Annotated in this window: 53 protein-coding genes and 1 pseudogene; 32 read left to right on the top strand and 22 right to left on the bottom strand. The window is 71.4% G+C overall.

Features of this window, described 5'->3' with window-relative positions; translation table 11 throughout:
- The coding region (locus BST11_RS18925; RefSeq protein WP_342351739.1) for a biotin/lipoyl-containing protein at positions 1-727 on the bottom strand (727 nt) is incomplete at its 3' end.
- A gap of 166 nt (positions 728-893) precedes the next feature.
- On the opposite strand from BST11_RS18925, the gene BST11_RS18930 reads away from it, so the two are divergent.
- Positions 894-2,666 carry an SDR family oxidoreductase gene (locus BST11_RS18930; protein ID WP_083139425.1) on the top strand — a complete coding sequence of 591 codons (1,773 nt, stop codon included), beginning with the start codon at positions 894-896 and terminating at the stop codon, positions 2,664-2,666.
- Between the two features lie 67 nt (positions 2,667-2,733).
- Here BST11_RS18930 and BST11_RS18935 read toward each other — a convergent pair whose 3' ends face one another.
- Complete coding sequence (locus tag BST11_RS18935; protein ID WP_083139426.1) at positions 2,734-3,096, bottom strand: aminopeptidase; 363 nt, start codon at positions 3,094-3,096, stop codon at positions 2,734-2,736.
- Between the two features lie 146 nt (positions 3,097-3,242).
- On the opposite strand from BST11_RS18935, the gene BST11_RS18940 reads away from it, so the two are divergent.
- Positions 3,243-3,704, top strand: coding sequence for an SRPBCC family protein (locus BST11_RS18940; RefSeq protein ID WP_083139427.1), 462 nt, complete (start codon positions 3,243-3,245; stop codon positions 3,702-3,704).
- A 3-nt stretch (positions 3,705-3,707) separates the two neighbouring features.
- Positions 3,708-5,300, top strand: coding sequence for a phytoene desaturase family protein (locus BST11_RS18945; RefSeq protein WP_083139428.1), 1,593 nt, complete (start codon positions 3,708-3,710; stop codon positions 5,298-5,300).
- A 19-nt stretch (positions 5,301-5,319) separates the two neighbouring features.
- On the opposite strand, the gene BST11_RS18950 is transcribed toward BST11_RS18945, so the two are convergent.
- Together BST11_RS18950 and BST11_RS18955 are read right to left on the bottom strand one after the other, a co-directional pair.
- Positions 5,320-6,876 (bottom strand): leucyl aminopeptidase, encoded by a 1,557-nt coding sequence (locus BST11_RS18950; protein ID WP_083139429.1) that lies wholly within the window; start codon positions 6,874-6,876, stop codon positions 5,320-5,322.
- 31 nt (positions 6,877-6,907) lie between these two features.
- On the bottom strand, positions 6,908-8,011 hold the full coding sequence (locus BST11_RS18955) for an adenylate/guanylate cyclase domain-containing protein (protein WP_083139430.1): 1,104 nt from the start codon (positions 8,009-8,011) through the stop codon (positions 6,908-6,910).
- A 44-nt stretch (positions 8,012-8,055) separates the two neighbouring features.
- Here BST11_RS18955 and gcvT point away from each other — a divergent pair, with 44 nt between their 5' ends.
- From gcvT to BST11_RS18970, 3 genes are read left to right on the top strand one after another with little or no spacing between them, the layout of a single operon-like run.
- Positions 8,056-9,162 carry a glycine cleavage system aminomethyltransferase GcvT gene (gene gcvT, locus BST11_RS18960; RefSeq protein ID WP_083139431.1) on the top strand — a complete coding sequence of 369 codons (1,107 nt, stop codon included), beginning with the start codon at positions 8,056-8,058 and terminating at the stop codon, positions 9,160-9,162.
- A 56-nt stretch (positions 9,163-9,218) separates the two neighbouring features.
- Positions 9,219-10,325: a branched-chain amino acid aminotransferase gene (locus BST11_RS18965; RefSeq protein WP_083139432.1), complete on the top strand. Its 1,107-nt coding sequence runs from the start codon at positions 9,219-9,221 to the stop codon at positions 10,323-10,325.
- Between the two features lie 7 nt (positions 10,326-10,332).
- On the top strand, positions 10,333-11,667 hold the full coding sequence (locus BST11_RS18970) for a glycosyltransferase 87 family protein (RefSeq protein WP_142276433.1): 1,335 nt from the start codon (positions 10,333-10,335) through the stop codon (positions 11,665-11,667).
- Here BST11_RS18970 and BST11_RS18975 read toward each other — a convergent pair.
- The 4 genes from BST11_RS18975 to BST11_RS18990 are packed head-to-tail and all read right to left on the bottom strand — an operon-like array spanning position 11,582 to position 14,630.
- Positions 11,582-12,325 (bottom strand): adenosylcobinamide-GDP ribazoletransferase, encoded by a 744-nt coding sequence (locus BST11_RS18975; protein WP_083139434.1) that lies wholly within the window; start codon positions 12,323-12,325, stop codon positions 11,582-11,584. The two genes, BST11_RS18970 and BST11_RS18975, sit on opposite strands and share 86 nt — an antisense overlap.
- Positions 12,322-13,380, bottom strand: coding sequence for a nicotinate-nucleotide--dimethylbenzimidazole phosphoribosyltransferase (gene cobT, locus BST11_RS18980; RefSeq protein ID WP_169834931.1), 1,059 nt, complete (start codon positions 13,378-13,380; stop codon positions 12,322-12,324). The genes BST11_RS18975 and cobT overlap by 4 nt, the downstream gene beginning before the upstream one ends.
- Positions 13,377-13,913 carry a bifunctional adenosylcobinamide kinase/adenosylcobinamide-phosphate guanylyltransferase gene (locus tag BST11_RS18985; protein ID WP_083139436.1) on the bottom strand — a complete coding sequence of 179 codons (537 nt, stop codon included), beginning with the start codon at positions 13,911-13,913 and terminating at the stop codon, positions 13,377-13,379. The genes cobT and BST11_RS18985 overlap by 4 nt, the downstream gene beginning before the upstream one ends.
- 27 nt (positions 13,914-13,940) lie before the next feature.
- Positions 13,941-14,630, bottom strand: coding sequence for a DUF3043 domain-containing protein (locus BST11_RS18990; RefSeq protein ID WP_083139437.1), 690 nt, complete (start codon positions 14,628-14,630; stop codon positions 13,941-13,943).
- Positions 14,631-14,820: 190 nt separating this feature from the next.
- Here BST11_RS18990 and BST11_RS18995 point away from each other — a divergent pair, with 190 nt between their 5' ends.
- Both BST11_RS18995 and BST11_RS19000 read left to right on the top strand, forming a co-directional pair.
- Positions 14,821-15,897, top strand: a complete 1,077-nt coding sequence (locus BST11_RS18995; RefSeq protein ID WP_169834933.1) for a glycerate kinase family protein — start codon at positions 14,821-14,823, stop codon at positions 15,895-15,897.
- 85 nt (positions 15,898-15,982) lie between these two features.
- The gene (locus tag BST11_RS19000) at positions 15,983-16,339 is read left to right on the top strand and encodes a HesB/IscA family protein (protein ID WP_083139439.1); all 357 of its coding nucleotides are present in this window, start codon (positions 15,983-15,985) and stop codon (positions 16,337-16,339) included.
- A 13-nt stretch (positions 16,340-16,352) separates the two neighbouring features.
- Here BST11_RS19000 and BST11_RS19005 read toward each other — a convergent pair whose 3' ends face one another.
- Positions 16,353-16,985 (bottom strand): Rv0361 family membrane protein, encoded by a 633-nt coding sequence (locus BST11_RS19005; protein WP_083139440.1) that lies wholly within the window; start codon positions 16,983-16,985, stop codon positions 16,353-16,355.
- 166 nt (positions 16,986-17,151) lie between these two features.
- On the opposite strand from BST11_RS19005, the gene BST11_RS19010 reads away from it, so the two are divergent.
- Complete coding sequence (locus tag BST11_RS19010) at positions 17,152-18,126, top strand: carbohydrate kinase family protein (RefSeq protein WP_083139441.1); 975 nt, start codon at positions 17,152-17,154, stop codon at positions 18,124-18,126.
- Between the two features lie 72 nt (positions 18,127-18,198).
- Here BST11_RS19010 and asnB read toward each other — a convergent pair whose 3' ends face one another.
- Positions 18,199-20,145, bottom strand: a complete 1,947-nt coding sequence (asnB, locus tag BST11_RS19015; RefSeq protein WP_083139468.1) for an asparagine synthase (glutamine-hydrolyzing) — start codon at positions 20,143-20,145, stop codon at positions 18,199-18,201.
- A 133-nt stretch (positions 20,146-20,278) separates the two neighbouring features.
- Between asnB and ctaC the strand changes: the two genes are divergently transcribed.
- The 4 genes from ctaC (at position 20,279) to BST11_RS19035 (ending at position 23,300) form a co-directional block, all read left to right on the top strand.
- Entirely contained in the window at positions 20,279-21,331 is a 1,053-nt protein-coding gene (gene ctaC, locus BST11_RS19020; protein ID WP_083139442.1) for an aa3-type cytochrome oxidase subunit II, read from the top strand.
- A gap of 12 nt (positions 21,332-21,343) precedes the next feature.
- Positions 21,344-21,763, top strand: a complete 420-nt coding sequence (locus BST11_RS19025; RefSeq protein WP_068213310.1) for a cytochrome c oxidase subunit 4 — start codon at positions 21,344-21,346, stop codon at positions 21,761-21,763.
- 182 nt (positions 21,764-21,945) lie between these two features.
- The gene (locus tag BST11_RS19030) at positions 21,946-22,665 is read left to right on the top strand and encodes an MmpS family transport accessory protein (RefSeq protein WP_083139443.1); all 720 of its coding nucleotides are present in this window, start codon (positions 21,946-21,948) and stop codon (positions 22,663-22,665) included.
- The gene (locus tag BST11_RS19035; RefSeq protein WP_083139444.1) at positions 22,665-23,300 is read left to right on the top strand and encodes a DUF2561 family protein; all 636 of its coding nucleotides are present in this window, start codon (positions 22,665-22,667) and stop codon (positions 23,298-23,300) included. The genes BST11_RS19030 and BST11_RS19035 overlap by 1 nt, the downstream gene beginning before the upstream one ends.
- Before the next feature lie 45 nt (positions 23,301-23,345).
- Here BST11_RS19035 and qcrB read toward each other — a convergent pair whose 3' ends face one another.
- From qcrB to ctaE, 4 genes are read right to left on the bottom strand one after another with little or no spacing between them, the layout of a single operon-like run.
- On the bottom strand, positions 23,346-25,004 hold the full coding sequence (qcrB, locus tag BST11_RS19040; protein ID WP_083139445.1) for a cytochrome bc1 complex cytochrome b subunit: 1,659 nt from the start codon (positions 25,002-25,004) through the stop codon (positions 23,346-23,348).
- Entirely contained in the window at positions 25,001-26,227 is a 1,227-nt protein-coding gene (gene qcrA, locus BST11_RS19045) for a cytochrome bc1 complex Rieske iron-sulfur subunit (RefSeq protein ID WP_083139446.1), read from the bottom strand. The genes qcrB and qcrA overlap by 4 nt, the downstream gene beginning before the upstream one ends.
- A complete protein-coding gene (qcrC, locus tag BST11_RS19050) occupies positions 26,224-27,072 on the bottom strand; it encodes a cytochrome bc1 complex diheme cytochrome c subunit (protein ID WP_372509720.1) in 849 nt (282 codons plus the stop codon). Before qcrC ends, qcrA begins: the two co-directional genes overlap by 4 nt.
- Before the next feature lie 35 nt (positions 27,073-27,107).
- On the bottom strand, positions 27,108-27,719 hold the full coding sequence (gene ctaE, locus BST11_RS19055) for an aa3-type cytochrome oxidase subunit III (RefSeq protein WP_067315419.1): 612 nt from the start codon (positions 27,717-27,719) through the stop codon (positions 27,108-27,110).
- 158 nt (positions 27,720-27,877) lie between these two features.
- Here ctaE and trpD point away from each other — a divergent pair, with 158 nt between their 5' ends.
- Positions 27,878-28,957 (top strand): anthranilate phosphoribosyltransferase, encoded by a 1,080-nt coding sequence (gene trpD, locus BST11_RS28185; protein ID WP_158086803.1) that lies wholly within the window; start codon positions 27,878-27,880, stop codon positions 28,955-28,957.
- Here trpD and BST11_RS19065 read toward each other — a convergent pair.
- A pseudogene (locus BST11_RS19065) lies at positions 28,895-30,757 on the bottom strand (DEDD exonuclease domain-containing protein); the annotation flags it as partial. The gene trpD and the pseudogene BST11_RS19065 overlap by 63 nt on opposite strands.
- Before the next feature lie 144 nt (positions 30,758-30,901).
- Between BST11_RS19065 and BST11_RS19070 the strand changes: the two are divergent.
- The 4 genes from BST11_RS19070 to pimB all read left to right on the top strand — a co-directional run bounded on the left by BST11_RS19070 (position 30,902) and on the right by pimB (position 34,594).
- Complete coding sequence (locus BST11_RS19070) at positions 30,902-31,150, top strand: hypothetical protein (RefSeq protein WP_083139450.1); 249 nt, start codon at positions 30,902-30,904, stop codon at positions 31,148-31,150.
- Positions 31,151-31,365: 215 nt separating this feature from the next.
- Positions 31,366-32,508: a peptidoglycan hydrolase RipC gene (gene ripC / locus BST11_RS19075; RefSeq protein ID WP_083139451.1), complete on the top strand. Its 1,143-nt coding sequence runs from the start codon at positions 31,366-31,368 to the stop codon at positions 32,506-32,508.
- Between the two features lie 43 nt (positions 32,509-32,551).
- On the top strand, positions 32,552-33,391 hold the full coding sequence (locus tag BST11_RS19080) for a hypothetical protein (RefSeq protein WP_083139469.1): 840 nt from the start codon (positions 32,552-32,554) through the stop codon (positions 33,389-33,391).
- A gap of 63 nt (positions 33,392-33,454) precedes the next feature.
- Positions 33,455-34,594, top strand: a complete 1,140-nt coding sequence (gene pimB / locus BST11_RS19085; protein WP_083139452.1) for a GDP-mannose-dependent alpha-(1-6)-phosphatidylinositol monomannoside mannosyltransferase — start codon at positions 33,455-33,457, stop codon at positions 34,592-34,594.
- A gap of 11 nt (positions 34,595-34,605) precedes the next feature.
- On the opposite strand, the gene BST11_RS19090 is transcribed toward pimB, so the two are convergent.
- Entirely contained in the window at positions 34,606-36,411 is a 1,806-nt protein-coding gene (locus BST11_RS19090) for an AMP-dependent synthetase/ligase (protein WP_083139453.1), read from the bottom strand.
- Positions 36,412-36,560: 149 nt separating this feature from the next.
- On the opposite strand from BST11_RS19090, the gene BST11_RS19095 reads away from it, so the two are divergent.
- The 5 genes from BST11_RS19095 (at position 36,561) to BST11_RS19115 (ending at position 39,977) form a co-directional block, all read left to right on the top strand.
- A complete protein-coding gene (locus tag BST11_RS19095) occupies positions 36,561-36,950 on the top strand; it encodes a polyketide cyclase / dehydrase and lipid transport (protein ID WP_083139454.1) in 390 nt (129 codons plus the stop codon).
- A 98-nt stretch (positions 36,951-37,048) separates the two neighbouring features.
- A complete protein-coding gene (locus BST11_RS19100) occupies positions 37,049-37,483 on the top strand; it encodes an SRPBCC family protein (protein ID WP_067315391.1) in 435 nt (144 codons plus the stop codon).
- Positions 37,480-38,763: an ArsA family ATPase gene (locus BST11_RS19105; RefSeq protein ID WP_142276434.1), complete on the top strand. Its 1,284-nt coding sequence runs from the start codon at positions 37,480-37,482 to the stop codon at positions 38,761-38,763. The genes BST11_RS19100 and BST11_RS19105 overlap by 4 nt, the downstream gene beginning before the upstream one ends.
- Positions 38,760-39,158, top strand: a complete 399-nt coding sequence (locus BST11_RS19110) for a hypothetical protein (protein WP_083139470.1) — start codon at positions 38,760-38,762, stop codon at positions 39,156-39,158. Before BST11_RS19105 ends, BST11_RS19110 begins: the two co-directional genes overlap by 4 nt.
- Before the next feature lie 81 nt (positions 39,159-39,239).
- The gene (locus BST11_RS19115) at positions 39,240-39,977 is read left to right on the top strand and encodes a lysophospholipid acyltransferase family protein (RefSeq protein ID WP_083139456.1); all 738 of its coding nucleotides are present in this window, start codon (positions 39,240-39,242) and stop codon (positions 39,975-39,977) included.
- Here BST11_RS19115 and BST11_RS19120 read toward each other — a convergent pair.
- Entirely contained in the window at positions 39,974-41,263 is a 1,290-nt protein-coding gene (locus BST11_RS19120; RefSeq protein WP_083139457.1) for a glycosyltransferase 87 family protein, read from the bottom strand. The two genes, BST11_RS19115 and BST11_RS19120, sit on opposite strands and share 4 nt — an antisense overlap.
- A 93-nt stretch (positions 41,264-41,356) precedes the next feature.
- Between BST11_RS19120 and BST11_RS19125 the strand changes: the two genes are divergently transcribed.
- From BST11_RS19125 to BST11_RS19135, 3 genes are read left to right on the top strand one after another with little or no spacing between them, the layout of a single operon-like run.
- Positions 41,357-42,241 (top strand): hypothetical protein, encoded by an 885-nt coding sequence (locus tag BST11_RS19125; RefSeq protein ID WP_083139458.1) that lies wholly within the window; start codon positions 41,357-41,359, stop codon positions 42,239-42,241.
- 17 nt (positions 42,242-42,258) lie between these two features.
- Positions 42,259-42,762, top strand: coding sequence for a polyadenylate-specific 3'-exoribonuclease AS (locus tag BST11_RS19130; RefSeq protein WP_083139459.1), 504 nt, complete (start codon positions 42,259-42,261; stop codon positions 42,760-42,762).
- Positions 42,763-42,796: 34 nt separating this feature from the next.
- Positions 42,797-44,185, top strand: coding sequence for a class II 3-deoxy-7-phosphoheptulonate synthase (locus BST11_RS19135; protein ID WP_067315375.1), 1,389 nt, complete (start codon positions 42,797-42,799; stop codon positions 44,183-44,185).
- An 88-nt stretch (positions 44,186-44,273) separates the two neighbouring features.
- Here the strand turns inward: BST11_RS19135 and BST11_RS19140 are convergent, their stop codons facing one another.
- Positions 44,274-45,452, bottom strand: a complete 1,179-nt coding sequence (locus BST11_RS19140) for a protein kinase domain-containing protein (RefSeq protein ID WP_142276435.1) — start codon at positions 45,450-45,452, stop codon at positions 44,274-44,276.
- A 79-nt stretch (positions 45,453-45,531) separates the two neighbouring features.
- Here BST11_RS19140 and BST11_RS19145 point away from each other — a divergent pair, with 79 nt between their 5' ends.
- Positions 45,532-45,936, top strand: a complete 405-nt coding sequence (locus BST11_RS19145) for an Rv2175c family DNA-binding protein (protein WP_083139461.1) — start codon at positions 45,532-45,534, stop codon at positions 45,934-45,936.
- On the opposite strand, the gene BST11_RS19150 is transcribed toward BST11_RS19145, so the two are convergent.
- Together BST11_RS19150 and idsA2 are read right to left on the bottom strand one after the other, a co-directional pair.
- On the bottom strand, positions 45,923-47,446 hold the full coding sequence (locus BST11_RS19150; RefSeq protein ID WP_083139462.1) for an alpha-(1->6)-mannopyranosyltransferase A: 1,524 nt from the start codon (positions 47,444-47,446) through the stop codon (positions 45,923-45,925). The genes BST11_RS19145 and BST11_RS19150 overlap by 14 nt on opposite strands.
- A gap of 4 nt (positions 47,447-47,450) precedes the next feature.
- Entirely contained in the window at positions 47,451-48,509 is a 1,059-nt protein-coding gene (gene idsA2, locus BST11_RS19155) for a bifunctional (2E,6E)-farnesyl/geranyl diphosphate synthase (RefSeq protein ID WP_083139463.1), read from the bottom strand.
- Between the two features lie 202 nt (positions 48,510-48,711).
- Between idsA2 and BST11_RS19160 the strand changes: the two genes are divergently transcribed.
- On the top strand, positions 48,712-49,599 hold the full coding sequence (locus BST11_RS19160) for a mycobacterial-type methylenetetrahydrofolate reductase (protein ID WP_083139464.1): 888 nt from the start codon (positions 48,712-48,714) through the stop codon (positions 49,597-49,599).
- Here the strand turns inward: BST11_RS19160 and BST11_RS19165 are convergent.
- Both BST11_RS19165 and BST11_RS19170 read right to left on the bottom strand, forming a co-directional pair.
- Positions 49,596-50,324, bottom strand: a complete 729-nt coding sequence (locus BST11_RS19165) for an LppM family (lipo)protein (protein ID WP_142276436.1) — start codon at positions 50,322-50,324, stop codon at positions 49,596-49,598. The genes BST11_RS19160 and BST11_RS19165 overlap by 4 nt on opposite strands.
- Positions 50,325-50,355: 31 nt before the next feature.
- Positions 50,356-50,985: a GNAT family N-acetyltransferase gene (locus tag BST11_RS19170; protein WP_083139472.1), complete on the bottom strand. Its 630-nt coding sequence runs from the start codon at positions 50,983-50,985 to the stop codon at positions 50,356-50,358.
- 279 nt (positions 50,986-51,264) lie between these two features.
- Between BST11_RS19170 and BST11_RS19175 the strand changes: the two genes are divergently transcribed.
- The 4 genes from BST11_RS19175 to ftsL form a co-directional block, all read left to right on the top strand.
- Positions 51,265-51,663, top strand: coding sequence for a DUF3040 domain-containing protein (locus BST11_RS19175; protein ID WP_083139465.1), 399 nt, complete (start codon positions 51,265-51,267; stop codon positions 51,661-51,663).
- Between the two features lie 403 nt (positions 51,664-52,066).
- A complete protein-coding gene (gene mraZ / locus BST11_RS19180) occupies positions 52,067-52,498 on the top strand; it encodes a division/cell wall cluster transcriptional repressor MraZ (protein WP_083139466.1) in 432 nt (143 codons plus the stop codon).
- A complete protein-coding gene (gene rsmH / locus BST11_RS19185) occupies positions 52,473-53,630 on the top strand; it encodes a 16S rRNA (cytosine(1402)-N(4))-methyltransferase RsmH (RefSeq protein WP_142276437.1) in 1,158 nt (385 codons plus the stop codon). Before mraZ ends, rsmH begins: the two co-directional genes overlap by 26 nt.
- A partial coding sequence (ftsL, locus tag BST11_RS19190) for a cell division protein FtsL (RefSeq protein ID WP_483406805.1) occupies positions 53,627-54,332 on the top strand: 706 nt, incomplete at its 3' end. The genes rsmH and ftsL, both read left to right, overlap by 4 nt.

Here is a 54,332-nt window from a genome sequence, read left to right on the forward strand (position 1 = left end):
CCGGTTGCGGCCCCCCCACCGCCGCCCGCGCCGGCGGGGCCGCGGGGGCGGCGGGGGCGCCGCCGCCGGATGCGCCCGACGCGTCCGTGCTGGCGCCGATGCGCGCCAGCTCACCGCCGACCGGCACGGTCGCGTCCTCCTCGGCGGTGATGCTCACCAGGACGCCGGCCACCGGTGAGGGGATCTCGGTGTCCACCTTGTCGGTGGACACCTCCACCAGCGGCTCGTCGACCTGAACCGTGTCGCCCACCTGCTTCAGCCAGCGGGTCACGGTGCCCTCGGCGACCGACTCGCCGAGCTCGGGCATCAGCACGGGCTTGGTGTCCCCGGTGTCGCCGCCCGCGGCTGGCTGCGACGGCCGCGGCGGCTGGGCCGGTGCCGCCGGTTGCGGCTCGGGCTCGGGCTGGGCTTCGGCCGCCGGCTGCGGCTGCGGTTCGGGCTGCGGCTCCGGCTGGGCGGGGGCCGCGGGCTGGGCCTGGGGCGCCTCGCCCGCGTCGCCGATGACGGCCAGTTCGCCGCCGACCTCGACGGTGTCGTCCTCCTGGGCGATGATCTTGGTCAGCACGCCCGCCGCCGGTGACGGAATTTCGGTGTCCACCTTGTCGGTCGACACCTCGACCAGCGGCTCGTCGAGTTCGACCGTGTCGCCTTCCTGCTTGAGCCAGCGCGTGACCGTCCCCTCGGTGACGCTCTCACCGAGTGCGGGCATCTGGACGGAGAAGGCCATCTCGTTTGACTCCTCGATCGCTCGTGGGTCGGGTGGGTCGAACATCTCGCTGGGGCGGCGACGTAGCTATCCAAAACTATCCTGTCACTGCGCCTGCATGCGCACACATCCAGGGCGGACCGAGCTGTTGCTACGGTGTGGCCACGCAGTCAGAGCGGGAGGTCCGATGCAGGCGCTACAGCAGGTACCCGAGCGGTTCGTCGACAGCAGCGACGGCGTGCGCATCGCCGTCTACGAGGAGGGCAACCGCGAGGGCCCGACCGTCGTGCTGGTGCACGGGTTCCCCGACTCGCACGTGCTGTGGGACGGCGTCGTCCCGCTGCTGGCCGAGCGGTTTCGCGTCATCCGCTACGACAACCGCGGCGTCGGCATGTCCTCGGTCCCCAAGGCGGTCTCCGCCTACGCCATGCCGCGCTTTGCCGACGACTTCGCCGCCGTGATCGGCGAGCTCAGCCCCGGCACCCCCGTGCATGTCCTGGGCCACGACTGGGGGTCGGTCGGCGTCTGGGAGTACCTGACCCGCCCGGGTGCGGCGGACCGGGTCGCCTCGTTCACGTCGGTGTCGGGCCCAAGCCAGGACCAGCTCGTCGACTACATCTTCGGCGGCCTGCGGCGGCCCTGGCGCCCGCGCCGCTTCCTGCGCTCGCTCACCCAGGCGCTGCGGCTCACCTACATGGCGCTGTTCTCGGTCCCGGTCCTGGCGCCGCTGTTCCTGCGGCTGGCGCTGTCGATCCCCGCGCTGCGCCGCAACGCCGTCGACAACATCCCCGACGAGAAGATCCACCACTCGGACCAACTGCCCGGCGATGCGGCGCGTTCGGTAAAGACCTATCCCGCCAATTACTTTCGCTCGTTCGCGCGCAAGCGGCCGGTTCCCGTCGTCGACGTGCCGGTGCAGCTGATCGTCAACACCGAAGACAAGTACGTCCGCCCGTACGGGTACGACGAGGCCGCCCGCTGGGTCCCGCGGTTGTGGCGCCGCGACATCAAGGCCGGTCACTTTTCGCCGATGTCGCACCCGCGGGTGATGGCGGCCGCGGTGGCCGACTTCGCCGACCTGGCCGAGGGCAAACGGCCGAGCCGCGCGATGCTGCGCGCGCAGGTCGGGCGTCCCCGCGACTACTTCGGCGACACCCTGGTGTCGGTCACCGGGGCGGGCAGCGGCATCGGGCGGGCGGCCGCGTTCGCCTTCGCGCGCGAGGGCGCCGAGCTGGTGGTCAGCGACGTCGACGAGGCCACCGTCAAGGAGACCGCCGCCGAGATCGTCGCGCGCGGCGGCGTCGCGCACGCCTACGTGCTCGACGTGTCCGACGCTGATGCCGTCGAGGCGTATGCCGAGCGGGTCAGCGCCGAGCACGGGGTGCCCGACATCGTCGTCAACAACGCCGGCATCGGCGCGGCGGGGAGCTTCCTGGACACCCCGGCCGAGGAATGGGACCGCGTGCTCGACATCAACCTGGGTGGCGTGGTCAACGGCTGCCGGTCCTTCGGCCGGCGGCTGGTCGAGCGCGGTACCGGCGGCTACATCGTCAACGTGGCCTCGATGGCCGCCTACGCCCCGCTGCAGTCGCTGAGCGCGTACTGCACGTCGAAGGCGGCGACCTACATGTTCTCCGACTGCCTGCGCGCCGAGCTCGACGCCGCCGGGATCGGGCTGACCACCATCTGTCCCGGCGTCATCAACACCAACATCATCAGCACCGCCCGCTTCCATGCGGCCGGGGGCAAAGACGACACCATCGACGACCGCCGCGGCCAGATCGGTCGGATGTTCGCGCTGCGCCACTACGGGCCGGACAAGGTCGCCGACGCGATCCTGTCGTCGGTCAAAAAGCACAAGCCGATCCGCCCCGTCGCGCCGGAGGCCTATGCGTTGTACGGCCTTTCGCGCCTGGCGCCACAGGCGCTGCGCAGCACCGCCCGGGTGCGGGTCATCTAGCCATCGATCCTGCGCTCGGATCGCGGATTGGCGGGCGATACGACGTGCCGGCCGCAGTCTCGGCGGACTAGCGGGTGCCCGCCACCGGCCCGTCCGCGCCGACGCCCCGGCGACGCCCCACCAGCAGCGCGCCGCCGACCGCGACGATCCCGATGACCGCCAACGGGATCGTCCAGCTGCGCCTGCCGTTGACCGACGACTGGCATTGCGCCACGTAGTCGTTGTGCGGGAGCACCTGGTTCAGGATCGGGATGTTGGCGCCGTTCTTGTCGTTGGCGTTGCGCGCGCTGGAGTAGTCCGCGGCGATGCCGTTGCCGCACGAGACCGAATTGCCGTTGCCGTCCGACACCGACACCGGGACCAGCAGCCCGATGATGCCGGCCAGCAGGAGCGCGGCGCCCGCCGCCACGATCAACCGTCGCATTGTCACAATTGGCCTCCTGTCAAATGCGGGTCGTACCGCCTCCAGTAGCCAAAGGCCGCGTCGGTTAAACCCGGGGCCCGGGGCGGCGGCGCATGGTTTCGCGGCTCCCGGGTATCCGTGGGACCACAGCCGCTGCGAAAGGAACTTTGACAATGACGCGTGAGATGGCCGCGACCCGCGAAGTGCGGGCGACCCGTCAGCAGATTTGGGACACGATGGCCGACGGGTGGACGTATTCGCAATGGGTGGTGGGCAACAGCCGCACCCGCGCGGTGGACCCGCGCTGGCCGGAGCCCGGCTCGGCGATCAAGCACTCGATCGGGGTGTGGCCGCTCGTCATCAGCGACGAGACGGTGGTCGAAAGTTGCACGCCCGGTGAGGAACTCGTGTTGCACGCGGGCCTGGGTCCGCTGGGCGGCGCCCGGATCACGATGCTGCTCAGCGACATTCCGGGCGGCGGCTGCCGGATCGAGATGATCGAGGTACCGGCCTCCGGGCCGATGAAATTCATCCCCGACCGGCTGGCCCTCGCCGCGGTCTACCCGCGCAACCGCGAGTGCCTGCTGCGGCTGACCGCGCTTGCCGAACGGCTCGACCCGAGCCAGGTCAAGTAGGGGATGGCCGGCGAGACGACCGACGCCGTCGTAATCGGGGCCGGACACCACGGGCTGGTCGCCGCGGCGATGCTGGCCGACGCGGGCTGGGACGTGCTCGTGCTCGAGGCGCAGCCCGAGCCCGGCGGGGCCGTGCGCAGCGCCGAACTGACCCCGGGCTACATCACCGACCTGTTCAGCTCCTTCTACCCGATGACGCTCGCGTCCCCGGCGATCGCGGCGCTGCGGCTCGAAGATCACGGGCTGCGGTGGTCGCACGCGCCCACGGTGGTGGGCCATCCGCGCGCCGCAACCGACGACGACCCGCCCGTGATCTACCGCGACCTCGCCCGCACCGCAGCGGATTTGGCGCGGCGCGAGCCGTCCGACGGCGACAACTGGTGGCGCGCCGTGGAATTGTGGCAGAAAATCAAAACGCCGCTGATGGACGCGATGCTGGCGCCGTTTCCGCCGGTGCGCCCGCTGATCCGGCTGCTGCTGAAGCTCGGCACGTCCGACGCGGTGCGGCTCGCGCGGTTGATGGTTCAGCCCGCCAACACCATGGTGGACCAGTTGTTCGACGGGGAGGCGCCGCGAGTCCTCTTGCTGGGCAACGCGATGCACGCCGACGTGCCCCCGGACGCGCCGATCAGCGGCGCCATGGGGTTCTTGATGACGATGCTGGCCCAGGACGGCGGCTGGCCGGTGCCCGTCGGCGGCTCGGGCCAACTGACGGCGGCCCTGGTGTCGCGCGCCCGCTCGGCGGGCGCGCGAATCGACTGCGACGAGAACGTTTCTCGCATCCTGGTGCGCGGCGGCCGGGCGGTCGGGGTGACCACCGCCGGCGGGCGGACGGTTCGGGCGCGCCGCGCGGTCGTCGCCGACGTGACGGCGCCGCGGCTGTTTTGCGACATGCTGCCCGCCGACGCGGTGCCGGCCGGGCTGCGGCGGGAGCTCGAGCACTTCGTCTGGGATCCGCCGGTGGTGAAGGTCAACTACGCGCTCGGCTCACCCATCCCGTGGCGGGCGAAAAGCCTGCGAAATTCCGGCACCGTCCACCTGGGGGCCGACGGCCACGGGCTGGTCCGCTGGATGGCCGACCTGAACACCCGGGTGGTGCCCGACCGCCCGTTCCTGCTTTTGGGCCAGACCACCACCGCCGACCCGAGCCGGTCGCCGCCGGGCACCGAAAGCGTCTGGGCCTACACGCATTTGCCGCGCAACGTCGCCGACGACACCGCCGCCGAGCGGCTCGCCGCGTCGGTGGATCGGGTCATCGAGGAGCACGCCCCGGGCTTCGGCTCGGCGGTGATCGAGCGGTTCGTGCAACGCCCGTCGGACCTGGAGGCCAGCGACGCGAACCTGCACCTGGGCGCGCTCAACGGCGGCTCCGCGCAGCTGCCCCAGATGCTGATCTTTCGCCCGGCGCCGGGGATGGGCCGGGCCGAAACCCCCATCGAGGGCCTGTATCTGGGCAGCGCGTCGGCGACGCCGGGCGGATCCGTGCACGGGGCCTGCGGCCGCAACGCGGCCAACGCCGCGCTGGCCGCCGCCGGCGTGCTCGGCTGGCCGCGCCGCAAGCTGGGCGGCGCGGTGCTCGCGCGCCTGACGAGGTAGCCGCGCGGTCAGCCGTTCACTAACCCTTTTCGCAGATGTCCTCCAGCATCGCGAACAGCGTGCGGGTCGGCACCCCGGTCGCGCCCTTGGGGGTGTAGCCCCACGGGCTGCCGGTGTTGTAGGCGGGGCCGGCGACGTCGATGTGGGCCCAGCTGACGCCGTCGGCGACGAACTCGCGCAGGAACACCCCGGCGACCAGCATGCCGGCGAAGCGCTGCCCGCTGATGTTCGACAGGTCGGCGACCGTGGACTTCAAATCGTCCTTGAGCTCGTCGGGCAGCGGCATCGGCCAGCCGTTCTCGCCCACCCGCTGCGACACGGCCGCGACCCGGTCGCGGAACTCGTCGCTGCCCATCACCCCCGGGATCCGGGCGCCCAGGGCCACGGTCTGCGCCCCGGTCAGCGTGGAGGTCTCCATCAGGTAGTCCGGCTCGTCCTCGCACGCCCGCACGATGGCGTCGGCCAGGATGAGGCGGCCCTCGGCGTCGGTGTTCTGCACCTCGACCGTGGTCCCGCCGTACTGGGTCAGCACGTCGCCGGGGCGCTGCGCCGTCGCCGAGGGCATGTTCTCGGCCATCGGGACCGTCGCGATGACGTCGATGGGCAGCCGCCGCTGGGCGGCCAGCGCGGCGGTCGCGATGACGGCGGCCGCGCCGCCCATGTCGGAGGTCATGTGGTGCATCGACGCCGCCGGCTTGATCGAGATCCCGCCGGTGTCGAACGTGATGCCCTTGCCCACCAGCGCCACCCGCTTGGCCTGCTTGGGCTTCTTGGCGAGCTTCGAGCCGCGATGGATCAGCCGCACCAGCCGCGGCGGGCGCGACGACCCCTGGCCGACGCCGATCACCCCGCCGTAGCCGGCCTTGTGCAGCGCCTTGTCGTCGAGCACCTCCACCTCGAGACCGACGGACTCTCCCAAAGCCTTTGCGCGCTTGGCGAATTCGCCGGGAAACAGGTGGCTCGGCGGGGTGTTGACGAAGTCTCGGGCGGTGGCGACGGCGGTCGCGACCGCCGCACCGTGCGCGGCTTGGTCCTTGGCATCCTTCGCGCCGGACAGCACGGTAATGGAGCGCAGCCCCTTGTCTTTCGGCGCGGTCTTGTCGCTGCGGAACTCGGTGAAGCGGTAGCTGCCCAGGATCAACCCCTCCACGACCGCCGAGCAGACGTCGTCGCCCGGCAGCCCGGCCAGCGTGGTGATCACGGCCTCGGCGCTGCCGAGCGAGCGCGCCGCCGCCCCGGCGGCGCGGCGGATGGTCTCGGCCGGCCACTCCGGGCGCGGCTTGCCCAGCCCGATCGTCAGCACGCTGGCCACCGGCAGCGACGACACCACCAGCCGGTGCACCTGTTCGCCGGCGCCGGTGGCCTGAAGCGCCCGCAGGCCGGCATCGATCTCGGCGACCGCGTCGGCCGACAGGAACGGGCCGGCCGCGGAGACGACCGCGCCCGGCTTGTCTTCGTCGCCGGTCGAGACGACCGGCACCAGCAACACCGCGGAACCCACGCCCCGTTTGGGCAGCGAGACGGCGACCTGAACGGACGGGACGGCGGGGGCCTGGTAGCCCGGTTCGGTGCTCACGGCAAACCACCCTAGTCAGTGGACCGCGACCTTACCCGGCGGCGCCCCCTCGGCGCAGGTCGAAGGCGGTCACCGGCTCGTCAAAACCCTTGAGCGCCAACGGTCCTTGCGCGACCGCGGGCCAGTCCGGCAATTCCTCGCGCAGCTCCGCCGCGGCCAGGACCTGGCCCGGCGCCGCGGCCGCCACCAGCCGCGCGGCCAGGTTGACCGGGACGCCGAAGTAGTCGCCGTTGATGGCCAGCGCCGTGCCATAGGCCAGGCCGGCACGCACCTGCAGGCCCTCCTCGCGCGCCCGCGGATGGTCGACGAGATCGATCGCGGCCCGCGCCAGCCCCTCGGGCGACGAGCACACCCACATCACGGCGTCGCCGATGAACTTGACCACCCGGCCGCCGTCGGCGTGCACCACGTCGGCGACGGTGGCGCCGAATTCGGTGAGCAGCTCCGACAGCTGCGCGGGGCTCAGCGCCTGGGTCAGCGCGGTGAAGCTGGACAGGTCCGCGAAACCGATGCCGCACTCGACGCTGGACGACGTGTCGCGCAGCACCCCCTCGAAGTGGGTGCGGGCGCTGGTCAGGTGATGCCGGTGCACGACGTCCATCAGGACCCCGAGGCGGGGCACGAACTCGGCGACCGACCGGTAGGCCTGCGCCGTGGCGAGCTCGTCGTGGGTGTAGTTCATCTGGATGTGCGGCGTCCCGGCGCGGACCATCGACGTCTCGGCCTCGGCCAGCCGGGCCATCGCGGCGCCGAGCACCCGCAGCAGGCCGAAGGCGCCGTCCTCGCCGGCCACCGCCCTGAACGCGACCCAGGTCGCCAGGGCGTCGACGTCGGCCTGGCTCAGCGCGGGCACGTCGGGCCCGGCGACGGTCAGGCCGAGCAAAGCCCACGCGTGCGCCACGTCCTCGGGCGACAGCCCGAGTTGCTCGGCGGCGGATTGCATCGTGTGGATCGGACGTCCCGACCAGGCCAGGACGTCGCCGGCCAGCCCGAACAGCCGCCCGCGGCGCTCGGCCTCCGCCATGTCGTCGACGCTGAAGCCGAGCCCGTCGAGGTACTTGATCAGGTCGGCCCGCTCGCGGGCGTTCGCGATACCCGCGGCCTCGAGCTCTCCGAAATCCAAGGAGTCGGCCACCTACCAAAGTGTGCCAGCCGGCGCGCCGATTAGGGTAAGGCGTCGTGACCGAGCTGCAGCACGGACCGCTGGACGATCGCCATCGCGAATTGGGCGCGAACTTCGCCGAGTTCGGCGGCTGGTCGATGCCGGTGTCCTACGCCGGCACGGTCAGCGAACACAACGCCACCCGAAACGCGGTCGGCCTGTTCGACGTCAGCCACCTGGGCAAGGCGCTGGTGCGCGGGCCGGGCGCGGCCCGATTCGTCAACGCCGCGCTGACCAACGACCTGGCCCGCATCGGGCCGGGCCAGGCGCAATACACGTTGTGCTGCACCGAATCCGGCGGCGTCATCGATGATTTGATCGCCTACTACGTCGCCGACGACGAGATCTTCCTGGTGCCCAACGCCGCCAACACCGTGGCGGTGGTCGACGCGCTGCGCGCGGCCGCCGGCGCCGGTTCGGGGGCCGGCCTGACCATCACCAACGAGCATCGCTCGTATGCGGTGCTGGCCGTGCAGGGCCCGCGGTCGGCGGAGGTGCTCGGCGCGCTGGGGCTGCCGCACGACATGGACTACATGGGTTACGCCGACGCGACCTACGCGGGCGTGCCGGTGCGCGTGTGCCGCACCGGCTACACCGGGGAGCACGGCTACGAGCTGCTGCCGCCGTGGGACGACGCGGGCGTGGTGTTCGACGCGCTGATCGACGCGGTGGGCGCGGCCGGGGGAGAGCCCGCCGGGCTGGGAGCGCGCGACACGCTGCGCACCGAGATGGGCTATCCGCTGCACGGGCACGAGCTTTCGCTCGACATCTCACCGCTGCAGGCCCGGTGCGGCTGGGCGGTCGGCTGGAAGAAGGACGCGTTCTTCGGCCGCGACGCGCTGCTGGCCGAGAAGGCGGCCGGGCCGCGCCGGCTGCTGCGCGGGCTGCGGATGGTCGGCCGCGGGGTGTTGCGTCCCGGGCTGACCGTGCTGGCCGGCGACAGACCGGTCGGTGTCACCACCTCCGGGACGTTCTCGCCGACGCTGCAGGCCGGCATCGGGCTGGCGCTGATCGACACCGACGCCGGAATCGAGGACGGCCAGCGCATCACCGTCGACGTCCGCGGCCGCCCCGCCGAGTGCGAGGTGGTCCGCCCGCCGTTCGTCGCCGCGAAAACCCGCTAGTCGCCCGGGGTTGGCGTGGCAAAAATCCAGTGGCGCACGGATATAGAATCGGCGGCATGACCAGCGGCTCGCTCGAGTTCACCGTTGCGCGCACGTCCAATCCCGCGACCGACGCACAGCGCGAATCAGTCCTGGCCGAGCCGGGTTTCGGCAAATACTTCACCGACCACATGGTGTCGATCGACTACACCGACGGCAAGGGTTGGCACGACGCGCGTGTCGTGCCCTACGGCCCGATCGAGCTGGACCCGTCGGCGCTGGTGCTGCACTACGCGCAGGAGGTATTCGAGGGCCTCAAGGCCTACCGCTGGGCGGACGGGTCGATCGTGTCGTTTCGCGCGGAGGCCAATGCGGCCCGGATGCGATCGTCGGCGCGCCGGCTGGCGATTCCCGAACTGCCCGAAGGCCTGTTCGTCGAATCCCTTCGCCAGCTCATCGCCGTCGACAAGGCCTGGGTGCCGCCGGCCGGCGGCGAGGAGGCGCTGTATCTGCGTCCGTTCATTTTCGCCACCGAGTCCGGTCTGGGGGTGCGGCCGGCCAAGCAGTACCGCTACCTGGTGATCGCCTCCCCGGCCGGCGCCTACTTCAAGGGCGGCATCAGCCCCGTCACCGTCTGGGTGTCGACGGAATACGTGCGGGCCAGCCCGGGCGGCACCGGCGCCGCCAAGTTCGGCGGGAACTACGCCGCCTCGCTGCTCGCCCAGGCCGAGGCGGCCGAAAACGATTGCGAGCAGGTGGTCTGGCTGGACGCCGTCGAACGCCGCTACGTCGAGGAGATGGGCGGCATGAACATCTTCTTCGTGCTCGGCAGCGGTGGATCGGCGCGCCTGGTCACCCCCGAGCTGTCCGGCTCGCTGCTGCCCGGCATCACGCGAGATTCGTTGCTGCAGTTGGCAATCGACGCCGGATTCGCCGTCGAGGAACGCAAGGTCGATATCGACGAGTGGCAGAAGAAGGCCGCCGCCGGCGAGATCACCGAGGTGTTCGCGTGCGGCACGGCGGCGGTCATCACCCCGATCGCGCGGGTGAAGTACGGAGAGTCCGAATTCACCATCGCCGACGGGCAACCGGGCGAGGTCACGATGGCGCTGCGCGACACGCTCACCGGGATCCAGCGGGGCACGTTCGCCGACACCCACGGCTGGATGTCCCGGCTGGGCTGACAGCGAATTGCCCCGCCGATTGGACGCCCAGCGCCCGGCCGCCCCGCGCTGGGCGCCGTCGGCGATCCTGGTGGCGGCCACCGCGGCCTGGGCGACGGCGTTTGGTCTGGTCCAGCTGGTCCGGATGCGCAGCGGCCAGCCCGGCTACATCGACGCGCTGGTCTACCGCGCCGGGGGCCACGCGCTGCTCGCCGGCCACCCGCTCTACGCCCCGGACTTCGCGGCGGTCAACCACTCGCCGGGCGGGCTGCCCTTCACCTATCCGCCGTTCGCCGCGCTGCTGTTCGTCCCGCTGGCGATCGTGCCCGCGGGCGCGGCGATCGCCGCGCTCGTGGTCCTCAACGCCGCCGCCTGCGCGGGCCTGTTCGGCATCCTGCTCGCCGCCGCGCACGACCGGTGGGACCGCCTGCGGGGCCGGCGCTGGTTGACGGCGCCGACGTCGGCCAGGGCCGCGACCGTCGCGCTGGCCGCGGCGATGGTCTTCGCGCTCAGCACCCCGGTCCAGGGCAACTTCACCTACGGACAGCTCGACCTGATCCTGGCCGCCGCGGTGGCGGTCGACGTGCTGGCGCCTTCGACGCCGTGGCCACGCGGGCTGCTGGTCGGCCTCGCCGCGGCGGTCAAGCTGACCCCCGCGGTGTTCATCGGCTATTTCCTGGTGACCCGGCAGTGGCGGGCGCTGGCCGTGTCGCTGGGCGCCGCGGCGTTCGCGGTGCTGGCCGGTTGGCTGGTGGCGCCCTCGGACACCGTGCGCTACTTCACCGAGACCGCCTTCGACCCCGCGCGCATCGGCCAGCTGCGGTTCGCGTCCAACCAGTCGCTGCGCGGGGTCATCGAGCGCATCCCCGCCCTCGACCCGGTGCGGGGCCCCGTCGCGGCGGGCGCGACGCTCGCGGTGCTGGCCCTGGCCGTCGTCGCGATCGCGGTCAACCGGCGCTCCGGGGACACGGTCGCGGCGCTGCTGTCCGCCGCGTTCATCGGCCTGCTCTGTTCGCCGGTGTCGTGGGGTCATCACTGGCTGTGGCTGTCGGCGGCGGCCGTATACGCGCTGACGCGCTGGGCGGCGGCCGGCGGCGCGGCGAACCTGGTCGCCGGGGTCGCCACGGCCGCGGTGGTGCTGGTCCCGCCCTGGCTCTTCCTGCCGCACGACAACGGCCGGGAGCGGCTGTGGAGCGGGTTCGAACACCTGATGGGCGGCGCGTGGGCGCTCACCGCTCTGGCGCTGCTCGCGTGGTTCGCGACGCCGCGCAACCTCGTCAGCCCACCCGCGCCAGACCCGCCAGCGCCACCGCGCTCACCGTCGTGGTCAGTTCGATCGCGGCGCCCAGCACGTCGCCGGTGATGCCGCCGAACCGGCGCACGCAATGCCCCACCAGGGCCGCGCCGCCGGCCACCGCCGCCAGCACCGCCGCCGGCCCCTGCCACGGCCGCGGCCCGGCCGCCAGCGCAACCGCCAGCAGCGCCACCAGCCACGCGGCCACGACCGGCGCGGGCTGGCTGCCGGCCACCCGGGCGCCCAGCGCGCTGCCCTCGGCCGCGGGCACCGAGCGGCGACAGGCCAGCACCGCGGCGACCCGCCCGGCAAAGACCGCCAGGAGGACGTCGGCCGGTGTCAGCGCGGAGAAGGCCAGCCCCTGCAGCAGGATCACCAGCACCACCGCCGCCACCCCGAACGGGCCGGTCGATCCGTCGCGCATCACCGCCAGCGCGCGCCGCGGCGGGCCGTAACAGCCCAGCCCGTCGGCGGTGTCGGCGACGCCGTCGATGTGCAGCCCCCGGGTCGCCAGCAGCAGCGCCGCCACGGCGAGCAGGCCGGGCAGCGGGCTGGACACACCGAAAACCCAAGCGCCACACCAGGTCACGCCCGCGGCCAGCGCGCCCAGCGCGGCACCGACCACGGGCAGCGCGGTCATCGCGCCCCGGCCCATCGGCGCGCGCAGTGACCCCGGTACGGGCAGCACCGTGCCGAACGCGAAAGCCGTTGCCACAGAGCGCATCACGGAGGCGGGGTGGGGGAGGGCCCGGCTACCCCGGCCTCGGAAAAGGTCGCCATCGACGACAGGGCGGCCACCGCGGCGCGCAGCACCGGCAGCGCGACCGCGGCCCCGGTTCCCTCGCCGAGCCGCATGCGCAGGTCCAGGATCGGGTCCAGCTCGAGGGCGGCGAGGGCCAACTGATGGCCCGGCTCGGGGGACCGGTGACCGGCCCGCCACCAGTGCCGGGCGCCGGGCGCCAGCCGTTCGGCGACCAACGCGGCGGCGGTCACCGCCATGCCGTCGAGCAGCAGCGGGGTGCGCCGCACCGCGGCCTGCGCGCAAAAGCCGGCCATCGCCGCCAGATCCGCCCCGCCGCCGCAGCGCAGCAGCCCGACCGGGTCGGGCAACACCGCCCGCGCCCGGAACAGGGCGTCGCGCACCGCCGCGGTCTTGCGCGCCCAGCCCGCGTCGTCGATCCCCGTCCCCCAGCCGACCACCGCGACCGGCTCGTTGTTCGTCAGCGCCGCCACCAAAACCGCCGCGGCCGTGGTGTTTCCGATCCCCATGTCGCCCGCGATGAGCAAGTCGGCTCCGGCGTCGACCTCCTCGTCGGCGATGGCCCGCCCCGCGGTGAGCGCGGCCGCCGTCTCGTCGTCGGACAGCGCGTCGCCCACCGTGATGTCGTCGCTGCCGCGCCGCACCTTGTGCGCGCCGATGCGCTCCGAGGCCGCCTCGGCGTCGACGGCCAGGTCGGCGAGTCGCACCGTCGCGCCGGCCACGTTCGCCAGCACGTTGATCGCCGCGCCGCCGGCGTCGATGTTCGCGACCATCTGGGCGGTGACCTCCGGCGGGTAGGCCGACACCCGCGCCCGCGCGACGCCGTGGTCGCCCGCGAAGACCACCACCCGGGCGCGCTCGAATTGCCTTGGCGGGCAACGCCCCTGGCACGACGCGACCCACGCCGACAGGTCCTCGAGGCGGCCCAGCGCGCCGCGCGGCTTGGTCAGCGTGTCCTGGCGGGCGCGGGCGGCGGCGGCGGCGCCCGCGTCGGGCGGCGGCACTGGCGCGAATTCCATCACGCCCCCGGCGGTTTGATCTGCACGGCCTGCCCGGCCACCACCAGCACCACGCGATCGCACGCCGCCGCGACCCGCTGGTTAAGGCAGCCCAGTTCGTCGGCGAAGCGGCGCCCCGACGCGGTGGCCGGCACCACGGTCAGCCCGACCTCCGGGCTGACCAGCATCAGCGTGGAACCGAATTCGCCGATGGCGGCGACCATCTCGGCGACGGGCGCCGCCCCCGACCCGCCGGCCCAGCCGTTGTTGCGGTCCAGCGCGCCGGTGAGCCAGCCGCCGAGGTCGTCGACGAGCGTGGGGGTGCCCGGCGACCGCCGCAACTGCGCCGCGACGTCGTCGGTTTCGACCGTCGACCAATGCGCGGGCCGGCGCTCGCGGTGGCCCGCGATCCGGGCCGCCCACGCCGGGTCGTTCCCGCCCGGCGGCGCGGGGGCGAGATAGCGCACCGGCTGGCCGGGCGGCAGCGACGTGGCGATGGCCTCCTCGGCCCAACGGGACTTGCCCGACCTGATCCCGCCGAGCACCAGGGTGCGCACCGGGATCAGAGGGCTCTCAGGCGCCGGTCAATCAACACTGCTGCCGCGCTCGACTAGGGGCCGGGGCGCCCGCATGCGGCGCAGTTGCGACGCCCGGCCCGCGGCGTAAAGGCCCAGCTTCCAACGGCTTTCGGTGTTGTCCGGGAACTTCGCGTCGACCAGCCTGCTGACCTTGCGCCCCAGGATGAGCCCGTCGACGGTCATGACGAGCATCAGCACCAGCATCGCCGGAGACGCGTACAGCTGCAGCTGCGGGACGCCGAACGACATGAACAACAGCAGCAGGGTCGCCGGCATGAACAGCCCGAGGACGTTGCGCCGCGAGTCCACCACGTCGCGCACGTAGCGCCTGATCGGTCCCTGGTCGCGCGGCAGCAGGTACGCCTCGTCGCCGGCCAGCATGCGCTCGCGGCGATCGGTCATCCGCGCGCGGCTGGCGGCGCGCTCGGCCCGCCGTTCCTCGCGGCTGAGTTTGGGGCCGGCCAGCGATTTACGCCGGGCCCGGGCCTCCGACGCGGTCATGGGCGCCGGCGCGACCGGGCCCTTCTTCGCGTTGCGGCGGGCTTCGCTGCGCTTCGGTGTGGGCCGGCCCTTGGGGCCGGTCCGGGTCGACCGCGGTGAGCCCCCGGCCGCGCCGCCGGCATCGCCCGGCACCGCCCCCTCGAGGTCGCCCTGCCGACCGTCCTCCCGGCTCCTCCTGCGGCCCATTAGCTTCACAGTGGCCAGGTTACTTCGGCCCAAGACGGCCCGGTAACGGCCCCGCAAGGCATTGTTATTAGCCATGCGCCAGCCCGGCGCTTGGACCTACGCTTACGGTGATGAACGGCTACCTGTGATGGATGACGGCACGATGGCATCGGATGACGCTGCCGATGTCCTTGCGCCCGGGCGGCTTCGGCTGCCGGCCATGCAGGTCCTGGTCGCCCCGGATTGCTACGGGGACAGCCTGTCGGCCGTGGAGGCCGCCGCCGCGATCGCGACCGGCTGGACCCGATCGCGTCCGGGCGACCGGTTCACCGTGGCGCCCCAGTCCGACGGCGGCCCCGGTTTCGTCGAGGTGCTGGCCAGCCGGCTGGGGGAGAAGCGTTCGCTGCGGGTGTACGGGCCGCTGGGGGAAACGGTGGAGGCCAAGTGGGTGTTCGACCCCGCCTCGTCGACCGCGTACCTGGAATGCGCGCAGGCCTGCGGCCTGAACCTGCTCGGCGGCCCGCCCACCCCGGAGACGGCGGTGGCCGCCGACAGCAGCGGCGTCGGGCAGCTCATCTACGAGGCGTTGCGGGTCGGGGCGACGCGGATCGTGGTCGGGCTGGGCGGCAGCGCGTGCACCGACGGCGGGAAGGGCATGATCACCCAGCTGGGCGGCCTGCAGGAGGCTCGGCACCGAATGACCAACGTGGACCTGATCGCCGCCTCCGACACCGAATACCCGCTGCTGGGCCCGTGGGGCGCGGCGCGGGTGTTCGGGCCGCAGAAGGGCGCGGACACCGCCGCCGTCGCCGCGCTCGAGGTTCGCCTCGAGGCGTGGGCGCTCGAGCTGGAGGCCGCGGCCGGCCGGGACGTGAGCTCGGAGCCGGGCGCGGGGGCCGCCGGCGGCATCGGGGCCGGGCTGCTCGCGCTGGGCGGCCGGTGCGAGTCGGGCGCGGCGATCATCGCCGAACACACCCACCTGGCCGAGGAGCTGGAGGTCGCGGACATGATCGTCACCGGCGAGGGCCGGTTCGACGAGCAGTCGCTGTTCGGCAAGGTGGTGGGGTTCATCGCGGAGTCGGCGCGCCCGCTGGGGATCCCGGTGATCGTCCTGGCCGGGCAGGTCGGCCTGGAAAATTCCGCGGTGCGCTCCTCGGGCATCATGTCCGCGCTGTCGATCGCCGATTACGCCGGTTCGGTGCGGTTGGCGCAGGCCGACGCGGCCAACCAGCTGATGGGTCTGGCGTCCGAGGTGGCGGCGCGGCTCGGGAATAGCGGTCCGGCAGGGTACCGTTGAGGGAGTGGGTTTTACCCGGGCAGCGGAGCCCCACCGGACAGCCCCACCCAGACGACGATTTCCGCGAGGCACGTAGGAGAAAGCAATGACGGTGCAAAACGAGTCGACCGCCAAGACCCACGGCGTGATCCTGACCGAATCCGCGGCCGCCAAGGCGAAGTCCCTGCTGGACCAGGAGGGCCGTGACGACCTGGCGCTGCGCATCGCGGTGCAGCCCGGCGGATGCGCCGGCCTGCGCTACAACCTTTTTTTCGACGACCGGACGCTCGACGGCGACCTGACCGCGGAGTTCGGCGGCGTGACCCTGACCGTCGACCGGATGAGCGCCCCCTACGTCGAGGGCGCGTCCATCGACTTCGTCGACACCATCGAGAAGCAGGGCTTCACCATCGACAACCCCAACGCCACCGGTTCCTGCGCCTGCGGCGACTCGTTCAACTGATCCGGCGACGGCGTCAATACGTGCCGCCGGTGCGCAGCACGTACGAGCACACCGCGATCTGGCCGCGCTGAAACAGCAGCTGCGCCACGCCCTGCACCTCGCCGCGCAGCGGGCCCCCGGCCGCCGGTGACACCTGCATCGTGAAGAGCGCCTGGGCCTGGTACTGCGACAGGTAGACGATCTTGTCGATCGACGTCACGTGCACCTCGGAAAACTGCTTGCGGAAGGCGTCGCTGCTCATCTTGGCCAGCGCCTGATCGGAGCGTTTATCGCGCACCCCGTCGTACATTCCGCACAGCGCGTTGCGCACGATGACGTCGATGTCCCGGTGATCCAGCGCGTCCAGGTACTCCTGGATCGCCGCCTTGGCCGCGCTCTCGGACAGCGACGTGCCGGTGTTGGCGCCGTTGGTGCGCACCCCGTAGGTGATCGCCAGCGTCAGCGCGGCCACCAGCGCGACGGCCACCAGCACGCCGACGATCAACCGCCGCCGGGACCGTGGCGCCGGGTAGGGCACCGCGGGGGGCGGACCGGCGTAACCGGGCTGGCCGGGCTGGCCGGGCTGCTGGGCGAAGGCGGGCGGCTGCGACTGGCCCGTTGGTCCGCCGGCGCCGACAGTCTGGTGCGGCGGGTGCGGACCTGCCATTGCTTCTCCTACCGTGGTGGACGGAACGGTGAGCGGGCCGAATCGTGAGCGGGCCCGTGACTTCCCCTTGGCAGGCTAGCGCACGGCTGCGGGCCGACCGCGAAGCGACGACGCCCCATGCGGCTGAGTAAGCTAGGCGACCTTACTAACGATGGATGGAGATTTCGTGACGATCGCGGTGACAGGTTCGATTGCGACCGACAACCTGATGCGGTTTCCCGGCCGGTTTTCCGAACACCTGCTGGCCGAGCACCTGCAGAAGGTGTCGCTCAGCTTCCTGGTCGACGACCTGGTGATTCACCGCGGCGGCGTGGCGGGCAACATCGCCTTCGCCATCGGCGTGCTGGGCGGCGACGTCGCCCTGGTGGGCGCGGCGGGCGACGACTTCGACGACTACCGCCAGTGGCTGCAGTCGCACGGCGTCAACTGCGACCATGTGCTGATCTCCGAGACCGCGCACACGGCGCGTTTCGTCTGCACCACCGACCTCGACATGGCCCAGATCGCGTCGTTCTACCCGGGCGCCATGTCGGAGGCCCGCAACATCAGGCTGGCCGACCTGGTGTCGTCGGCCGGCAAACCCGACCTGGTGATCATCGGCGCCAACGACCCCGAGGCGATGGTGGTGCACACAGACGAGTGCCGCAAGCTCGGCCTGCCGTTCGCCGCCGACCCGTCTCAGCAGCTGCCGCGGCTGTCCGGGGAGGAAATCGACCGGCTCGTCGACGGCGCGGCCTACCTGTTCACCAACGACTACGAGTGGGAGCTGCTGCTGTCCAAGACCGGCTGGTCGGAGGCCGACGTGCAGGGGAAGGTCGGCCTGCGGGTGACGACGCTGGGCGCCAAGGGCGTCGACATCGTCGAGCGCGACGGCACGACCACCCACGTCGGCGTGGTGCCCGAGACCAGCCAGACCGACCCCACGGGCGTGGGCGACGCGTTCCGGGCCGGCTTCCTCACCGGGCACAGCGCCGGGTTGAGCCTGGAGCGTTCGGCGCAGCTGGGCTCGCTGGTCGCGGTGCTGGTGCTGGAGTCGACCGGGACCCAGGAGTGGGCGTGGGACCGCGAGGCCGCCACGGCCCGGCTGGCGGGCGCCTACGGCGACGACGCCGCCGCCGAGATCGCGGAGGTGCTCGCCTAGCGCCGGGCGCCAAGCCGCGGCGTCGGCCGTGAGCCGACGGCGGCCACACGCCGAATGCCTGCCCCCGGGGGCTCAGAGCTGAACCGGATACACCGGCTCACTGATCTGCGGCACCACCGTGCGCTCGACGAAGATCGCGTGCCACAGCATGAAGATCAGCACCGTCCACAGCCGGCGGCTGTGATCGCTTGCGCCGGTTCGGTGTTCGTCGAGCATGCGGCGCACGGCCGCCAGGTTGACCAGGTGATCGGCCTGCGAGGAGTCCACCGTCGCATACGCCCACTCCAGCAGCTCGCCCGCGCGCAGCCAGTGCCGAATCGGCACCGGGAACCCCAGCTTGGGACGGTGCAGCACGTGCGCCGGAACGATCGGCTCCAGGGCCCGTCGCAGCGCGTACTTGGTGGTGGTGCGGGTGATCTTGGCCTCGACGGGCAGCCGGGAGGCGACGGCGAACACCTCGGGATCCAAGAAGGGCACCCGAAGCTCCAGCGAGTTGGCCATCGTCATCTTGTCCGCCTTGACCAGGATGTCGCCGCGCAGCCAGGTGAACAGGTCGACGTGTTGCATGCGGGCCACCGGGTCCCAGCCCACCGACTCGGCGTACACCGCCGCCGTCACGTCGGTGTGGGTCCACTCGTCGCGGAACCCCGGCAGCACGTCGCGCAGCTGCGCGTCGGAGAAGCTGCGCGCGTTGCCGTAGTAGCGCTCCTCGAGCGTCAGCGACCCGCGGTAGAGCAGGCTCTTGCCGCGCATGCCCTCCGGCAGCGGCCTGGACACCTTGCCCATCGACTGCCTAAGCGGCCGCGGCAGATACTGAAAAGGTTTCAGCGACAACGGTTCTCGGTAGATGGTGTAGCCGCCGAACAGCTCGTCGGCGCCCTCGCCGGACAGCACCACCTTGACGTGTTTGCGCGCCTCGCGGGCGACGAAGAACAGCGGGACCAGCGCGGGGTCGGCGACCGGTTCGTCGAGGTACCAGACGATCTCGGGGAGGGCGGCGACGAACTCGTCGGGGCTGACGACCTTGGCGACGTGGCGCGCGCCGATCGCCTCCGCCGAGGCCACCGCCACGTCGATCTCGGAGAACCCCTCCCGCTCGAACCCGGTGGTGAAGGTGATCAGCTTGGGGTTGTGCCGGATCGCCAGCGCCGCGATGGCCGTGGAGTCGATGCCGCCGGACAGGAACGCCCCGACGGTGACGTCGGCGCGCATGTGTTTGGCCACCGAGTCCTCGAGCACCGCGGTGATCTCGTCGTAGCGGGCCTGTTCGGTGTCGCGGGTGATCGGCACCGCGTCGAACCGCGGGACGAAGTAGCGGGTGATCTCGGGGGGCCGACCGGGCCGGATGCGGGCGTAGCAGCCCGATTCCAGCCGGCGCACCCCGCGGTGCAGGGTCTCGGGTTCGGGCACGTACTGCAGCACCGTGTAGTGCTGCACCGCCCGCTCGTCGATGCGCGCGTCGAACCCGACCAGCGCGGCCAGGTCCATCAGGCATTTCTTTTCGCTGGCCACCGCGGTGCCGCCGGTGCCGGTGGCCATGAACAGCGGCTTGATGCCGAACGGGTCGCGGGCGCAGAGCAATTCACGGGTGACGGTGTCCCACAGCGCGAACGCGAACATGCCGCGCAGCCGCGCCAGCACGCCGGTGCCCCAGTGGTGATAGCCGGCCACGATCGGCTCGCCGTCGCCGTCGGTGGCGAACCCGGCGCCGTGCGTGGCGGTCAGCTCGTCGCGCAGCTCGAGGTAGTTGTAGATCTCGCCGTTGAACACCAGCTCGTAGCGGTCGGGCGTCTCCGGCGGTCCCCACCGCAGCGGCTGGTGCGAATGCGCGATGTCGATGATCGACAGCCGGTTGAACCCGAAGACGACGGAGCCGTCCGCATTGGTCCACGTGCCCGGCTCGTCGGGGCCGCGGTGGCGCATCAAATGCGAGGCGCGGGCGAGCGCGGCCGAGGTGTCGGCGGCGCCGCCGGCCTCGGCGGCGCCCGGGGCCGCGACGAACGCCAGCAGACCACACACGGCGCCCCAGTATGCCGCACTCGGGCCGCGCTCGCGGAGCCACACACCGGGGACCGGTCGGGGCTTCGTCAGCGCGGCGAGCGGCGTGGTCTACGCTGCGTAGTATTCGATTGTCCGAGGAGGAGGCGCCAAGGTGACACCTCGCGAGCAGATCCGTTCCCGGCGGGGTCTGTCCCGCCGGCTGCGGCCGCTGGCCCTGGCCGCGACGCTGGGCGTGCTGGCGGTGACGCTGAGCGGGTGCAGCTGGTCGGAGGCGCTGGGCATGGGTTGGCCGCAGGGCATCACGCCGCAGGCCCATCTCAACCGGCAGCTGTGGATCGGATCGGTGATCGCGTCCCTGGTCGTCGGGGTCATCGTGTGGGGGCTCATCTTCTGGGCGTCGGCGTTTCACCGCAAGAAGGCCACCGACACCGAGTTGCCGCGCCAGTTCGGCTACAACATGCCGCTGGAGCTCGCGCTCACCGTGACGCCGTTCCTCATCATCTCGGTGCTGTTCTATTTCACCGTGGTGGTGCAGGAGAAGATGCTGCACCTGGCCAAGGACCCCGAGGTCGTCGTCGACATCACGTCCTTCCAATGGAACTGGAAGTTCGGCTACCAGAAGGTCGCCTTCAAGGACGGCACCCTGACCTACGACGGCGCCGACCCCGCGCGCAAGCACGCGATGGTCTCCAAGCCCGAAGGCAAGGACGCGCACGGCGAGGAGCGCGTCGGGGCCATCCGCGGGCTCAATCCCGAGGACCGGACCTACCTGAACTTCGACAAGGTCGAGACGCTGGGCACCCCCACCGAGATTCCGGTGCTGGTGTTGCCGGCCGGCAAGCGCATCGAATTCCAAATGGCCTCGGCCGACGTCGTCCACACCTTCTGGGTGCCGGAGTTCTTGTTCAAGCGCGACGTCATCCCCAACCCCGAGGCCAACAACAGCGTCAACAAGTTCCAGGTCGAGGAGATCACCAAGACCGGCGCGTTCGTCGGCCACTGCGCCGAGTTCTGCGGCACCTACCACTCGATGATGAACTTCGAGGTCCGGGTGGTGGCGCCCAACGACTTCAAGGCCTACCTGCAGCAGCGGATCGCCGGGAAGACCAACGCCCAGGCGTTGCAGGCGATCGCCCAGTCGCCGGTAGCGGTGACCACCCACCCGTTCGAAACCCGTCGCGGCGAGATGACCGCAAGCCAGTAGGTAGGACGCTCAATGCACATCGAAGCGAGGCTGTTCGAATTCATCGCCGCGTTCTTCATCGTGGCGTCGGTGCTGTACGGGGTGCTGACCGCCCTGTTCGCCACCGGCGGTGAGGAGTGGGCGGGCACCACCGCGCTGGCGCTGACGGCCGGCCTCGCGCTGATCACCGCGACCTTCTTCCGGTTCGTCGCACGCCGGCTGGACACCCGCCCGGAGGACTACGAGGGCGCCGAGATCAGCGACGGCGCAGGGGAATTGGGGTTCTTCGCCCCGCACAGCTGGTGGCCCATCCTGATCGCCCTGGCCGGCTCGGTGACGGCGACCGGCATCGCGCTGTGGCTGCCCTGGCTGATCGTCGCCGGGGTGGTGTTCATCCTGGCGACGGCGGCCGGGCTGGTGTTCGAGTACTACATGGGCCCCGAGAAGCACTGATTTGCGGCTCGAAGGTCACAATCAGGGCATCAGTTGACCGGCGGACCCTTTGCCAAGACTTCTTTGCTTCGGTTGGTTCGATAGGGTTGCCCCGGCACAATGAGAAACTTCCCAGCGCGCGCGCAACGAGGTAGCCGCGGGGCCCCGCGCGCCGGTGACGCGGTTGGACAGGGCAGGGAACTATGAGCGGGCCGAAGCCTCCGGGATGGCAACCTGGCGACCCGGATTCTGCAAGCGACTCCGTCGGCGAACCGGCGCCTGACTCCCCCGGGGACGTCGAGCCCTTCGACGACAGCGCCGAACTGCCCGCCGCGGACCAGACCGACCAGACGGGGCAGACGGACGCGTACTCGCGGGCCTACTCGGCCCCCGAGGCCGAGCAATTCCTCAGCGGCCCCTACCTGCCGGCCGACCTGAGGCTGTACGACTACGACAGCTACGACGAATCCGCCGACGCCGACGACGAGCACCGCGCGCCGCGCTGGCCGTGGGTGGTCGGCGTCGCCGCCATCGTCGCCGCCGTCGCGCTCGTCGTCGCGGCGTCGCTGCTCGTCACGCGCACCGGCACCAACAAGCTCGCCAACCCCGCCACCACCACGATGTCGCCGCCGCCGACCACGACCCCGACCGGTCCGCGGCAGGTGACCTACTCGGTGACCGGCACCAAGGCGCCGGGCGACATCATCTCGGTGACCTACGTCGACGCCTCGGGCCGCTCCCGCACCCAGCACAACGTGTACATCCCGTGGTCGATGACGGTCACGCCGATCTCCACGTCCGACGTCGGCTCGGTCCAGGCGTCCAGCCTGTTCCGGGTCAGCCGGCTCAATTGCTCGATCACCACCAGCGACGGAACGGTGCTGTCGTCGAACAACAGCGACGCACCCCAGACGAGCTGCTGATGGTCAGCAGATATTCCGCCTATCGGCGGGGTCCGGACACCATCCCGCCGGACGTCATCGACCGCATCCTGGTGGGCGCGTGCGCCGCCATCTGGCTGGTGCTGCTGGGCGTGAGCGTCGCGGCCGCCGTCGCGCTGGTGGACCTGGGCCGGGGCTTTCACAAGGTGGCCGGCAGCTCCCAAACCCCCTGGGTGTTGTACGCCGTCATCATCGTCTCCGCGCTGATCATCGCCGGGGCGATCCCGGTGCTGCTGCGGGCCCGCCGCCTGGGCCTGATCGAGCCGGCGCGGGCGGCGGCGCCGGCGCCCGGGGCGAACCGGCCGCCGGTGCGCCTGATGGCTCCCAAGCCGCGCACCGCGGCCGAGCGGGCGCGCCAGCAGCGGATGCAGGCCGCGCAATCGGCCGAGTGGTCCGGCGCCGCGGTGGACCGGGTCTGGTTGCGCGGCACCGTGATCCTGGCCGGCACGATGGGCGCCGCGCTGATCGCGGTCGCGGCGGCGACCTACCTGATGGCCGTCGGCCACGACGGCGCGTCCTGGGTGGGCTACGGGCTGGCCGGTGTGATCACGGCGGCGATGCCGGCCGTGGAATGGCTACACGTTCGGCAGCTGCGCCAGCTGGCCGGGGCCCGCTAGCCGGTCGCTTTCGCCGGGCGATGCGTGCGCGGCCTCGAGGGCCGCCTAGTGCTCGGCGTGCTCTCCGTTGGGCGAGCCGACGCCGGTCTCCTGGTGTTCGCGCAGCGCGGCCAGCGCGCGTCGCTCGGAGGAGTGCGCCGCCTCGCGCAGCGCGGCGTCCTCGGACGGCGGGTCGGCGGTCAGGAAGCTGCCCGCGCCCGGCGCGCCCGCCGATCCCAGCTTGTTCATCCGCTTGGGAATGGCCGCGCCCTGGTACTCGAGCGGGATCGGGTGACCGTGGTCGTCGACGGGCCCCAGCGGCTGATGCAGCTCGATGTAGGCGCCGTGCGGCAGCCGCTTGATGATGCCGGTCTCGACGCCGTGCTCGAGCACCTCGCGGTCGCTGCGCTGCAGCCCGATGCACCACCGGTAGGTGATGAAGTAGACGAACGGCGGCAGGATCACCATCCCGATGCGCCCGATCCATGTCGTCGCGTTCAGCGAGATGTGGAACTTGAACGCGATGATGTCGTTCATCGCCGCCAGGGTCAGGATCATGTAGAAGGCGATCGCCATGGCCCCGACCGAGGTGCGCACCGGCACGTCGCGCGGCCGCTGCAGCAAATTGTGGTGCGCGTAGTCGCCGGAGAACCGCTTCTCCAGGAACGGGTAGATGATCAGCAGGATGAATACCAGCCCCATGATCAGCGCGACCCAGACCGCGGCCGGAACGGTGTGGTGCCAGAAGTAGAACTCCCACGGTGGCCAGATGCGCGCCAGGCCTTCGGTCCACATCATGTAGAAGTCGGGCTGCGAGCCGGCCGAGACCTGAGATGGCTTGTAGGGGCCGAGGTTCCAGATCGGGTTGATCTGTAGCAGCCCGCCCATCAGGCCCAGCACGCCGACGATGGAGGCGAAGAACGCGCCGGACTTGACCGCGAAGATCGGCATCACCCGCACGCCGATGACGTTGTGCTCGGTGCGGCCGGGGCCGGGGAACTGGGTGTGCTTCTGGAACCACACCAGCGCCAGGTGCAGCCCGATGAGCGCCAGGATGATGCCCGGCAGCAGCAAAATGTGCAGCGCGTACAGGCGGGGGATCAGGATGGTGCCGGGGAAGTCGCCGCCGAACAGCGCCCAGTGCAGCCAGGTGCCGATCACCGGCATCCCCAGCGTGATCGAGGAGAGCGCGGCCCGCAGGCCGATGCCCGACAACAGGTCGTCGGGCAGCGAGTAGCCGAAGTAGCCCTCGAACATCGACAGGATCAACAGCAGCGACCCGATGACCCAGTTCGCCTCGCGGGGCCGCCGGAACGCTCCGGTGAAGAAGATGCGGGCCAGGTGCACCATGATCGACGCGGAGAACATCAGCGCGGCCCAGTGGTGGATCTGCCGGACGAACAGGCCGCCGCGGATCTCGAAGGAGATGTTCAGCGCCGTCTCGTAGGCGCGCGACATCTCGACCCCGCGCAGCGGCTGGTAGACGCCGTTGTAGGTGACCTCGGTCATGGACGGGTCGAAGAACAGCGTCAAATACACGCCGGTGATCAGCAGCACGATGAAGCTGTACAGCGCGATCTCGCCCAGCAGGAACGACCAGTGGGTCGGGAAGACCTTGTTGAGCTGCCTGCGCACCGCCGCCGACGGGTGATAGCGGGTGTCGATGTCTTCGCCCTGGCGCGCCAGGACGTCACCGATCTTCGGGGGACTCAGTTTCGGACTCATGTCGTCGTCCTCTCCCAGAATGCCGGACCGACGGGCTCGATGAAGTCGCCGTTGGCGACCAGATACCCGTTGGAGTCGATGGTGATCGGCAGTTGCGCCAACGCGCGCGCCGCGGGACCGAAGATCGGCTTGGCGAAATGCAGCGCGTCGAACTGCGACTGGTGGCACGGGCACAGGATGCGGTAGGTCTGCTGTTCATACAGCGATGCCGGGCAGCCGAGGTGCGAGCAGACCTTGGTGTAGGCGAAGAACTCGCCGAAGTTGAAGCTCTCCTGGCCCTGGCGCTTGACCATCCGCGGCATGTCGCTGGGCCGGATGCGGATGAGCATCACCGGGTTGCGGACGCCCATCTTGATCGCGGTCAGCTTCTCGTGCGATTCGGCGGTGGTGCCGTCGCCGTCGGACTCGCGCCACGGGAAGACGGTCTCCATGCCGCCGGCGTCCATGTCCTCGGGGCGCATCTTGACGAACGGGGCACCCGAGTGCGAGCCGGTGGCCCGCGCCAGGTAGATGGTCTCGCCGTGGTAGCGCGGGGTCCAGCCCGACGTCCACAACTCCGCCTTCATGCCCTCGGCGGTAGGCACGACCGGCTTCCACGGGTTCTTGATCAGGCCGCCGGCAAACGCGACGAGGGTGCCCAGCCCGAACGCGCCCAGGCCCATCCCCAGTGACATGCCGATCAGCTTGCGCCGGCCGATCGTCGAGCCCTGGTAGGCGTCGGACAGGTTCGCCACCACCGTCTTGCGGTCGACCTCACGCGAGGCGCCGTCGTGGCGGTCCTGAATCGAAAGCTCTTCGGGGATAAACCTTTTCTGATACAACACCGCGCCCACCGCGATGCACAGAATGGACATCCCGAAGGTGAGGCCGTACAGCGGGGTGGCCAGCGAGTAGAGGAAGCCGCCCGCCTCCTCCTTGGACTTGTACTCCCAGGGCCAGAACAGGAAGACCAGCAGCAGCGCCAGCCCGAATCCGCCGCCCAGCAAAAGCCAGCGGGCCACCGAGCGCTCGGCGCGCTTCTCGGCCTTGGTGCCCTCGACCGGCCAGCGGGGCTCCTTGAACACGGTCTCGACGCCGTCGAGCTTGCCGCCCAGGGCGACCAGCTCCTGCTGCGACATCGCGGCCAGCGCGGCCTCGTCGGGCTCATAGGGCGCCCCGGCGCCCGCAGGAGCTTTGTCGGTGTCCGAGCCGCGCACGTCGCTCTTGTTGGACAAGTCGCTCATGATGCTCGCGCCCCAATCCACAGTGCCAGCCCGATGGCGGCCACCATCCCGATGATCCACATGGCCATGCCCTCGGGCGCGGGTCCGAATCCGCCGAGGCCGTAGCCGCCCGGCTGGCGCTCCTCGGAGACGGTCTTGACGTAGGCGATGATGTCCTTCTTCGCGTCGAAGGACAGCTGCCGGTCGGAGAACTTCGGCATGTTCTGCGGGCCGGTCAGCATCGCGGTGAGGATCTGCTGCTCGTTGGCCGCGCCCAGGTCGGGCGCGTACTTACCGGACGACAGCGCCCCGCCCTTGCCGGTGAAGTTGTGGCATGACGCGCAGTTGAGCCGGAAGAGGTCGCCGCCGCGGCCCAGGTCGTCGCCGCGCAGCGAGTGCATCGCGAGGCTGCCGTCGGGGTTGCGCACGACGGTGGGGCCGCCGCCGTTGGCCTGCACGTAGGCGCCGATCGCGTCGATCTGGGACTCGTCGAAGATCGGCTCCTTGCGCGGGGCCTGCGCCTCGCCGCGCATCGCGGGCATGCGGCCGGTGGAGACCTGGAAGTAGACGGCCGCCTCGCCGACCCCGATCAGGCTGGGCCCGTGGTCGGGCACGCCCTGCAGGTTCGCGCCGTGGCAGGACACGCAGGAGGTGTCGAACAGCTGCTTGCCGGTGCGCAGCAGCGCCGACGACGACTCGTCGGCGACGGCCACCTGCGGGGTGGGGGTCAGCACGGCCGCCAGGCCGCCGGCGATCGTCAGCGCGATCAGCAGCAGCAGGCCGCCCGACAAGCGGCGGCGCAATCGCCGCCGCGCGCGATCGCTGCGCTGACCGCCTGGTTTGCGTGTAGACCCCAGTCCCTTCAACCGAGCACTCCTGTTCTTCGTGAAAGCCCCGGCCTTCATCGAATGAAATAGATCACGGTGAACAGCGCGATCCACACGATGTCCACGAAATGCCAGTAGTAGGAGACGACGATGCTGGCCGTCGCCTGCGCCGGCGTGAACTTGCTCATCGTGGTGCGGGCCAGCAGGAAAATGAAGGCGATCAGGCCGCCGGTGACGTGCAGGCCGTGGAAGCCCGTCGCCAGGTAGAACACGGTGCCGTAGGCGCTGCCCGGGATCGTCGTCCCGTGCGTCATCAGGTGGTAGTACTCGTACGCCTGACCGAGGATGAAGAACAGCCCCATCAGGAAGGTGATCACGTACCAGCGGCGCAGCCCGAACACGTCGCCGCGTTCGGCGGCGAACACGCCCATCTGGCACGTGAACGACGAGGCGATCAGCACGAGCGTCACCGGGACGGCCTGATACAGGTTCAGCTCGGTCGGCGGCGGCGGCCAACTCCCGCCGGCCTGCGCCCGCGCGGTGAAATACATCGCGAACAGGCCAGCAAAGAACATGAGCTCGCTGGAGAGCCACACTATGGTGCCGACACTGACCATGTTGGGCCGATTGAGCGAATGAACTCGCGACGTGATCGCGGTACCGGAGGTCCCCACAGCGCTGGTCACATCCGCAAGTATGACGCTTTGTAGTTGTCGAGCTCTACCCGGGTCGGAAAAAACCGCGATCGGCGTTTCGCGTGCCGCGGCGGGCCCGCGACCGGCGCGAGCGCGGCCCGCTCCAGCGGCGATTGGGGGGCGGCTGGTTCTCGTGGGACCATCGGCGCGTGGCCGTGTCGTCTGAAGCCTTCCCACCGGGGTCGGCCCCGTCGTGGCCGGAGGTCCTCGGCCACCTGACCGGCGGCCGGGAACTGGCACGGGGCCAGGCCGGCTGGGCCATGGACCAGATCATGACGGGCCACGCGAGCCCGGCCCAGATCGCCGCGTTCGCGGTGGCGATGACCATGAAGGTCCCGACCGCGGCCGAGGTGAGCGAGCTGGCCGACGTCATGCTCGGGCACGCCCTGGCGCTGCCCGCGGGGGCGATCCCCGACGACGCCGTCGACATCGTCGGCACCGGGGGCGACGGCGTCAACACCGTCAACCTGTCCACCATGGCGTCGATCGTGGCGGCGGCGGCGGGGGTGCCGGTGGTCAAGCACGGCAACCGGGCGGCGTCGTCGCTGTCCGGCGGCGCCGACACGCTGGAGGCCCTCGGCGTGCGCATCGACCTGGGTCCCGAGCAGGTCGCCCGCAGCGTCGCCGAGGTCGGGATCGGGTTCTGCTTCGCGCCGCTGTTTCACCCGTCCTACCGGCACGCGTCGGCGATGCGCCGCGAGGTCGGGGTGCCGACGGTGTTCAATCTCCTTGGGCCGCTTACCAATCCGGCTAGGCCGCGGGCGGGATTGATCGGCTGCGCGTTCGCCGACCTGGCCGAGGTGATGGCCGGGGTGTTCGCCGGGCGCCGCTCCAGCGTGCTGGTGGTGCACGGCGACGACGGGCTCGACGAGCTGACCACCACCACCACGAGCACGATCTGGCGGGTGCAGGCCGGCACCGTGGACCGGCTGACGTTCGATCCGGCCGGGTTCGGGTTCGCCCGCGCCGAGCCGCACGAGCTGCTGGGCGGCGACGCGCAGGCCAACGCGGCGGAGGCGCGCGCGGTGCTGTCCGGCGCCGGGGGGCCGGTCCGGGACGCGGTGGTGCTCAACGCCGCCGGGGCGATCGTCGCGCACGCCGGGCTATCCAGCCGCGCTGAATGGTTGCCGGCCTGGGAGGACGGGCTGGCCCGCGCCGGCGCCGCCATCGACTCGGGGGCGGCCGAACAGCTGCTCGCGCGATGGGTGCGGTTCGGCCAGCAGGCCTGAGTCGCCGACCTGCGCCGGGCCTTGGTGTGAGGCCAGCCGCGCCGAACGCGCGAGCGCCGCCCACCCCGCCCAGGCGCCGGCCGACCGCAGCGGGGAGGCCCACCCGTTCCCCGCGGCGTCGGCGATCCGGACGATGCGCACCCCGGGCGCGGCCAGCCACCGCGCGACGAGCGCGGTCTCCTCGACCAGCGCCCCGCCGAGCGGCGCCGCCGCCGGCAGGATCGCCTGTGCGCCAGCGTGAATGGCGTCGATCACCGGCATGGGGGGCACCCCGCGGCGGGCGGTGCCGGCCGCGGCGAGCCCGCCGTGGCGGATCACTGCGAGGTGGTAGCCGCCCCGCCCGTCCGGCGCGGCGGCGATCAGTTCGGGCAGCGCGGCCAGCGCCCGCAGCCGCTGGCCGCGCCACAGCATCTCGATGGCCGCGGCGGTGCGGTCCCGCAGCCGCGCGGCACTCTCGAAGTGACGTTGCTCGGCGAGCGTGCCGACGCGGCGCACGGCGGCCGCCAGGGCCGCGTTGTCCAGCCCGTCGATCAGGGCCGCGACCCGCGCCACGGCCCCCGCGTACTGGGTGGCGGTGACGCCGCGGGGGGCGGGGCAGGGCGAGACCTCGGCCTCGGGACACGCGGGCCCGTGCAGGGCCGAGCGCCCCAGCCGGGTGGTGCAGGTGCGCAGCCCGGTGAACCGGGCCAGCAGCTCGGCGGTGTCGGCGGCGTCGGCGCGGGACCGAAACGGGCCGACGGCGCGGTCGTGGCGCGGCGAGCGGACCGCCGCCAGCCGCGGAAACGCCTCGTCGGTGAGCGCCAGCCACCACCACCGCTGCGGAAACCTCGACCGCCGGTTGTACGGCGGGGCGTGCGCGGCCAGCATCCGCAGCTCGCGCACCCCGGCCTCCAGCGCGTGCGCGCACTCGACGTGGTCGACGGCGACGGCGAGCGCGACCATCTCCTTCATCCGGCCGCGCGGATCCGCGCCCGTGAAGTACTGGGCCACCCGCCGGCGCAGGTCCACGGCGGTCCCGACGTAGAGCACTTCGCCCCCCGGCCCCCGAAACAGGTAGACCCCCGGCCGGTGCGGCAATCCCTCGGCGAGCACCCTCTTGCGGCGCTGGGCCGGGGTCACGTCGGGCAGGTAGGAGCGCAGGTCGGCGTAGGTGTGCACGCCCTGGTTGCCCACCCGCTCGATGAGCGCGTGCAGCACGTCGACGGTGGCGCGGGCGTCGTCGAGGGCGCGGTGCGTCGGCTGGGCGGCGACGGCGAACAGCCGCGCCAGCGCGGCGAGGCGCACGCTGGGCGCTTCCTCCCGGGTGAGCACCCGCCGCGCCAGGCGGACCGTGCACAGCACCTGCGGCCGCGGCCAGGCGATCCCGCAGCCCCGGGCGGCGGCGCGCAGGAATCCGACGTCGAACCCGGCGTTGTGCGCGACGAGCACGGCGCCCGCATCGAAGCCGGCGAACTCGAGGAACATCGGCAGCACGGCGTCGATGGTCGGGGCGTCGCACACCATCGCCGTGGTGATGCCGGTCAGCTGAACGATCTGGGGCGGGATGCTGCGTTGCGGGTCGACGAGGGTGCCGAACTCGCCGAGCACCACGCCGCCGCGGACCTTCACCGCGCCGATCTCGGTGATGGCGTCGCACGGCGTTGCGTCCGTCCCCTTGGTGCGCCCGCCGGTGGTCTCCAGGTCGACCACGACGAACGTCGTTTCGCGCAACGGGATTTCGTCGACGTGGGGGCTCGGCGAGGCGGCCGGGTCCCAGCCCATGTCGGCGAAACTCAGCTGCGCCGCCCCACTGGCACCCATGGGCGTGACGTTAGGCAGGCCGACCGACAGCCCGGGATCGCCACGCCGGGGGAGATGTCGGTGGGCGCGGTTAGCGTTCGGGTGAACTCGGCGTTTTCGAGGGCCAGACCGACCAGACGGAGACAGACGGAGAGGACCGCCCAGATGGCACGGAACAACAGCTCAGGTGGCAGTGCGGTCGATGAAGCGCTCGCGCCGGTGGTGATCGACTGTGACCGGTGCGCGGTGCGCGGGCCGGGGTGCCGCGACTGCGTGGTCAGCGTGCTGCTCGGGGCGCCGGAGACGTTGTTATACGACGAGCGGGTGGCGCTCGAGGTGCTCGCCGACGCGGGGTTGGCGCCGCGGCTGCGACTGGTGCCGATTCATCGGGAGCGAGGGTCCGGTGTAGCCTAATTGCCTTGTGCGCCAAAACCACTGGACCGTCTTAGGGGATCGCCAGCATTCACAAGGTAATGACAGAAATCTTCCTATTTTCTTAACCATCCGCTTTGGACAAACACCGAGACCATTTCGTAACCTGTTTGAGACCTAAACTAGCTCGACGGCGCAGTGCCCCGGCGGTGCCGTTCCAAGGCCGTTTAAGGATGCCAATTTTGAGCTTCGTCCGGATGTACCCGTGTGCGCGTGTGCTTACACGATCGACCGTCGGTACGTTAGCGGGTCTCACCATCTTCTCCGGAATCCTTGCCGCGAATGCCGGGTTCTCGGGCGCCGATCCGGCCGACGATGCCCTGGCGAAGCTGAACCAGCTGTCGCGCCAGGCCGAGCAGACCACCGAGGCGATGCACAGCGCGCAGCTCGACCTGACCAAGAAGCTGGTCGTGCAGCGCGCGGCGGAGAAGAAGCACGCCGACGACCAGGCCGCCGCGGACGCGGCGAAGGCACGCCTGGCCGCCTTCCAGGGCGCGGTCAACAAGCTGGCCGCCGCGCAGTACATGGGCGGCCGCGTCGACGGCATGGCGGCCATGCTGACCGCGTCGTCGCCGCAGGGTCTGATCGACAAGCTGGCCGTGCAGCGGCTGATGGCGACCCAGATGCGCACGCAGATGTCGAACTACCGGATCGCGGGCGAGCAGGCCGCCAAGGCCGAGCAGGCGTCCGCCAAGTCCGCCGCCGACGCCAAGAGCGCGGCCGAGCAGGCGGCCGCGGTCCGCGCGAGCCTGCAGTCCAAGCAGAGCCAGCTGCAGGTGCAGATCGCGGTCGTCAAGTCCCAGTACGTGTCCCTGACGCCCCAGCAGCGCACCGCGCTCGCCGATCCCGGGCAGCTTCCGGCGGGAGCCCCGGCGCCCGGCGCGCCCGCGCCGGACGCGTTACCGCCCGGGGCGCCGCCACCCGGCGGGCAGCCGCCGGGCGGGGCTCCGCCTCCCTTCGGCATGCCCGGCGCGCCCGGCGGCGTGGGCGGCGGCAACCGCGGAACCGTCGTGCAGGCGGCGCTGACGCAGGTCGGCTCCCCCTACGTGTGGGGCGGTGCGGCGCCCGGTGGATTCGACTGCTCGGGGCTGGTGATGTGGGCTTTCCAGCAGGCCGGCATCTCGCTGCCGCACTCCAGCCAGGCGCAGTCCCAAGGCGGCCAGCCGGTGGCCATGTCGGACCTGCAGCCCGGCGACGTGGTCACCTTCTATTCCGACGCGTCCCACAGCGGCATCTACGTCGGTGACGGCATGGTGATCCATTCCTCCACCTACGGCCAGCCGGTGCGCGTGGTGCCGATGAATGCCGCAGGCCCGATCCACGACGCCCGCCGCTACTGACCGTCCCGGCTGGCGTCGGCGGCTGCCGATCCTGCTGGCATGGGTGTTCGCGCTCGAGTTGATCGTCGCCGCGGCCGTCCCGTTCGACGCGGCCGGCGACAGCCGTTCCCGGCACGCACAGCTGGTCACCCCCGCCCGCGGTCACGTCGGCGCCGCCTCGAAGTCGCTGGTCGTCGGCGACCGCACCGTCCGGCTCTGGGGCCCCGGCGGCCTCCCGAGCGACCGGCTGCTGTCGCGGGTGGCGTCCAACATGGGGTCCGCGATCCGCGCGGTGGAGGCGTTCTGGGGCGCCGACTGGCCACGCGACGTCTCGGTGCTCGCGGCCGGCTCGAACGAACAGTTCCGCGCCGCCGCCGGCGGGGGACCGGCGTCGCAGTGGGCCGACATCGCCGCCGTGACCGTCGCCGACCGCGTCGATCCCACCCGCCGGGTCGCGCTGGGCCAGCGGATCGTGTTCGCGCCCGGCGCGGCCAACATGAACGAGCCCGCGCTGCGAATTGTGTTGACCCACGAGCTTTTTCATTACGCCGCCCGCCCCGCCACCGCATCGGATGCGCCCCGCTGGCTCACCGAAGGGGTGGCCGACTTCGTCGCCCGGCCGCCCACCCCGGTGCCCCGAGACGCGCTGCCGGTGCCGCTGACCATGCCCGCCGACGGCGATCTGGACGCGCCGGGTCCGCAGCGCTCGGCGGCCTACGACCGCGCCTGGTGGTTCGCCCGCTTCGTCGCCGACACCTACGGCCCGCCCAAGCTGCGCGACCTGTACGTGGCCGCGTGCGGCGTCAGCCACGTCGATGTGCCCACCGCCGTCCACGACGTCCTCGGCGTCGACACGGCGGGGCTGCTCGTGCGCTGGCATCAGTGGCCGGCCGGCGCGGCTTGATTGCCGGGCTTCTCCTCAGACCGTGGACACGGTCTGCACCGTCGCCAGGCTAGCCTGTCGTCAGTGAGCCGGGTCCTGCTGGTAACCAACGACTTTCCGCCCCGCCCGGGCGGCATCCAGTCCTACCTCGGCGAGTTCGTGGGCCGGCTGGCCGCCGCCGGGTCGCATGCGGTGACGGTGTACGCGCCGCAATGGAAGGGCGCCGACGCCTATGACGAGTCCGCCCGGGGCGCCGGCTATCGGGTGGTGCGCCATCCGGGCACCCTGATGCTGCCCGGCCCGGCGGTCGACGCCCGGATGCGCCGGCTGATCGGTGAGCACGGCATCGACACCGTCTGGTTCGGCGCGGCCGCGCCGCTGGCACTGCTGGCCCCCCGCGCGCGGCGGGCCGGGACGACCCGGGTGCTCGCCAGCACGCACGGCCACGAGGTGGGCTGGTCGATGCTGCCGGTCGCGCGGTCGGTGCTGCGTCGCATCGGCGAGCACACCGACGTCGTGACGTTCGTGAGCCACTACACGCGGTCGCGCTTCGCGTCCGCCTTCGGCCGCGCGGCGCGGATGGAGTACCTGCCGCCCGGCGTGGACACCGACCGGTTCCGGCCCGACCCTGCCGCCCGGGCGGAGCTACGGGCGCGCTACCGGCTCGGCGAGCGACCGACCGTGGTGTGCGTGTCGCGGCTGGTGCCGCGCAAGGGCCAGGACACGTTGATCCGCGCGCTGCCGTCGATCCGGCGGCGGGTCGACGGGGCCGTGCTGGTCGTCGTCGGCGGGGGGCCCCACCTGGGTGCGCTGCGCAAGCTGGCCGACGAGTGCGGGGTGGCCGAGCACGTGAGGTTCACCGGCGGCGTGCCCGCCGCCGAACTGCCCACCCATCACGCGCTGGCCGACGTGTTCGCGATGCCCTGTCGCACCCGCGGCGCCGGCATGGACGTCGAGGGCCTGGGCATCGTGTTCCTGGAGGCCTCGGCGACGGGCGTGCCGGTGATCGCCGGCCTGTCCGGCGGGGCCCCGGAAACGGTGCGGCACAACGAGACCGGGCTGCTGGTCGACGGCCGCTCGGTGGACAAGGTCGCCGACGCCGTCACCGCGTTGCTGGCCGATCGCGACCGCGCGGCCGCGATGGGCGCGGCCGGGCGCGCGTGGGTGACGTCGCAGTGGCGCTGGGACGCGCTGGCCGCCCGCCTGGCCGACCTGCTGGGTTAGTGGGCCCGCGCTCAGTCCTTGGCGTAGATCGCCTCGATGTCGGACGCGAACTTCTCGGCCACCACGTTGCGCTTGACCTTCATCGTCGGCGTCAGCTCGCCGGTGTCCTCGGTGAAGTCGACGGGCAGGATGCAGAACTTGCGGATCGACTCGGCATGCGACACAGCCAGATTCGCGTTTTTCACCGCCGCGTCCACCTCGGCGAACAGGTCGGGGTCGGTGGCCAGATCGGCGACCGACGCCTCGGCGGGCTTGCGGTTGCGCTCCTTCCAGGCGTCGACCGCCTCGGGGTCGATGGTGATCAGCGCGCCGATGAACGGCTTGGCGTCACCCACCACCATGGCCTGACTGATCAGCGGGTGCGCCCGCAGCTGGTCCTCGAGCACCGCGGGCGCGACGTTCTTGCCGCCGGCGGTGACGATGATCTCCTTCTTGCGGCCGGTGATCGTCAAGAAGCCGTCCTCGTCGAGCGCGCCCAGGTCGCCGGTCTTGAACCAGCCGTCGGTGAACGCGTCGGCGGTCGCCTGCTCGTTGCGCCAGTACCCGCCGAACACCACGCCGCCGCGCACCAACAGCTCACCGTCGGCGGCGATGCGCATGCTGTTGCCGGGCAGCAACGTTCCGACGGTCCCGATCTTGACGTTGCCGACCTGGTTGACCGTGATGGCCGAGCTGGTTTCGGTCAGGCCGTAGCCCTCGTGGATGGTCAGGCCCACGCCACGGTAGAAGTGGCCCAGCCGCGCCCCCAGCGGCGCGCCACCGGAGACGGACGCGTGACACTCGCCGCCCAGCGCCGCGCGCAGCTTGTGGTAGACCAGCCGGTCGAACAACGCGTGCCGGGCGCGCAGCAGCAGCCCGGGCCGGCGGCCGTGGTCGTGGGCCTGGCTCCAGTCGACGGCCGTCTGCACCGCCATCGCGAAGATCCGGCCTTTGCCGTCGTTGGCGGCGTTCTGCTCGGCGGTGTTGTACACCTTCTCGAACACCCGCGGCACCGACACCACCACCGTCGGCTTGAACACCGCCAGCATCGGCAACAGGTTCTTGATGTCGCTGGTGAACCCGACCGTCACCTTGTTGGCGAACGCGGACAGGGTCAGCGACCGGGCCAGCACGTGGGCCAGCGGCAGGAAGACCAGCAGCCGCTGCCCCTCGTCGAGCAGCGTCGGCAGGGCCTCCTTGGCGCCTCGGCTCTCGTAGAGCAGGTTGGAATGGGTGAGTTGGCAGCCCTTGGGACGCCCGGTGGTGCCCGAGGTGTAGATCAGCGTCGCGGGATCGTCGGCGCGCAGCGCCTCGAGGCGGGCGGTCAGCTCGGCCGGCTCGACGTCGGCGGCCGCCTCGGCGAGCTGGTCCAGCGCCTTGGGGCCCGCGCCGTCGATGTGCAGCACCCGGCGCAGGGCGGGCAGCTCGGTGGTGAGCTCGGTGACCGTCGCGGCGTGCGCGTCGGTCTCGGCGAAGGCCAGCACGGCCTCGGAGTCCTGCAGCACCCACCGCACCTGTTCGGCCGACGACGTCTCGTAGATCGGCACGGTCACCGCGCCGACGGAAAGGATCGCCAGGTCCAGGATCGCCCACTCGTAGCGGGTGGCCGAGAAGATGGACACCCGGTCCCCGGCCTGCACGCCCAGCGAGATCAGGCCCAGCGCCGCGGAGCGCACCTGCGTGGCCGCCTCGGCGCAGGTGACATCGGTCCACACGCCGTCGACCAGCCGCCGGAAGATGACGAAGCCCGGGTCGTTGCGCTCGTGCTCGAACACCATGGTCGCGATGTTTTCGTGCTCGCCGACGGTGAAGCGGGCGGGGACACTGTACTCACGCACTGTGATGACCTCGATTGAAAGTAGTGACGTTGCGCGACCCGGTTCGGGCCGGTTTGCTGCCGCCCAGCCTAATCCGCGGATTCCGGGAGCACGCCGGGCCGGGGGTGGCCGCATAGTGGCAATCCGGATCGGTGTGTGAAGCTGGGGCGATGAACAGCATCCAGATCGCCGACCAGACGTTTGTCGCGGCCGACGGCGCGCGGGTGGGTGCCGTCCTCGGCGATGCGTCGTGTTGGCGTCGGTGGTGGCCGGACCTGCGGCTGCAGGTCGTCGAGGACCGCGGCGAAAAGGGCATCCGGTGGGCGGTGACCGGCGCGCTGACCGGCACCATGGAGGTCTGGCTGGAGCCGTCGCTGGACGGGGTGGTGCTGCATTACTTCCTGCACGCCGAACCCAGTGGGGTGGCGGCCTGGCAGCTGGCAAAGCTCAATCTGGCGAAGATGACACACCGCCGTCGGGTGGCGGGAAAGAAAATGGCCTTCGAGGTCAAAAGGACGGTGGAACGCTCGCGTCCGGTCGGCGTTTCTCCGGTAGTTTGACTTCGATCGAGGTATGGCGGTAGGAGTACCGTTTCGGCGCGCGATCGCGGAGACATCGTGGGGCCTTACCCGCCCGCGGGAGAGAGGGCAGCAGCCAGGTGGCGGAGAAGACGACGCAGACCATCCACATCGAAGCCGATCCCGGCACGGTGCTCGATGTCATCGCCGACATCGATTCCTACCCGGAGTGGATCTCGGAGTACAAGGAAGCCGAGGTGCAGGAGCGCGGCGCCGACGGCTATCCGAAGGTCGTGCGGTTCGTGATGGACGCCGGCGTCATCAAGGACACCATGGTCATGTCCTACCAGTGGCCGAAGGATCGTCAGTCGCTGAGCTGGACCCTGGTCTCCAGCTCGCTGCTGCGCTCGCTGGAGGGGTCATATCGCTTGACGCCCAAGGGATCCGGCACCGATGTCACCTATGAACTCTCCGTCGACCTTGCCGTCCCGATGATCGGGTTGCTCAAGCGCAAGGCCGAGCGCAGGCTGACCGACACCGCCTTGAAGGATCTGAAGAAACGAGTCGAGGGCTGAGTGAGACCAATGAATTCCGGGCGCCCGCCCCGGCCCGGATCAGTCTGTTCGTCGGCAAGGGCGGGGTAGGAAAGTCCACCCTGGCGTCCGCCACCGCCGTGTGCGACGCGAGCGCGGGGCGACGGGTGCTGGTGGTGTCCACCGACCAGGCGCACTCGCTGGGCGACGTGCTCGGCGTGCCGGTCCCGCCGAGCGGCCGCGGCGAGGCGGTGCGGGTGCTCGCCGACCTCGAAACCGATGCCGCCGACGCCGGTGGCGGCCTCCTCGACGCCCTGGCGCTGGACACGCTGGCCCTGCTCGAGGCCCGCTGGCGCGGCGTGGTCGACACATTGGATCGGCGGTTCGCCGACTCGGAGCTGAGCACCATTGCGCCCGAAGAGCTTTCGGCGCTGCCGGGTGTTCAGGAAGTGCTGGGCCTGCACGCCGTCGGCGAGCTCGCCGCCTCCGGGCGATGGGATCGCGTCGTCGTCGACTGCGCCTCGACCGCGGACGCGTTGCGCATGTTGACTCTGCCCGCCACCTTCGGGCTCTACGTGGAGCGGGCGTGGCCGCGCCATCGGCGGCTGTCCATCGCCGCCGACGACTCCCGCTCGGCCGCGGTGGTGGAGCTGCTGGAGCGCATCAGCGCCAGCGTCGACGGGCTCAACGCGCTGCTGACGGACGGCGAGCTGGTCACCGCGCACCTGGTGCTGACGCCCGAGCGGGTGGTGGCCGCCGAGGCGGTGCGCACGCTCGGTTCGCTGGCGCTGATGGGCGTGCGGGTCGAGGAGCTGATCGTCAACCAGGTGCTCACCGAAGACGAGTCCTACGAGTACCGCAACCTGCCCGAGCACCCGGCGTTCTACTGGTACGCCGAACGCATCGCCGAACAACGCGTCGTGCTCGAGGAACTCGACGCCGCCATCGGTGACGTGGCGCTGGTGCTGACCCCGCACCTGTCCGGCGAACCGATCGGCCCCAAGGCGCTGGCGGGACTGGTCGACAGCGCCCGCCGGCGCGGCGGGGCACCGCCGCCGGGCCCGTTGCGCCCGGTCGTCGACCTGGAATCCGGGTCGGGGCTTGGGTCGATATACCGGATGCGGCTAACGTTGCCCCAGCTCGATCCCCGAGGACTGTCATTGGGCCGAGTCGACGACGACCTGATCATCAGCGCCGGGGGACTGCGGCGCAGGGTCAAGTTGGCGTCGGTGCTGCGGCGCTGCACGGTGCTCGATGCGCATCTGCGGGGTAGCGAGCTGACCGTGCGCTTTCGACCGGATCCGGAGGTGTGGCCGAAGTGAGTGGGGCTCATCCCGACATCGGTCCCGAGCTGCGCCGGCTCGCCCAGGCCATCCTGGACGGCATCGACCCGGCGGTGCGAACGGCGGCCGCGCTGGCGGCGGGGGCCGGTGCGGGAGCCGGCAAGTGCCAGCAGGTGTGGTGCCCGGTGTGCGCGCTGGCCGCGCTGGCCACCGGCGACCAGCACCCGTTGCTCACCGTGGTCGCCGACCACAGCGTCGCCCTGCTCGAGGTGATCCGCGGCATCATCACAGAAGTCAGCGACGCCGGTGGCCCCGACGGCTCGCCGCAACCGCCGGACGGTCCCCCGGGCGGCGGGGCCCCCGCGGACGGGGGCGCCGGGGAGGGCGCCGCGAAGACGCGTTACCAGCCCATCCCGGTCACCGTCGAGGAGTGACCCGCGGGGACGAAGGTGGTCGGTTGCCCTGTGGGTCGGTACAGTTGGCGCAGAACACCGGGGCGGGCGAGAGGGAGGGCCATGTGGTACTGGCTATTCAAGTACATCCTGCTGGGCCCGCTGCTCTCACTGCTCGGTCGGCCGAAAGTCGAAGGCCTGGAACATGTTCCGACTTCGGGGCCGGCGATCCTGGCCAGTAACCACCTGGCGGTCATGGACAGCTTCTTTCTGCCGCTGGTGGTGCGGCGGCGGATCACCTTTCTCGCGAAGTCGGAGTACTTCACCGGCACCGGGCTGAAGGGCTGGTTCAGCCGGTGGTTCTTCACCGCCGTCGGCCAGGTGCCGATCGACCGCACCGACGCCGACGCCGCGCAGGCCGCGCTCACCACCGCCGAGCAGGTGCTGGGCCAGGGCAAGCTGCTGGGCATGTACCCCGAGGGCACCCGCTCGCCCGACGGCCGGCTGTACAAGGGCAAGACCGGCCTGGCCCGGCTGGCGTTGCAGACCGGGGTCCCGGTGATTCCGGTGGCGATGATCGGCACCAACGTGGTCAACCCGCCGGGCACGACGATGCTGCGCTTCGGGCGCGTCACCGTCCGGTTCGGCGAGCCGATGGACTTCTCCCGGTTCGAGGGGCTGGCCGGCAACCGGTTCATCGAGCGCGCCGTCACCGACGAGGTGATCTACGAGTTGATGGGCCTCTCCGGCCAGGAGTACGTCGACATCTACGCCGCCAGCGTCAAGGAACGCGGCGCCGCGCCCGAGGCCGACCAATCGAGCGGTGAGGCCGCCCGCATCCCCGAGACGGCCGTCGGCTAGGCCCGCACCGGAGCCGGTACCGGCGTCACCGAACGCGGTGAGCCCGCCCGCGCGGTGACGGTCCAGCCGGCCACGGCGATGACCGCCAACGCCCACCACACATAGGACGCCCCCACCAGCTGGTGCCACAGGTTCGCCGTCGTCTCGTGATGCTTGGGCAGCAGGTCGATCGGCGACCACCGCATCAGCGCGACCCCCGCGGCGCTGAGCGCGGCCAGCGCGGGGTTGCGCCGCCGCCAGGCGAGCACCGCGGTCACCAGGACCGTCGGCAGCACCCACACCCAGTGGTGCGACCAGGACACCGGCGAGACGACCAACCCGAACAGGGCCACGCAGATCACCGCGAGGATGGGCTCGCCGGCGCGCAGCACCCGCCGCATCGCCCAGACCGTCGACGCCAGCACCAGGAGGCAGGCGACGACCCACAGGCCGAAGCGTGCGTGCTCGCCCAGCCCGAGCCGGGCCAGGGTGCCCGCGATGTTCTGGTCGGTGTTCAGCGCGGCCTCGCCGATGCGGTCGGTGTGATGCACGGTGTGGGTCCAGTACTCCCACGAGTCGCCGAACGCCAGCGCGAAGCCCAGCAGGGTCGCCGCCGCGAACGACGCCAGCGCGGTCAGGGCCGCGCGGTTGTCGCGGCGCAGCAGGAAGTAGAGCAGGAACACCGCCGGGGTGAGCTTGAGGGCCATCCCGAGGCCCAGCAGCACCCCCCGCGGCCACGGCAACCGCCGCGGCACGCAGTCGGCGAGCACCAAGGTCATCAGCACGACGTTGATCTGGCCGAACGCGAAATTCGACACGATCGGTTCCATCCACAGCGTCGCGGCCGCCGCGATGAGCACCGCCAGCCACAGCCGGCGCAGCCAGGCCGGGCCGGGCACCGCGGCCGAGGTGCCCCACACGTCCAGGCCGGTCAGCACGATCGCCGTCGAGACGATCAGCAGCAGCAGGGTCACCGCCGTGATCGCGACGCTGGCGGCCGGCATGTGCAACCAGGAGAACGGGCAGAACACGATGGCCGCCAGCGGGGGATAGGTGAACGGCAGGTCCAGCCCGATGGGCGTGTGGAACAACACGTTCCCCCGATAAAGCGGCCGCCCGTCCAGCCAGGCCTGACCGCCCAGCTGGTAGATGTCGATGTCGATGCGGTACGGCGTGTGCCCGAACAGCTGCCCGGCCACGTAATACATCGCCGCCGCCGCCAGCAGCCAGAGCAGGCACCACAGCACCGCCCGCCCGGGGCCACGTTTGCTTGAGAAGCCCACGCCGGGCGCCCGCCATCTACTCATTTCGCAGAACAGCGTAATCGGTGGGCGGCTTCGGCCTCGTGTCGCGAGCGCGGCTCCCGCGTTGCGGCGGCGCGCAGGCGTAGGTTTTCAAGGGTGTTCCACTGGTTCGTGTACGGGGTTTCGCACTGGTACGCGCATGACATCCACGAAGGCGGGCGGCTGCCCCTGCTGTGCTGCCTGGTCGCGTTCATCCTCACCTTTTTCGTCACCCGCGCCTTCGTGCGCGTGATCCGGCACCGCGCCGAGGCGGGGGCCCCGGCGCGGTGGTGGCAGCCGCGCAACGTCCACGTCGGCGGGGTGCACATCCACCATGTGACGTTCGGGGTGTTGCTGGTGCTGGTGTCGGGGCTGACCCTGGTGACCCTGTCCGTGGACGGGCATGAGCCCGAATTCATTTTGGCGGCAACGCTTTTCGGTATCGGCGCGGCGCTGGTGCTCGACGAGTACGCGTTGATCCTGCACCTGTCCGACGTCTATTGGTCCGAGGACGGCCGGACCTCGGTGGACGCGGTCTTCGCCGCGGTGGCCGTCGCCGGGCTGTTGATCCTGGGCCTGCACCCGCTGATGTTCTTCCTGCCGATCTGGCACGGCGCCGATTCGGTGGCGCTGCGCGCCGGGGTGGGTGGTGTGCTGGTGCTGGCCCTGCCGCTGGCGGTGATCGTGGTGCTCAAGGGCAAGGTGTGGACCGGTTTGCTGGGGCTGTTCGTGGTCGTCCTGCTGGTGGTCGGCGCGATCCGGCTGTCGCGTCCGCACGCGCCGTGGGCCCGGTGGCGCTACACCGGCCAGCCCGACAAGATGCGCCGCGCGCTGCAGCGCGAACGCAGGCTGCGCCGCCCGGTGGTGCGCGCCAAGCTGTGGGTGCAGTGCGCGATCGCGGGCACCCCGCGCCTGCCCGACTCGCGCACCGTCGACGCCCGGCTCGACCATGACGTGCACGCGGCGCCGGCGCCGACGGGGCCCATCCTGATCGGCAAGTAGACGGGTTGATTGGCCGGGTGCGGTACTTCTACGACACCGAATTCATCGAGGACGGCCGCACCATCGAACTCGTCTCGATCGGGGTCGTCGCCGAGGACGGCCGCGAGTACTACGCGGTGTCCACCGAATTCGACCCCGAGCGTGCCGGCAGCTGGGTGCGCGCCCACGTGCTGCCCAAGCTGCCGCCCCCGTCGTCGCAGCTGTGGCGCTCGCGCGCGCGGATCCGCGCCGACCTGGAGGAGTTCTTCGGGGTCGAGACGAACGAGCCGATAGAGCTGTGGGCCTGGGTGGGGGCCTACGACCACGTGGCCCTGTGCCAGCTGTGGGGCGCGATGCCGGCCCTGCCGCCGGCGATACCCCGCTTCACCAGGGAATTGCGGCAGTTGTGGGAGGAGCGGGGGTCGCCCCGGATGCCGCCCCGGTCGCGGGAGGCCCACGACGCCCTGGTCGACGCCCGCGATCAGCTGCACCGGTTCCGGCTGATCACGTCGGGTGAGGCGGCGAAGCGGCGTTCGCCCTGATCAACCACCCCTGCGCCCCGGTTACCATAGACCGATGAACTGGACCGTCGACATCCCGATCGACCAGCTGCCGCCGCTGCCGCCGCTGTCGCCCGACCTGCGCGCGCGGCTGGACGCGGCGCTCGCCAAGCCGGCCGCCCAGCAGCCCAGCTGGCCCGCCGACCAGGCCGCGGCGATGCGCACGGTGCTCGAGAGCGTGCCGCCGGTGACGGTGCCGTCGGAGATCGTCCGGCTGCAGGAACAGCTGGCCCAGGTCGCGCGGGGCGAGGCCTTCCTGTTGCAGGGCGGGGACTGCGCGGAGACGTTTGTCGACAACACCGAGCCGCACATCCGCGGCAACATCCGCACCCTGCTGCAGATGGCCGTCGTGCTGACCTACGGCTCGAGCATGCCGGTGGTCAAGGTGGCCCGCATCGCCGGGCAGTACGCCAAGCCGCGCTCGGCCGACATCGACGCGCTGGGGCTGCGGTCCTACCGAGGCGACATGATCAACGGCTTCGCGCCCGACGCCGCGGCGCGCGAGCACGACCCGTCGCGGCTGGTGCGTGCCTACGCCAACGCCAGCGCCGCGATGAACCTGGTGCGGGCGCTGACCTCGTCAGGGCTGGCGTCGCTGCACCTGGTCCACGACTGGAACCGGGAATTCGTCCGGACGTCGCCGGCCGGCGCGCGGTACGAGGCGCTGGCCACCGAGATCGACCGGGGCCTGCGGTTCATGAGCGCCTGCGGGGTGGCCGACCGCAACCTGCAGACCGCCGAGATCTACGCCAGCCACGAGGCACTGGTGCTCGACTACGAGCGGGCGATGTTGCGCCTGTCCGACGTCGAGGGCGGGGAGCCGCAGCTGTACGACCTTTCGGCGCACACCGTGTGGATCGGCGAGCGCACCCGCCAGCTCGACGGGGCGCACGTCGCGTTCGCCGAGGTGATCGCCAACCCGATCGGGGTGAAGATCGGCCCGACGATGACCCCGGAGCTGGCCGTCGAGTACGTGGAGCGGCTCGACCCGCACAACAAGCCCGGGCGGCTGACGCTGGTGAGCCGGCTGGGCAACAACAAGGTGCGCGACCTGCTGCCGCCGATCGTGGAGAAGGTCCAGGCCACCGGGCATCAGGTGATCTGGCAGTGCGACCCGATGCACGGCAACACCCACGAGTCGTCCAACGGCTACAAGACCCGCCACTTCGACCGCGTCGTCGACGAGGTGCAGGGGTTCTTCGAGGTACACCGCGCGCTGGGCACCCACCCCGGCGGCATCCACGTCGAGATCACCGGCGAGAACGTCACCGAGTGTCTCGGTGGGGCGCAAGACATTTCGGACCTGGACCTGGCCGGACGCTACGAGACGGCCTGTGACCCGCGGCTGAACACCCAGCAGTCGCTGGAGTTGGCGTTCCTGGTCGCCGAGATGCTGCGCGACTAGCCACCTTCACTTTTCGGGCCGAGCGCGCGTGTTGCACGGCGACACGCCGCCGCGGCCGTGCATTTGGGCGCGCTCGCGGGCCGACGAGCTACAGCAGCCCGCTGAGGTTGCTGCCGATCGTCCACCCGACAGCCGCGACGAGACCGGTGAGCGCCAGCACGACGGCCACCCACACCAGCACCATCCGCCGGGCGCGCTGGCGGGCCCAGACGAAGTCGCTCAACGGGATTCCCGCGAATTGCCCTGCCACCGCCCGGTATTCGCCCTCGCCCGGCTCGGGCCCGCGGGTCAGCTGACGGGTGGGGTGGCGCACCGGCTGGTGCGCGGCCGGCGGGCGCTGGCTCATCCGGCTGTGGTGCAGCGCCGCCGAGCGGTGCTGGGCGGAGTTGCGCGGCGCGGGCACCCGGAAGTCCGGCAGGGCGAGCTCCGCGGCGATCGCCTCCAGGTCGGCGCCCATCTCCATCGCGTCGGCGTATCGCTCGGCCGGGTCGCGCGCGGTCGCGCGCTGGATCAGCTCGTCGAATTGCGTTGGGACACCGTCGATCGCCGCGCTGGCCGGCGGCACGTCGGCGTCCAGCCGGCGGTAGGCGATCGACAACGCCGAGTCGCCGCTGAACGGCGTCCGCCCGGTGAGCAGCTCGTAGGTGAGGACGCCGGCGGAGTAGACATCGCTGCGCGGGCCGGCGTTGCCGTCGCGCACCTGCTCGGGCGACAGGTAGGCCGCGGTGCCCAGAATGACGCTGGTGGAGGTGATCTTGGCGGCCGCGACGGCGCGGACCAGCCCGAAGTCGGCGATCTTCACGTCGCCGTCGTCGGAGATCAGGACGTTCTCGGGCTTGACGTCCCGATGCACCAGCCCCGCCCGGTGCGCGGCGCCCAGGCCGCCCAGCACCGGCCGCAGCACCGCCGCCGCGGCGTGCGGCGGCATCGGGCCGCGTTCGGCCAGCAGCTCGCGCAGGGTCCCGCCCTCGATGAGCTCCATCACCAGGAACGGGTGCCGGGCGTCCAGGCCCTGGTCGTACACCGCGACCAGCCCCGGGTTTTTCAGCCGCGCGACGGTGCGGGCCTCGAGCTGGAAGCGGGTCAGGAACTGGTCGTCGCCGGAGTAGCGCGAGTCCATGACCTTCACCGCGACCGGGCGGTCGAGGCGGACGTCGAGGCCGCGGTACACCGTCGAGGTGCCGCCGCTGGCGATCCTGGACTCGACGCGGTAGCGGCCGTCCAGCAACGCGCCCTCGAGGGGGTCACCCGTCCCGGTTCCGGCCACGGGGCCATCGTAGGTGCGGCCGCGCAACCGGCCGCGAAACCTGGGCCCAATGCGCCGAGCACGGCCTACACTTTCGCTGATGAGCAGTATTCCGGCCGGCGACGACGTCCTGGATCCCGACGAGCCAACCTACGAGCTGCCGCGGGTCGCCGAGTTGCTCGGCGTGCCGGTCAGCAAGGTGCAGCAGCAGCTGCGGGAGGGGCACTTGGTCGCGGTGCGCCGCGGTGGCGGTGTGGTGGTGCCCCAGGTCTTCTTCACCAAGGCCGGCGAGGTGGTCAAGAGCCTGCCCGGGTTGTTGACGATCCTGCACGACGGGGGCTACCGCGACACCGAGATCGTGCGCTGGCTGTTCACCCCCGACCCGTCGCTGACGATCACGCGCGACGGCACCCGCGACGCGATCAGCAACGCCCGCCCCGTCGACGCCCTGCACGCGCACCAGGCGCGCGAGGTGGTGCGGCGCGCGCAGGCTATGGCGTACTGACTGCGGCAGACTCCCGGCGCGCCGGCGTCCGGTACACGGCGTAGGCGGCGGCCAGCGCGACCGCCGTGGCCAGCGCGACGTGCAACCACGAGTACATGCCGTGCGACCCATCGGGTTTGAAGACCACCATGACCCATGTCGACAGCCCGGCGATGGCCGCGACCGCCCGCCGCGACTGGGCCAGCGGCGCCGCCACCGCCAGCGGCCAGGAGTAGTACCACGGCAGGGCGGCGGGCACAAACAGCACCACGACGAGCATCGAAGCCGCGATCCCGGTCAGCGCGGCGCGGTCGTCGCGTCGGAACCGCCACCACAGCAGCGGCAACGACACCGCGATGATTCCGATGCCGACGAGCCGCGTGATCCGCAACGTGGCGTAGAAGTCGACCGGGAACAGCCCGCTGCCCAGCGCGTGGATCAGGTTGGCGACCGCGGTCGGCACGGTCAGCCAGTTGATGATCTTCACCGAGCCCGCCAATGCGGTCAGCCAGCCCAGCCCGACGCCGGCGACCGCGGACAGCGCCAGGAACACGACGGAGAAGATCGCCAGCGACACCGCGGTGGCCGCCAAAAACGCCGGGAGGGGGCGATACCCGCGCCGCTCGCGCAGGTGCCGCGCCCACACCCACACCAAAAACGGCAGCGAGATGCCGGCGGTGGCCTTGACCGCGATCGCCACCGTGATCGCGACGATGCCCAGGACGTGACGGCCGGCGAAGGTCAGCGCGATCCCGGCGGCCATCAGGCCGACCATCAGCATCTCGTTGTGCACCCCGCCCATCAGGTGGATGAGCACCAGGGGGTTGAGCACGCAGATCCACAGCGCCAGTGCTCCGTTGGTGCCCAGGTGGCGGGCGAGGCGGGGGGTGGCCCAGATCAGCAGCGCCAGCCCGGGCAGCATGCACAACCGCAGCAGCATCGTCCCGGCGATGACGTGATTGCCGGCGACCATGGTGACCACCCTCGCGATCAGGATGAACGCCGGCCCGTAGGGCGCCGTGGTGATGGTCCAAATCGGGCTTACGTTGTCCAACAACGGGTTCGGGTTGGCCACCGGGCCCACGGCGTAGGGGTCGAAGCCGTCGCGCAGCAGCGCGCCCTGCGCCAGATACGAGTAGGTGTCGCGGCTGAAGACGGGCACGGACAACAGCAGCGGGGCCAGCCAGCAGCCGGTGGTCGCCCGCATCGTGAACTCGGTCGCGTCGCCGGCCAGCGCCCGCCGGCCCAGGGCCACCCACGCGATCAGCATGAGTCCCACGCCCGCCCACAGCAGAATCGACGACAGCACCAGCCCGTGGCCGAAGCGCAGCCAGGACAGGTGCAGCGCTTCCAGCAGGGGGTCGTGGGGCTTGGTGCTCCCCGCGCCCAGCCCGCCCGCGGTGATCAACACCGACCCCGCGAAGCCCAGCCGCGCCGGCCCGGCTTCCGGCGCGGCGGAGAACGCGATGATCCGCGAAACATACCGTGCCACAGGGGGTTTGGTGGAACTCGAATCGGTGGGGGTGGTCATTGGCTCACGCGGACCGGTTCGTGGCCATCCCGGCCAGCTCGGTCAGCCCCGTCTTGGCCGCCCGGTTGATCGGCGCCGCCGCCAGCGCGGCCAGCGCCCGTTCGGTCAGCGCGGCGATGCGCTGCTCGGCCGCGGCCAGCGCGCCGACCGATTCGATGACGCCCCGCAGTTCGCCCACCTGCGCCTCGGACAGGTCGGCGCCGATCGACGAGCGTAACAGGTTGGCCCCCAAGGGGTCTGACTCGTCAGCCAGCTGCAGCGCCTCGGCCAGCAGCACGGTTCGCTTGCCCGACCTCAGGTCGTCGCCGGAGGGCTTGCCGGTCACGGCCGGGTCCCCGAACACGCCGAGCACGTCGTCGCGCAGCTGAAACGCCACGCCCAGGTCGGTCCCGAATTCGGCGAAGGCGGCCTGCACGTCGGGCCGGTCCGCGGCGGCCGCCACGCCGAGCTGCAGCGGCCGCGCCACGGTGTAGCAGGCGGTCTTGAAGGTGTTGACGGTCAGCGCCGCCGCGATCGACTCGGCGCCGCTGGCCTCGGCGACGATGTCGAGGTACTGCCCGCCGAGCACCTCGGTGCGGATGTCGGCCCACACGCGGTGCACGCGTTGCTGGGCAGCGAGCGGCATCGAGCGGCCGAAAGCCTGGAAGACGATGTCGTCGGCCCAGGCCAGCGCGAGGTCGCCGAGCAGGATCGCCGCCGACGCCCCGAACCGCTCCGACGACCCCCGCCATCGCCGCTCGCGGTGCAGCGCGGCGAAGCGGACGTGGGTCGTCGGCCTGCCGCGCCGCGTGGCGGACTCGTCGATCACGTCGTCGTGCACCAGCGCGCAGGCCTGCAGCAGCTCCAGCGCGGAAAACAGCAACAACACTTCGGGATCGGGCTCCGCGTCCGCCACCGACCGCCAGCCCCAGTAGGCGAAGGCGGGACGCAGCCGCTTGCCGCCGTCGAGCACGAAATCCTCGAGCGCGGCGATCAGGGCGTCGTAGTCGGCCCCGATGTGGGCGGACTGGGCGCGCCGGCCGTGCAGATACCGCCGAAGTTGCTCGGTGATGGCGCTGGTCAACTCGACGGTGGCCGCTGCCGCCGTGCCTCTTGCGCTCAGCGCGGCGCCCCTTTCTGCTCGGCAGGGTCTCTGGGCCGACAGTGTATGACGGGCGGGCCGGCCACAGTCGCTTCGAGTTGCTTCGAATGCCTCACTATCGTGCCCCTATGCTGTCGGGGGTTGCCCAGCAAGCCGCCCGATGGATCCGATTGGAGAGTGCCGCGTGACGCTCAACACGATCGCGCTGGAATTGGTGCCCCCCAACACCGAAGACGGCCGGGAGCGGGCGCTGGAGGACGCGCGAAAAGTGGTGCGGTACTCCGCCGAATCGGGCCTCGACGGCCGGCTCCGGCACGTGATGATCCCCGGGATGATCGCGGAGGACGACGACCGTCCCGTGGCGATGAAGCCGAAACTGGACGTGCTGGACTTCTGGTCGATCATCAGGCCGGAGCTGCCGGGGTTGCGCGGCCTGTGCACCCAGGTGACCGCGTTCATGGACGAGGCGTCGCTGCGCCGGCGGCTCACCAGCCTGCGCGACGCCGGGATGGAGGGAGTGGTCTTCGTCGGCGTCCCGCGCACCATGAACGACGGCGAGGGCTCCGGTGTCGCACCGACCGACGCCCTGTCGATCTATCGCGACCTGGTGATCAACCGCGGCGTGATCGTCATCCCCACCCGCGACGGCGAGCAGGGCCGGCTCGATTTCAAATGCAACCGGGGCGCGACCTACGGGATGACGCAGCTGCTGTATTCCGACGCGATCGTGCGCTTTTTGACCGACTTCGCCAAGAACACCGACCACCGGCCCGAAATCCTGCTGTCCTTCGGTTTCGTGCCGAAGGTCGAGAGCCGGGTGGGCCTGATCAACTGGCTGATCCAGGACCCGGGCAACGCCGCGGTGGCCCGCGAGCAGGAGGTCGTCAAGCGGTTGGCCGGCGCCGAACCGGACCAGAAGCGCCGGCTGATGGTGGACCTGTACCGGCGGGTGATCGACGGGGTCGCCGAGCTCGGCTTCCCGCTGAGCATCCATCTGGAGGCGACCTACGGGGTTTCCGGGCCCGCGTTCCAGACCTTCGCGGAGATGCTGGCCTACTGGTCGCCGGCCTAGCCGGGCGGCTGGTCGCGCGGCGCGGTGAGCCGCGGGGAGCGGTCACGGCTGACCCAGGCCAACACCGCCACCACACCGGCCGCGGCGAAGGACACGATGCCCAGCCACACGCCCGCGCTGGTGAAGTTGCGGGTGTTGGGATCGGTGTAACGGGCGTTGGCCGTCATGGTGGTCACCACGCCCGGCTTGAGCTTCCACGACACCACGTCGGGCTCGACGCGGTCGCCGTTGGTCGACGTCACCACGCCGGGGAACGCCACGGTCAGCTCGACGTCGGCGTCGGAGTCGGTCACCGACGTCAGGTCGGCGCGGCCCTCGAGGATCACCAGGTTGCCGTTGCGGCGCAGCGACAGGTTCATGCCCTGGGCGTCGGAGTTCATGTTCGCCAGCTGCGGCAACTCGGCGAAGGTCAGGTCGGAGAACACCGCCTGCGACCCCACGTAGCCGTCGCTGTCGTAGGTCGACACCGCCACCTTCTGGCCGAACGGCAGGTTGTTCGTCTCGAGCTGGGGTCCGGCGTCCTTGGCCGTCTTCGGTTTGGCCGCCGCGATGATCTCCCCGGATACCAGGTCGTCGGGCGAAATGGTCAGCGACGCCCGCACCCGCAGGCATCCGGCGGCCAGGGGCACGATCAGCAGCAGCAACGCGATGGCCAGCGCGCGGCGGCGCCGGGGGGTGAACGGCGGTTGTTGCCGGGCCGTGACCGGGGGAGCGCTGGCGTGCACGAGGTCATCGTGCCAGACCCCCCGGGCGCGCCTATAGCGGCAGTGCGCGGCCGAGGACGGCGAATGCGCGCGGGTCCCCGGCGAAGTGATGGCGGCGGATGATGTCGGTGAAACCCAGCCGGCGGTAGAGCCGCCACGCGCGGTTGGGCTCGCCGTTGGTTTCCGGCGTGGAGAGCAGGACGTTCTCCTCGGGCCGCCCGGCGAGCAGGCGACGGGCCAGCGCCTCGCCGAGCCCGTGGCCCTGCGCCCGGGGATGAATGTGCAGCTCGGTCAGTTCGAAGTAGCTGTTCATCAGCCGCGCGATCTCCTGGGGCGGCAGCCCGCCGCGCTGCAGGCCCAAAACCACCTGTTGCTGCCACCACTGCCCGGGCGCGCCGGGGTAGCCGTAGGCCACGCCGAGCAGCGGCGCGCCGCTCAGTTCCGCGGCCGACGGGGGTTGGGTTTCGCGGGTTGCGTCGGTGCCGGCCGCCGCCCCGGGTGCCTCCAATTCCACGACGGCCACCCCCCGCCACCCCCGCCGGCGGATGTGCTCCAGCCACATGGCGGCGCGCTGGTTCTCGGTGCCGCGGGGGTACCGCATCGCTTCGACATACACCCCGAGGGCGTCCCCGAGACGGCGCTCCATGTCGGCCGGCGCCAAATCGATGAGGAATGTCGCCAACTCGCGGTGCCCTCCTCGTCCGGTGGCTTCGCATATCGGGTCGGCGAATGCCGGTGTCGCCATTATCCGTCGCGTATCGGGCCCCGCGCCGCGCGGTCGCATCGGCCGAGAACCGTCGTTGCGGGCGGCACGCGTCGGGCTACGGGGCCGGGATAGAATCGCTGCCGAACCAGTGGTACGGCGCAGATCGACCTCGTATCATTTGGGTTAGTTGCCTTTACAACGGGCATCCGCGTGCTATCGATAGTTACGTGCCAAACTGTCGGCAAGGAGGGACGAATGCCACTCTCCGATCATGAACAGCGGATGCTCGATCAGATCGAGAGCGCACTCTACGCCGAAGACCCCAAATTCGCGTCGAGCGTCCGTGGCGGAGGGTTCCGCGCGCCCACAGCACGGCGGCGCCTGCAAGGCGCCGCGTTGTTCGTCATCGGCCTTGCGATGCTGGTTTCCGGGGTTGCCTTCCGCGCCACCTGGCTGGGAACCATCCCAATTCTCAGCATTTTCGGCTTCGTCGTGATGTTCGGCGGCGTCGTCTACGCGATCACCGGCCCGCGGTTGTCGGGGCGCCCGGATCGTTCCGGGTCCGCGCCCGGCTCGGCGCGCCAGCGCCGCAACAAGGGCGGCTCGTTCACCAGTCGCATGGAGGATCGCTTCCGCCGGCGCTTCGACGAGTAGGCCGGCACGGGCCAGTACGGGGTAGCCGCGCGGCTGCCCCGTTTTTCGTGCCCGAGCACGCTCGGCGCCCGGTCGCAGGCTCGGCGCCCGCCGGGGCGCTATCACGCGATCGATGCCCAATCGAGCCCGAACCGTGTCCCGCGCGCAGGCGCGGCGCCCCACCGGGCCCCACGCCGGCCCCCACCGGGCCTACGCGCCGAAACCGCGGTCTTGACGTGCGGGTTTTCCGTGGCGGGTCGGCCTAGCGACCCCGCGCCGGCGGCCCCGCGGCGGCCGCTCCGCGACGCTGGGTGGTGGATAACCGGCAAAACGCCGCGTCGACACCCCAACAATGGGGCAAAGTGGGGGATCGTGGGGTATGGTGGCCGAAGTGTTTGGGTGACCGATAGCGGGAGGTGAGCCGGTGTTTCTCGGCACCTACACGCCCAAACTCGACGACAAGGGGCGGCTGACGCTGCCCGCCAAGTTCCGCGACACGCTGGCAGGGGGGTTGATGGTCACGAAGAGTCAGGACCACAGCCTCGCGGTCTACCCGCGGGCGGAGTTCGAACAGCTGGCGCGGCGGGCCAGCAAGACGTCGCGCAGCAACCCCGAAGCCCGGGCGTTCCTGCGCAACCTGGCCGCCGGCACCGACGAGCAGCATCCCGACGCCCAGGGGCGGATCACGCTCTCGGCCGACCACCGCCGGTACGCCAACCTGTCCAAGGACTGCGTGGTGATCGGCGCGGTCGACTACCTCGAGATCTGGGACGCGCAGGCCTGGCACGACTATCAGCAGTCCCACGAAGAGAACTTCTCCGCGGCCAGCGATGAAGCACTCGGCGACATTATCTGAGGCGTGTGCCCGTGCATCGTGGCCTCTGCCCGAACCGACCCTGGCGTACTTCCCCAACGCCAGGTTCGTACCTTCGGACAGAGACCCGGGTGCAGGGGCCGCCCGCCGGGCCTGGGAAGGCGTTGCGGTGGCTGAGAATTCGAGCGATTTCGGGCACGTGCCCGTCCTGCTGGGGCGTTGCGTCGAGCTGCTCACCCCGGCGTTGACGCGGTCGGACCCCGACGGGTCGGGGGCGGTCCTCGTCGACGCGACCCTCGGCGCCGGGGGGCACGCGGAGCGGTTTTTGACCGAGCTGCCCGGGCTGCGGCTCGTCGGGCTCGACCGCGATCCCAGCGCGCTCGACATCGCCGGGCAACGGCTGGCCCGGTTCGGCGACCGCGTCACCCTGGTGCACACCCGCTACGACGGCCTGGGCGCGGCCCTCGCCGGATCCGGTTACCCCGCAAGCGAATCGGTCGACGCGGTGCTGTTCGACCTCGGCGTCTCCTCGATGCAGCTGGACCGCGCCGAACGGGGCTTCGCGTATGCCCAGGACGCGCCGCTGGACATGCGGATGGACCCGTCGTCGCCGCTGACCGCGGCCGAGATCGTCAACACCTACGACGAGGCGGCGCTGGCGGACATCCTGCACCGCTACGGCGAGGAGCGGTTCGCGCGCCGCATCGCCGGCCAGATCGTGCGCCGGCGCGCCCGCGCCCCGTTCACCTCGACCGCGGAGTTGGTGGCCCTGCTGTACCAAGCGACCCCGGCGCCCACCCGCCGCACCGGCGGGCATCCGGCCAAGCGCACCTTCCAGGCGTTGCGGATCGCCGTCAACGACGAACTGGCCTCGCTGCGCTCGGCCCTTCCCGCCGCCTTGGACGCGCTGGCCGGCGGCGGACGCATCGCGGTGATGGCCTACCAATCGCTGGAAGACCGGATCGTCAAACGCGTGTTCGCCGGGGCGGTCACGTCACGGACGCCGGTGGACCTTCCGGTCGAGCTTCCCGGCCACGAGCCGCTGTTCCGGTCGCTGACACGCGGCGCCGAACGCGCGGACGCCGCCGAGATCGAACGCAACCCACGCAGCGCCGCGGTGCGACTACGGGCGCTGCAACGGCTGGAACAGACGAGCGGGAAAGGCGACGCATGAAGGTAAAGCGCGAGAGCCCGAAGCGCCGCGGCGGCGGTGACCGCCGCGACGGCTCGGCCCGCAAGGGCAGGCGCGCCGCGGCCGAACCGCGCCGCACCCGGCCCAAGAACGCCTCGGCGAACACCCGCGAGAGCCGGGCGCCCAGGTCGGGCCCGCAGACCAGCCCGATCGCCCGGCCGGTCGAGCGATCGGGCCGGCCCAAGAACAGCAGCCAGGCCAAGGCGCGGGCCAAGGCGCGGAAAGCCAAGGCGCCCAAGGCCGTTCGACCCCGCCTGAGCGAGCGCCTGGCCATTCGGCTCACGTCGATCGACCTGCGCCCCCGAACGCTGGCGCGCAAGGTCCCGTTTGTCGTGCTGGTGATCGGTGCGCTCGGTCTCGGGCTGGGGCTGACGCTGTGGTTGTCCACCGCCTCGGCCGAGCGGTCGTATCAGCTCAGCCACGCCCGCGAGAAGAACCGAATGCTGCTGCAGCAGAAGGAGGCGCTGGAACGCGATGTGCGCCAGGCGGAGTCCGCCCCGGCGCTCGCCGAAGCCGCCCGCAATCAGGGCATGATCCCGACGAGGGACACCGCGCATCTGGTCCAGGACCCCTCCGGTAACTGGGTGGTCGTCGGCGACCCGAAGCCGGCGGACGGCGTCCCCCCGCCGCCGCTGAACACCAAGCTCTCCGACGCCCCCCCCCCGCCCCCCCCGGCGCAGCCGC

It is taken from the genome of Mycobacterium alsense, assembly GCF_002086635.1.
Lineage (GTDB): Bacteria > Actinomycetota > Actinomycetes > Mycobacteriales > Mycobacteriaceae > Mycobacterium > Mycobacterium alsense.

What these genes read in the sequence shown, in the direction of transcription:
- BST11_RS18930 (WP_083139425.1), top strand. Translation starts at nt 894, where the DNA reads ATGCAGGCGCTACAGCAGGTACCCGAGCGGTTCGTCGACAGCAGCGAC.
- BST11_RS18940 (WP_083139427.1), top strand. Translation starts at nt 3,243, where the DNA reads ATGACGCGTGAGATGGCCGCGACCCGCGAAGTGCGGGCGACCCGTCAG.
- BST11_RS18945 (WP_083139428.1), top strand. Translation starts at nt 3,708, where the DNA reads ATGGCCGGCGAGACGACCGACGCCGTCGTAATCGGGGCCGGACACCAC.
- BST11_RS18965 (WP_083139432.1), top strand. Translation starts at nt 9,219, where the DNA reads ATGACCAGCGGCTCGCTCGAGTTCACCGTTGCGCGCACGTCCAATCCC.
- BST11_RS18995 (WP_169834933.1), top strand. Translation starts at nt 14,821, where the DNA reads ATGCAGGTCCTGGTCGCCCCGGATTGCTACGGGGACAGCCTGTCGGCC.
- BST11_RS19000 (WP_083139439.1), top strand. Translation starts at nt 15,983, where the DNA reads ATGACGGTGCAAAACGAGTCGACCGCCAAGACCCACGGCGTGATCCTG.
- BST11_RS19005 (WP_083139440.1), bottom strand. Translation starts at nt 16,985, where the DNA reads ATGGCAGGTCCGCACCCGCCGCACCAGACTGTCGGCGCCGGCGGACCA.
- BST11_RS19025 (WP_068213310.1), top strand. Translation starts at nt 21,344, where the DNA reads ATGCACATCGAAGCGAGGCTGTTCGAATTCATCGCCGCGTTCTTCATC.
- BST11_RS19030 (WP_083139443.1), top strand. Translation starts at nt 21,946, where the DNA reads ATGAGCGGGCCGAAGCCTCCGGGATGGCAACCTGGCGACCCGGATTCT.
- BST11_RS19035 (WP_083139444.1), top strand. Translation starts at nt 22,665, where the DNA reads ATGGTCAGCAGATATTCCGCCTATCGGCGGGGTCCGGACACCATCCCG.
- qcrB (WP_083139445.1), bottom strand. Translation starts at nt 25,004, where the DNA reads ATGAGTCCGAAACTGAGTCCCCCGAAGATCGGTGACGTCCTGGCGCGC.
- qcrA (WP_083139446.1), bottom strand. Translation starts at nt 26,227, where the DNA reads ATGAGCGACTTGTCCAACAAGAGCGACGTGCGCGGCTCGGACACCGAC.
- BST11_RS19070 (WP_083139450.1), top strand. Translation starts at nt 30,902, where the DNA reads ATGGCACGGAACAACAGCTCAGGTGGCAGTGCGGTCGATGAAGCGCTC.
- ripC (WP_083139451.1), top strand. Translation starts at nt 31,366, where the DNA reads ATGTACCCGTGTGCGCGTGTGCTTACACGATCGACCGTCGGTACGTTA.
- BST11_RS19095 (WP_083139454.1), top strand. Translation starts at nt 36,561, where the DNA reads ATGAACAGCATCCAGATCGCCGACCAGACGTTTGTCGCGGCCGACGGC.
- BST11_RS19115 (WP_083139456.1), top strand. Translation starts at nt 39,240, where the DNA reads ATGTGGTACTGGCTATTCAAGTACATCCTGCTGGGCCCGCTGCTCTCA.
- BST11_RS19120 (WP_083139457.1), bottom strand. Translation starts at nt 41,263, where the DNA reads ATGAGTAGATGGCGGGCGCCCGGCGTGGGCTTCTCAAGCAAACGTGGC.
- BST11_RS19135 (WP_067315375.1), top strand. Translation starts at nt 42,797, where the DNA reads ATGAACTGGACCGTCGACATCCCGATCGACCAGCTGCCGCCGCTGCCG.
- BST11_RS19145 (WP_083139461.1), top strand. Translation starts at nt 45,532, where the DNA reads ATGAGCAGTATTCCGGCCGGCGACGACGTCCTGGATCCCGACGAGCCA.
- BST11_RS19150 (WP_083139462.1), bottom strand. Translation starts at nt 47,446, where the DNA reads ATGACCACCCCCACCGATTCGAGTTCCACCAAACCCCCTGTGGCACGG.
- BST11_RS19175 (WP_083139465.1), top strand. Translation starts at nt 51,265, where the DNA reads ATGCCACTCTCCGATCATGAACAGCGGATGCTCGATCAGATCGAGAGC.
- rsmH (WP_142276437.1), top strand. Translation starts at nt 52,473, where the DNA reads ATGAAGCACTCGGCGACATTATCTGAGGCGTGTGCCCGTGCATCGTGG.